The organism is Apibacter sp. HY039 (genome assembly GCF_004023655.1).
GTDB classification, from domain to species: Bacteria; Bacteroidota; Bacteroidia; order Flavobacteriales; family Weeksellaceae; genus Apibacter; species Apibacter raozihei.
Genome location: NZ_SAYM01000004.1, coordinates 230,687 through 288,357 on the forward strand (window position 1 = coordinate 230,687; position 57,671 = coordinate 288,357).

Annotated in this window: 56 protein-coding genes, 1 tRNA gene and 1 pseudogene (2 of these 58 running past the window's edge); 12 read left to right on the forward strand and 46 right to left on the reverse strand. The window is 32.7% G+C overall.

Going from position 1 to position 57,671, the window contains the following annotated elements:
* The 3 genes from EQ921_RS10300 to EQ921_RS10310 all read right to left on the reverse strand — a co-directional run.
* Window positions 1-187: the beginning of a TAT-variant-translocated molybdopterin oxidoreductase gene (locus EQ921_RS10300; protein WP_128331585.1), read on the reverse strand. It extends 3,005 nt beyond the left edge of the window; the window shows 187 of its 3,192 coding nt (coding positions 1-187); its start codon is at window positions 185-187; its stop codon lies beyond the left edge, outside the window.
* A gap of 26 nt (window positions 188-213) precedes the next feature.
* Window positions 214-1,542, reverse strand: a complete 1,329-nt coding sequence (locus tag EQ921_RS10305) for a c-type cytochrome (RefSeq protein ID WP_128331586.1) — start codon at window positions 1,540-1,542, stop codon at window positions 214-216.
* A 272-nt stretch (window positions 1,543-1,814) separates the two neighbouring features.
* A complete protein-coding gene (locus tag EQ921_RS10310; protein WP_128331587.1) occupies window positions 1,815-2,945 on the reverse strand; it encodes a DNA polymerase III subunit delta' in 1,131 nt (376 codons plus the stop codon).
* Between the two features lie 213 nt (window positions 2,946-3,158).
* Between EQ921_RS10310 and dnaB the strand changes: the two genes are divergently transcribed.
* Window positions 3,159-4,721 (forward strand): replicative DNA helicase, encoded by a 1,563-nt coding sequence (gene dnaB / locus EQ921_RS10315; protein ID WP_128149480.1) that lies wholly within the window; start codon window positions 3,159-3,161, stop codon window positions 4,719-4,721.
* 60 nt (window positions 4,722-4,781) lie between these two features.
* Window positions 4,782-6,125: a PhoH family protein gene (locus EQ921_RS10320; protein ID WP_128149482.1), complete on the forward strand. Its 1,344-nt coding sequence runs from the start codon at window positions 4,782-4,784 to the stop codon at window positions 6,123-6,125.
* A gap of 86 nt (window positions 6,126-6,211) precedes the next feature.
* Here EQ921_RS10320 and EQ921_RS10325 read toward each other — a convergent pair whose 3' ends face one another.
* From EQ921_RS10325 to ruvB, 17 genes are all read right to left on the reverse strand, one after another.
* Window positions 6,212-8,410, reverse strand: coding sequence for a peptidase domain-containing ABC transporter (locus EQ921_RS10325; RefSeq protein ID WP_128331588.1), 2,199 nt, complete (start codon window positions 8,408-8,410; stop codon window positions 6,212-6,214).
* A 17-nt stretch (window positions 8,411-8,427) separates the two neighbouring features.
* Window positions 8,428-9,723, reverse strand: coding sequence for a radical SAM/SPASM domain-containing protein (locus tag EQ921_RS10330; RefSeq protein WP_128331589.1), 1,296 nt, complete (start codon window positions 9,721-9,723; stop codon window positions 8,428-8,430).
* A 100-nt stretch (window positions 9,724-9,823) separates the two neighbouring features.
* On the reverse strand, window positions 9,824-10,003 hold the full coding sequence (locus tag EQ921_RS10335; protein WP_128331590.1) for a hypothetical protein: 180 nt from the start codon (window positions 10,001-10,003) through the stop codon (window positions 9,824-9,826).
* 23 nt (window positions 10,004-10,026) lie between these two features.
* Complete coding sequence (locus EQ921_RS10340) at window positions 10,027-10,206, reverse strand: hypothetical protein (protein WP_128331591.1); 180 nt, start codon at window positions 10,204-10,206, stop codon at window positions 10,027-10,029.
* Window positions 10,207-10,218: 12 nt separating this feature from the next.
* Window positions 10,219-10,383, reverse strand: a complete 165-nt coding sequence (locus EQ921_RS14765) for a hypothetical protein (protein ID WP_164875625.1) — start codon at window positions 10,381-10,383, stop codon at window positions 10,219-10,221.
* A gap of 316 nt (window positions 10,384-10,699) precedes the next feature.
* The gene (locus EQ921_RS10345; RefSeq protein ID WP_128331592.1) at window positions 10,700-13,078 is read right to left on the reverse strand and encodes an outer membrane beta-barrel family protein; all 2,379 of its coding nucleotides are present in this window, start codon (window positions 13,076-13,078) and stop codon (window positions 10,700-10,702) included.
* Between the two features lie 352 nt (window positions 13,079-13,430).
* Window positions 13,431-14,663, reverse strand: a complete 1,233-nt coding sequence (locus EQ921_RS10350) for a PepSY domain-containing protein (protein ID WP_128331593.1) — start codon at window positions 14,661-14,663, stop codon at window positions 13,431-13,433.
* 36 nt (window positions 14,664-14,699) lie between these two features.
* Entirely contained in the window at window positions 14,700-16,829 is a 2,130-nt protein-coding gene (locus EQ921_RS10355) for a TonB-dependent siderophore receptor (RefSeq protein WP_128331594.1), read from the reverse strand.
* 273 nt (window positions 16,830-17,102) lie between these two features.
* Window positions 17,103-17,450: a 50S ribosomal protein L20 gene (gene rplT, locus EQ921_RS10360; RefSeq protein WP_128149488.1), complete on the reverse strand. Its 348-nt coding sequence runs from the start codon at window positions 17,448-17,450 to the stop codon at window positions 17,103-17,105.
* 101 nt (window positions 17,451-17,551) lie between these two features.
* Window positions 17,552-17,749 (reverse strand): 50S ribosomal protein L35, encoded by a 198-nt coding sequence (gene rpmI, locus EQ921_RS10365; protein ID WP_128149490.1) that lies wholly within the window; start codon window positions 17,747-17,749, stop codon window positions 17,552-17,554.
* 59 nt (window positions 17,750-17,808) lie between these two features.
* Window positions 17,809-18,327: a translation initiation factor IF-3 gene (infC, locus tag EQ921_RS10370; RefSeq protein WP_128149492.1), complete on the reverse strand. Its 519-nt coding sequence runs from the start codon at window positions 18,325-18,327 to the stop codon at window positions 17,809-17,811.
* A gap of 48 nt (window positions 18,328-18,375) precedes the next feature.
* Window positions 18,376-20,298: a threonine--tRNA ligase gene (gene thrS, locus EQ921_RS10375; RefSeq protein WP_128149494.1), complete on the reverse strand. Its 1,923-nt coding sequence runs from the start codon at window positions 20,296-20,298 to the stop codon at window positions 18,376-18,378.
* 121 nt (window positions 20,299-20,419) lie between these two features.
* Entirely contained in the window at window positions 20,420-21,010 is a 591-nt protein-coding gene (locus EQ921_RS10380; protein WP_128331595.1) for a class I SAM-dependent methyltransferase, read from the reverse strand.
* A 63-nt stretch (window positions 21,011-21,073) separates the two neighbouring features.
* Window positions 21,074-21,559 (reverse strand): Cys-tRNA(Pro) deacylase, encoded by a 486-nt coding sequence (ybaK, locus tag EQ921_RS10385; protein WP_128331596.1) that lies wholly within the window; start codon window positions 21,557-21,559, stop codon window positions 21,074-21,076.
* A 38-nt stretch (window positions 21,560-21,597) separates the two neighbouring features.
* A complete protein-coding gene (locus EQ921_RS10390; RefSeq protein WP_128331597.1) occupies window positions 21,598-22,932 on the reverse strand; it encodes a dihydroorotase in 1,335 nt (444 codons plus the stop codon).
* Between the two features lie 25 nt (window positions 22,933-22,957).
* Window positions 22,958-23,290: a multidrug efflux SMR transporter gene (locus EQ921_RS10395; protein WP_128331598.1), complete on the reverse strand. Its 333-nt coding sequence runs from the start codon at window positions 23,288-23,290 to the stop codon at window positions 22,958-22,960.
* Window positions 23,291-23,293: 3 nt separating this feature from the next.
* Window positions 23,294-24,319: a Holliday junction branch migration DNA helicase RuvB gene (gene ruvB, locus EQ921_RS10400; protein ID WP_128149500.1), complete on the reverse strand. Its 1,026-nt coding sequence runs from the start codon at window positions 24,317-24,319 to the stop codon at window positions 23,294-23,296.
* Window positions 24,320-24,715: 396 nt separating this feature from the next.
* On the opposite strand from ruvB, the gene EQ921_RS10405 reads away from it, so the two are divergent.
* From EQ921_RS10405 to EQ921_RS10420, 4 genes are read left to right on the forward strand one after another with little or no spacing between them, the layout of a single operon-like run.
* Window positions 24,716-26,290 (forward strand): L-lactate permease, encoded by a 1,575-nt coding sequence (locus tag EQ921_RS10405; RefSeq protein ID WP_255424476.1) that lies wholly within the window; start codon window positions 24,716-24,718, stop codon window positions 26,288-26,290.
* Window positions 26,291-26,306: 16 nt separating this feature from the next.
* Window positions 26,307-27,047 (forward strand): (Fe-S)-binding protein, encoded by a 741-nt coding sequence (locus EQ921_RS10410; protein WP_128331599.1) that lies wholly within the window; start codon window positions 26,307-26,309, stop codon window positions 27,045-27,047.
* Window positions 27,041-28,429, forward strand: a complete 1,389-nt coding sequence (locus tag EQ921_RS10415; RefSeq protein ID WP_128149502.1) for a lactate utilization protein B — start codon at window positions 27,041-27,043, stop codon at window positions 28,427-28,429. Before EQ921_RS10410 ends, EQ921_RS10415 begins: the two co-directional genes overlap by 7 nt.
* Window positions 28,419-28,997 carry an LUD domain-containing protein gene (locus EQ921_RS10420; RefSeq protein ID WP_128331600.1) on the forward strand — a complete coding sequence of 193 codons (579 nt, stop codon included), beginning with the start codon at window positions 28,419-28,421 and terminating at the stop codon, window positions 28,995-28,997. Before EQ921_RS10415 ends, EQ921_RS10420 begins: the two co-directional genes overlap by 11 nt.
* A 341-nt stretch (window positions 28,998-29,338) precedes the next feature.
* Here the strand turns inward: EQ921_RS10420 and EQ921_RS10425 are convergent, their stop codons facing one another.
* The 12 genes from EQ921_RS10425 to nuoE form a co-directional block, all read right to left on the reverse strand.
* Window positions 29,339-31,081 (reverse strand): hypothetical protein, encoded by a 1,743-nt coding sequence (locus EQ921_RS10425; protein ID WP_128331601.1) that lies wholly within the window; start codon window positions 31,079-31,081, stop codon window positions 29,339-29,341.
* Window positions 31,082-31,364: 283 nt separating this feature from the next.
* Entirely contained in the window at window positions 31,365-32,345 is a 981-nt protein-coding gene (locus EQ921_RS10430) for a hypothetical protein (RefSeq protein ID WP_128149505.1), read from the reverse strand.
* A 659-nt stretch (window positions 32,346-33,004) separates the two neighbouring features.
* Window positions 33,005-34,483: a NuoM family protein gene (locus tag EQ921_RS10435; RefSeq protein ID WP_128331602.1), complete on the reverse strand. Its 1,479-nt coding sequence runs from the start codon at window positions 34,481-34,483 to the stop codon at window positions 33,005-33,007.
* A 31-nt stretch (window positions 34,484-34,514) separates the two neighbouring features.
* Entirely contained in the window at window positions 34,515-36,410 is a 1,896-nt protein-coding gene (nuoL, locus tag EQ921_RS10440) for an NADH-quinone oxidoreductase subunit L (RefSeq protein WP_128331603.1), read from the reverse strand.
* Window positions 36,411-36,413: 3 nt separating this feature from the next.
* Window positions 36,414-36,737 carry an NADH-quinone oxidoreductase subunit NuoK gene (gene nuoK / locus EQ921_RS10445; protein WP_128149511.1) on the reverse strand — a complete coding sequence of 108 codons (324 nt, stop codon included), beginning with the start codon at window positions 36,735-36,737 and terminating at the stop codon, window positions 36,414-36,416.
* 36 nt (window positions 36,738-36,773) lie between these two features.
* A complete protein-coding gene (locus EQ921_RS10450) occupies window positions 36,774-37,268 on the reverse strand; it encodes an NADH-quinone oxidoreductase subunit J (RefSeq protein WP_128149513.1) in 495 nt (164 codons plus the stop codon).
* 4 nt (window positions 37,269-37,272) lie between these two features.
* Complete coding sequence (locus tag EQ921_RS10455) at window positions 37,273-37,770, reverse strand: NADH-quinone oxidoreductase subunit I (RefSeq protein ID WP_128153280.1); 498 nt, start codon at window positions 37,768-37,770, stop codon at window positions 37,273-37,275.
* A 76-nt stretch (window positions 37,771-37,846) separates the two neighbouring features.
* Window positions 37,847-38,893, reverse strand: coding sequence for an NADH-quinone oxidoreductase subunit NuoH (gene nuoH, locus EQ921_RS10460; protein ID WP_128149515.1), 1,047 nt, complete (start codon window positions 38,891-38,893; stop codon window positions 37,847-37,849).
* A gap of 6 nt (window positions 38,894-38,899) precedes the next feature.
* The gene (locus EQ921_RS10465) at window positions 38,900-39,892 is read right to left on the reverse strand and encodes a 2Fe-2S iron-sulfur cluster-binding protein (protein WP_128149517.1); all 993 of its coding nucleotides are present in this window, start codon (window positions 39,890-39,892) and stop codon (window positions 38,900-38,902) included.
* Window positions 39,893-39,910: 18 nt separating this feature from the next.
* Window positions 39,911-40,738 (reverse strand): hypothetical protein, encoded by an 828-nt coding sequence (locus tag EQ921_RS10470; RefSeq protein WP_128331604.1) that lies wholly within the window; start codon window positions 40,736-40,738, stop codon window positions 39,911-39,913.
* Window positions 40,725-42,056: an NADH-quinone oxidoreductase subunit NuoF gene (gene nuoF / locus EQ921_RS10475; protein ID WP_128149521.1), complete on the reverse strand. Its 1,332-nt coding sequence runs from the start codon at window positions 42,054-42,056 to the stop codon at window positions 40,725-40,727. The genes EQ921_RS10470 and nuoF overlap by 14 nt, the downstream gene beginning before the upstream one ends.
* Window positions 42,057-42,079: 23 nt before the next feature.
* Window positions 42,080-42,610, reverse strand: a complete 531-nt coding sequence (gene nuoE / locus EQ921_RS10480; protein WP_128149523.1) for an NAD(P)H-dependent oxidoreductase subunit E — start codon at window positions 42,608-42,610, stop codon at window positions 42,080-42,082.
* A 619-nt stretch (window positions 42,611-43,229) separates the two neighbouring features.
* Between nuoE and EQ921_RS10485 the strand changes: the two genes are divergently transcribed.
* Both EQ921_RS10485 and EQ921_RS10490 read left to right on the forward strand, forming a co-directional pair.
* Window positions 43,230-43,314, forward strand: a tRNA-Leu gene (locus EQ921_RS10485).
* Window positions 43,315-43,809: 495 nt separating this feature from the next.
* Window positions 43,810-44,346, forward strand: coding sequence for an RNA polymerase sigma factor (locus EQ921_RS10490; protein ID WP_128331605.1), 537 nt, complete (start codon window positions 43,810-43,812; stop codon window positions 44,344-44,346).
* Between the two features lie 28 nt (window positions 44,347-44,374).
* Here the strand turns inward: EQ921_RS10490 and EQ921_RS10495 are convergent, their stop codons facing one another.
* Window positions 44,375-44,710, reverse strand: a complete 336-nt coding sequence (locus tag EQ921_RS10495; protein ID WP_128331606.1) for a carboxymuconolactone decarboxylase family protein — start codon at window positions 44,708-44,710, stop codon at window positions 44,375-44,377.
* Between the two features lie 775 nt (window positions 44,711-45,485).
* Window positions 45,486-45,743 carry a hypothetical protein gene (locus EQ921_RS10500; protein WP_128149528.1) on the reverse strand — a complete coding sequence of 86 codons (258 nt, stop codon included), beginning with the start codon at window positions 45,741-45,743 and terminating at the stop codon, window positions 45,486-45,488.
* A gap of 143 nt (window positions 45,744-45,886) precedes the next feature.
* Between EQ921_RS10500 and EQ921_RS14940 the strand changes: the two genes are divergently transcribed.
* Window positions 45,887-46,018 (forward strand): hypothetical protein, encoded by a 132-nt coding sequence (locus EQ921_RS14940; RefSeq protein ID WP_255424477.1) that lies wholly within the window; start codon window positions 45,887-45,889, stop codon window positions 46,016-46,018.
* Window positions 46,019-46,129: 111 nt separating this feature from the next.
* Here EQ921_RS14940 and EQ921_RS10505 read toward each other — a convergent pair whose 3' ends face one another.
* The 5 genes and pseudogenes from EQ921_RS10505 to EQ921_RS10525 form a co-directional block, all read right to left on the reverse strand.
* Entirely contained in the window at window positions 46,130-46,489 is a 360-nt protein-coding gene (locus EQ921_RS10505) for a hypothetical protein (RefSeq protein WP_128331607.1), read from the reverse strand.
* 7 nt (window positions 46,490-46,496) lie between these two features.
* Complete coding sequence (locus EQ921_RS10510) at window positions 46,497-46,832, reverse strand: hypothetical protein (protein WP_128331608.1); 336 nt, start codon at window positions 46,830-46,832, stop codon at window positions 46,497-46,499.
* Window positions 46,799-47,311 (reverse strand): annotated as a pseudogene (locus EQ921_RS10515) (RHS repeat-associated core domain-containing protein); the annotation flags it as partial. The gene EQ921_RS10510 and the pseudogene EQ921_RS10515, both read right to left, overlap by 34 nt.
* A 579-nt stretch (window positions 47,312-47,890) precedes the next feature.
* Complete coding sequence (locus tag EQ921_RS10520) at window positions 47,891-48,418, reverse strand: hypothetical protein (protein WP_128331609.1); 528 nt, start codon at window positions 48,416-48,418, stop codon at window positions 47,891-47,893.
* Window positions 48,419-48,427: 9 nt separating this feature from the next.
* Window positions 48,428-49,351: an RHS repeat-associated core domain-containing protein gene (locus tag EQ921_RS10525; protein ID WP_128331610.1), complete on the reverse strand. Its 924-nt coding sequence runs from the start codon at window positions 49,349-49,351 to the stop codon at window positions 48,428-48,430.
* A 398-nt stretch (window positions 49,352-49,749) separates the two neighbouring features.
* On the opposite strand from EQ921_RS10525, the gene EQ921_RS14945 reads away from it, so the two are divergent.
* Window positions 49,750-49,878, forward strand: coding sequence for a hypothetical protein (locus tag EQ921_RS14945; RefSeq protein WP_255424478.1), 129 nt, complete (start codon window positions 49,750-49,752; stop codon window positions 49,876-49,878).
* A 60-nt stretch (window positions 49,879-49,938) separates the two neighbouring features.
* Here the strand turns inward: EQ921_RS14945 and EQ921_RS10530 are convergent, their stop codons facing one another.
* The 6 genes from EQ921_RS10530 to EQ921_RS10555 form a co-directional block, all read right to left on the reverse strand.
* Window positions 49,939-50,496, reverse strand: coding sequence for a hypothetical protein (locus EQ921_RS10530; protein ID WP_128331611.1), 558 nt, complete (start codon window positions 50,494-50,496; stop codon window positions 49,939-49,941).
* 200 nt (window positions 50,497-50,696) lie between these two features.
* Window positions 50,697-51,152, reverse strand: coding sequence for a hypothetical protein (locus tag EQ921_RS10535; protein WP_128331612.1), 456 nt, complete (start codon window positions 51,150-51,152; stop codon window positions 50,697-50,699).
* 10 nt (window positions 51,153-51,162) lie between these two features.
* Entirely contained in the window at window positions 51,163-51,924 is a 762-nt protein-coding gene (locus tag EQ921_RS10540; RefSeq protein WP_128331613.1) for a lysozyme, read from the reverse strand.
* Between the two features lie 751 nt (window positions 51,925-52,675).
* On the reverse strand, window positions 52,676-53,557 hold the full coding sequence (locus tag EQ921_RS10545) for a site-specific integrase (RefSeq protein ID WP_128331614.1): 882 nt from the start codon (window positions 53,555-53,557) through the stop codon (window positions 52,676-52,678).
* Window positions 53,544-54,320, reverse strand: a complete 777-nt coding sequence (locus EQ921_RS10550) for a tyrosine-type recombinase/integrase (protein WP_128331615.1) — start codon at window positions 54,318-54,320, stop codon at window positions 53,544-53,546. Before EQ921_RS10550 ends, EQ921_RS10545 begins: the two co-directional genes overlap by 14 nt.
* A 105-nt stretch (window positions 54,321-54,425) precedes the next feature.
* Window positions 54,426-56,579, reverse strand: coding sequence for a toprim domain-containing protein (locus EQ921_RS10555; protein WP_128331616.1), 2,154 nt, complete (start codon window positions 56,577-56,579; stop codon window positions 54,426-54,428).
* 171 nt (window positions 56,580-56,750) lie between these two features.
* Between EQ921_RS10555 and EQ921_RS10560 the strand changes: the two genes are divergently transcribed.
* Together EQ921_RS10560 and EQ921_RS10565 are read left to right on the forward strand one after the other, a co-directional pair.
* The gene (locus EQ921_RS10560; protein ID WP_128331617.1) at window positions 56,751-57,080 is read left to right on the forward strand and encodes a helix-turn-helix domain-containing protein; all 330 of its coding nucleotides are present in this window, start codon (window positions 56,751-56,753) and stop codon (window positions 57,078-57,080) included.
* Window positions 57,081-57,294: 214 nt separating this feature from the next.
* Window positions 57,295-57,567, forward strand: a complete 273-nt coding sequence (locus EQ921_RS10565) for a hypothetical protein (RefSeq protein ID WP_128331618.1) — start codon at window positions 57,295-57,297, stop codon at window positions 57,565-57,567.
* A gap of 52 nt (window positions 57,568-57,619) precedes the next feature.
* Here EQ921_RS10565 and EQ921_RS10570 read toward each other — a convergent pair whose 3' ends face one another.
* On the reverse strand, window positions 57,620-57,671 hold the 3' end of the coding sequence (locus EQ921_RS10570) for a peptidoglycan DD-metalloendopeptidase family protein (protein ID WP_128331619.1). It continues 389 nt past the right edge of the window; only the last 52 of its 441 coding nucleotides appear in the window; its start codon lies off the right edge, out of view — the gene reads right to left on this strand; its stop codon occupies window positions 57,620-57,622.

The following is a 57,671-nucleotide window of genomic DNA, read 5'->3' on the forward strand; positions in this document are numbered from 1 at the left end:
TTCCAAACCCTAAGAATTTTAAGAAGTCTCTTCGGGAAGTCTTAGTTGAGAACATTGCATTGTCATCGCCTAAAAATTCATCAATCGGAAGTTCCTCTACAAATTCATTTCTCGCTAATTTTTCAGTTAGAGAAGGATCATTTAATTCTTCTATACTTCTGAACTTTATTTTATCTTTTGAAGCCATGTTGATCTTCTAATGATTTTAATTGATTAATAATGACATTTACCACATTCCAAACCTCCGATAGCATCTACTGTTATCTTAGATTTATCTTCTCCATATTGTTTTTTCAGCTTGTCATGAAGTTTATTAAAGTAAGCTGCGTTATACCCGTTATTCATATCTACTTCGGTTGTTCTATGGCAATCGACACACCATCCCATGGTGAAGTCGTTAGCCATCCTAACAACATTCATAGTATCTATAGCTCCGTGGCAAGCTTTACATACCACATCAATCTGATTGTTCGGATTTTTCTTATTGTAGGATGAAATTATTGCTTTTTCTCCTGCAACTACGTGTTGTGAGTGATTGAAATAAACAAAATCAGGCATGTTATGAATACGCTCCCATTTAACAGGTGTTTGCTTTCCTGTATAGGCTTGTTTGTCTTCATCCCATCCTACATGTTCATATAATTTTTTGATTTCGCCTGTATAAAACTCTTTAGATTTTCCAGGTTCTACATATTTTCCTGTATATTCACTAATATTTCTATGACAATTCATACAAACACTTAGAGATGGAATTTCAGAAACCTTACCATATTTAGCACCTGAGTGACATAACTGGCAGTCTATATTATTTTCACCGGCGTGAATTTTATGCGAGAAGTATATTGGCTGCTCAGGAGCATATCCTTTATCTACTCCAATGCCCATTAACCAAGCCCAAAATCCGTATAAAGATAGTGCCAGCATTAAACCAACTAATATATAAGTAAATCCTTTGTACCTCTCATAAAACTGAGAAAAAGACCTGATTTTAGTTGCTTGCAATTCAGACAATTCTGAATTCGCTGTTTTAAGTTTTACAAGGGTATTGATTTTAAGTAATGTAAGGATCAAAATAACGCCAATAGCTGAAAAAGCCAGTAAAATTAGCTTAGTATCCTGAGCATCACTTTTCTGAACGGTTGCAGGAGCGGCTACTTCTTCCTCTTTAGGTTCCGGTGGATTGTTTACATAAGTAAGAACATCTTCAATGTCCTGTTCAGATAAACGACCTTCAAAGATATCCATGGAAGCTTTGTTATATTCTTCATAAATTTCATTCGCTCGTTTATCACCGCTTTTTCTAAGAGCTTCATTGTTCATTACCCACTTGTGAATCCATTCTTTAGTTACTCCTTCAGCGGCAAGAGAAGTTACGATTCCTTTAAGTGCAGGTCCTACCAATTTCCGGTCTAAAGCATGGCAGGCGGTACAATTGGCTTTGAATAATGTCTCTCCTTTCTTTGCATCTCCAGTAACATCCTGTCCAAAAACAGAAATGCCGGTAAAGAGAGCCAGCATACATACTGCTATAATTTTATTCATAATAATTGATTTCAATTGAATGAAACTTTACTTGTAATTATAATATAGATATAGATTGTCCCACAAAAAGTGACTATTGCAAAAATATAAATATGAAGTTTATCGCCAAACGTTTTTTTTGATATATATAGCGCAAAAGCTTAATTTATAACTATTCTAAATAGCATTATAAGCTAGTTTATTGTTTAATAACAACTTAGATTAATCACTTTGTCTACTGACAAATGATTTAAAAGAAAGAATATGATATATATCATTGATTTTTTATTCTTTTATACTCTCTTCCTAGCTAAGAATCGAGTCAGCTTTATTCCCATATCTAAAAAGATTATGCGGGCATTACCATTTCTTTCGATATGAAAAAATGCAGCGTTTATTTCCTCCATAATATCTTCAATATTATTCCCATGAACAAACGAACTGAAACTTTTCCATTTGAAATTGTTGTAGGTAAGAGGATTATTTATCAGCTGCCCGGCCTGATAGTTTTCGAGAAGTGCCTGCCTAAATATTTCTGCACAAAATTGAAGAAAGTTCTTTTGCTTTTCCCTCCCCCAGCCAGAAATTTCCATAGACCAATCTACGATTTCCTTAAGGAACTCAGGTTTTTTCGGAGCCATCACTGCGGCACGATTCCAACGTATAAAATATTGCTCGAATTCTTCCTGAAGATGGCTATTTATAACCAAATTCGAAGCTAGCTCCCAGTCTCCTTCTACCCTGGAGGCTATTTGAGAAGCTTTCTGTTCATCAACCCCAAATACAGACTGTAACTCGGTTACTATTTTTCCTTCGTCAATACGATGAATGTCTACTTTTTGACATCTGGATAGAATAGTAGGTAATATTTTTTTTTCATCTTCCGCTAAAAGTAAAAACAGAGTTTTAGCAGGAGGCTCTTCAAGAATTTTCAATAACTTATTCGCTGCTTCTGTACGCATGGTTTCAGCCATCCATATCAACTGAATTTTGTATCCTCCTTCAAAACTTTTTAAATTCAGCTTCTCAATGATATTTTCCATTTCCTTAACAGATATAAAACCTTGTTTTTTATCTTCGTTCAAAAACTCATACCATTGATTAATATTTTGGTAGGAACTTTTTAATACAAACTCTCGAAACTGAGCTATATAATCTGAACTAATCGCTTCTTTTTTTTCAGAAGCATTATTAATTGTAGGAAAAGAAAAATGAAGATCCGGATGTTGAAGCTTTTCTGTTTGCTTGTAACAGCTTTCCGATCCTGAACAAAGAACTTCTGAAGCATAAGCCAAAGCGATCGCTAATAGACCATACCCTGATTTACCAATGAATAATTGGGCATGGCTAATTCTGTTTTCGCTGATTGAGTCTTTTAATTGTTTAATTAATAATTCCTGGCCTATTACTTCCTCCCATTTCATATAAACAAAGATATAAATATTATTGAGCACTGCTTTTAAAAAATATTAACAGTTTATTGATAAGAGCAATTTGAATGAGGTATTAGTAACCATCAACAAACTTAATTAACAATTTTTGTTAATAAGTCTTCTCATGTTCGCTGGCTAAAGGTCTGAAAATTGTTCACAAAAATGATTTATATATATCTATTTTTTCTATACTTTTGAAGATCTATGGAACAGTTAGAATCAAAATCAAATAATTTCACTAAGTCAAACAAAATCATAACCTTGGAAAAAGGTAAGCTTCCCCCGCAAGCAGTTGAGCTTGAAGAAGCCGTGTTAGGGGCTATGATGATAGATAAAAAAGGACTGGATGAAATTATTGATATACTGTCTCCTGAGGTTTTTTATAAAAAGGAACACCAGTTTATTTATGAGGCAATTGAGGATTTATTTAAAGAAACTGAACCTATAGATATTCTTACTATATCCAACAAATTACGTTCGCAGGGAAAATTAGAAGCTGCCGGTGGTGATTTTAACCTCATCCAGCTTTCTAATAAAGTTTCTTCTTCCGCCCATATTGAATATCATTCACGCATTATCCTGGAAAAATATATTTTGAGAAAACTCATTGAAATTTCTTCGAATATGATTGAAAAATCATATGACGAAACTTCAGATGTTTTTGATTTATTAGATTACTCTGAAAGTCAGTTATATGAAATAACAAACGGTACTTTAAAAAGAACTTTTAATGAAGCTAAAAACTTAGTATCAAATGCATTAAAAAAAATTAAATCCCTTGAATCTAAACAAGGAATGAGTGGAATTCCTTCCGGATTTAAACATGTCGATAAAATTACAGCTGGCTGGCAACCTTCGGATCTAATTATTATTGCCGCAAGACCGGGTATGGGTAAAACAGCATTTATCTTATCCATGGCCAGAAATATAGCCATAAGCTCTGAGGTTCCTATTGGAATATTTTCTCTGGAAATGTCAGCTGAACAGCTTATGATGCGTATGATTTCGAGTGAAACGGGAATAGAGTCTGAAAAATTAAGAAAAGCTAATTTATCAGAACTTGAGTGGCAACAACTTTATTCGAGGGTTAATAAGTTGGAAAAAGCGCCAATTTTCATTGATGATTCTCCGGGTATCTCTGTATTTGATCTTCGTGCAAAAGCCAGAAGACTGGTATCTCAGCACGGTGTACGAATAATCATGATAGATTATTTACAATTAATGTCTGCCGGTGGAAAAGGCATAGGAAACCGAGAACAGGAAATTGCAACTATATCCCGTTCCTTAAAGGCTATTGCTAAAGAGTTAGAAATACCGGTAATTGCTTTATCCCAGTTATCGCGTTCGGTTGAAACACGAGGGGGAAGTAAAAAACCTTTACTTTCCGACTTGAGGGAATCGGGTGCAATTGAACAGGATGCCGATATTGTTACATTTATATACAGACCTGAATATTATAAACTGGAAACATGGGAAGATGGTACACCATGTTCAGGGCAAGGAGAATTTATTATAGCTAAACACCGTAACGGTGCTCTTGAGGATGTAAGACTTAAGTTTACCAGTTCTCAGGCTAAATTTTCTGATCTGGATGATAATTTCTACTCTGGGGGTGATCAGGGCAATGATATTTCAACTACTTTTGAAAGCAGAATTAATGATGAAAGTTCATTTGAAAGCGCTATCAATTTGCCTTCTATTAATCCCAGCGATTCTTTCGGAATAGATGATAATATTAATGATCAGGATGCAGATATGCCTTTTTAAAATATTTTTCAAATAATTACGAAATCTTTTATAAATTAGCTATAAACCTTATATAAACCTATGGCTAAGAAAAAAATTGTATCCGAAAAAAGGATTTTTGTTCTGGATACTTCCGTAATCATATTTAACCATTTATCAATCACCTTATTTGCCGAACATGATATTGTCATTCCAATAACGGTATTAGAAGAATTGGATAATTTTAAAAAGGGTAATGACACTAAAAATTACGAGGCCCGTGAATTTATTCGTTTTCTTGATAAATGTTCACTTAATAAAGATATTAATAACTGGATTGATTTACCGGGTGAGAATAAAGGAAAATTTAAAATTGTTATGTCCACGAATGGAGTGAGCTATTCTGCTACCAAAATTTTTGATTCTAATTCCATGGATAATAAAATTCTGAATGTATGCCTGAAACTCAAGGAAGATGAAAAAGACAGAACGGTAACTTTGGTATCTAAAGATGTTAATCTAAGGCTCAAAGCTCGTGCTATCGGATTAAATGCAGAAGATTTTGAAACAGGAAAGGTAAAAGTAGATAATCTTCCGTCCGGAATCGAAAAGGTTGAAAATTTTGATCAGCAGCTTATTGATGAAATTCACAAAAAACAAGTAATTCCGTATTCTAAAATTAAAGGAAAATTAAACATATATCCTAACGCATGTTATATTCTACAAGGAAGAAAGTCTTCTGCTCTTGCCTACTATAATCCCTTTACTGAGGAACTTGAAGTAGTAAGCAAAAAGGCATTTTATAAGATTAATCCTCGAAATGCGGAACAAGCTTTTGCAATGTATGTGATGGCTAAACCGGAATTAAAGTTAATTGCACTTCATGGTGTGGCCGGTACTGGAAAAACTTTATTGGCATTGGTTAGTGCTCTGGAAGAACGAAGAGATTATAAACAAATTTATCTAGCCAGACCCATTATTCCTTTAAGTAATAAGGATATTGGATTTTTACCCGGAGATATAAAATCTAAACTGGATCCTTATATGCAACCTTTATGGGATAATCTGAAATTTATACAAAATCAGTTTAATGAAAATGATAAAGAATTTAAACAGATATCGCAAATGGTTGAACAGGAAAAATTACTCATCACACCCCTTGCTTATATAAGAGGCCGAAGTTTATCAGACGTGATTTTTATTGTGGATGAGGCTCAGAACCTAACTCCTCACGAAGTGAAAACTATAATTTCACGAGCGGGAGAAAATTCTAAATTTATTTTTACCGGAGACGTTAAGCAGATTGACACTCCATATCTTGATGAACAAAGCAATGGATTGTCTTATTTAGTTGACAGAATCCACGGTCGAAATCTTTTTGCTCATATACGCCTTGAAAAAGGGGAACGATCCGAATTAGCCAATTTAGCTAACGAACTTTTATAGTAAATTTATTATAATAATATAAAAAGCCAAACAGTTATAAATCTAACTGTTTGGCTTTATTTTTTTTAGATTTATTTTTTTTGTTTCTACCCTCCTAGTTCTAATTGATTTTTCACCAAATGATAATAGTCTGAATGATTATTAACTAATTGTGAGTGATTTCCTTTTTCTACTATTTGTCCTTCTTTTAATACAATAATCTGATCTGCATTCTTTACCGTACTTAATCGATGAGCGATTATTACCACTGTCTTTCCTTTATAAAAATCCTGTAGATTATCATGAATAATTCTTTCATTTTCTGCATCTAAGGCAGAAGTTGCCTCATCAAAGAATATATATTGTGGATCTTTATACACTGCACGAGCTATCAATATTCTCTGTTTCTGTCCTCCAGAAACATCATTTCCTGATGATCCTATTTTTGTTTTATATCCTAAAGGTAGTGACTCAATAAAATTACTAATATTTGCTACTTTAACAGCATTTCTTAATTTTTTTTCATCTATTTGCTCATCACTGGTTGCAATATTTCTTTCAATAGTATCTGAAAAAATAAATCCGTCCTGCATTACAACCCCACATTGTTCACGTAAACTTTGAGGAGAAACATCTTCTAATCTGGAGTTATTTATTATGATTTCACCATCTACTGGAGAATAAAATTTTAATAATAATTTTAGTAATGTTGTTTTTCCGCTTCCACTAGCTCCCACTACTGCTGTAATTTTCCCTTCAGGAATAAATAAACTGATATCTTTTAAAATATAAGGAGATCGTGGCCCCTCATACTGAAATGATACATTTTTTAATTCTATTCCTTTTTCCGGAGTCCATTTATTATTATTGATAAGCGGCTTCAACTTTTCCTGTTCTTCTACGGGATGATTCTGCACTTCATTTAACCGTTCCAAACTCAATTTAGCATCTTGTAACGATCTAAAAAATGTTACCAGCTGATTTACCGGTGAATTCATCTCTCCTATTATATAAGAAATACTTAACATAGCACCCAGGGTAATATTTCCTTTTATTGCAAGACTAGCTGCTATAAAGGTCACTATAATATTTTTAAGTTGGTTAATAAACTCAAATCCCGAAAGCTGAATTTGATCTATTTTTAATACCTGAATATTAATTCTGAATAACTTATTTTGTATTTGCTCCCATTCCTTTCTTTTATATTCATCAAACTGATTGAGTTTCATTTCTGTAACTCCATTGATGATTTCATAAATGGATTCTTGATTTTCACTTCTCTGCTGAAAACGATAATAATCTAATTTCTTTCGTTTTCTAAGCCAATAAAATGACCACGCTACAGCTAAAGCTGTAAGTAATGTATAAATCAACAATATAGAAATATCATAATACCATAAAACACCAAAAAAAACAGAAAAGGTAATAATAGAAAAAAAAGTTAAAAGACTTTGTGATGTTAAAAATTGCTCTATCCTCTCATTGTCTTGAATTCTTTGATTAAAATCTCCCATCATTTTAGTATCAAAAAATTTGATTGGAAGTTTTAGTAATTTCTTTAAAAAGTCTGAAATTATAGTAATACTCAATTTGGTTCCTACATAGAGCATTAACCAGTTTCTAATAATTTCTATAATTATGGAACCCAAAAATAAAGATAATTGAGCTAACAGAATAATTGTTATAACATTAAAGTTTTTAGCATTTACTCCTTTATCTATTAAATTTTGGGTTAAAAAAGGAAAAATAAGAGTTAATCCACTTCCTAATAAAAGCATGAAAAACATAAAAAACAATTGTTTTTTATAGGGCTTCATATAATTAAGTAAATACTTAACCGTTATCTTTTCTTCTCTGGACGGATTTTGTTCAAAAAATTCTTCTGTCGGACTTAAAAATAAGGCAATCCCAGTATTATCTTCTGCCAACCATGATTTTTTAAATCTTTTTTCTGACAAATTAATAAGCCCATGACCCGGATCGGCTATTTTGTATACATTCCTTTTTAAAATTAAACTTTTCTGGATTTCTCGCAATACAACAAAATGATTTTGGTTCCAGAATAGTACACAAGGCAACATTTCTCGGTTCTCGTTTAGCCTTTCTAAAGTTAACTGCGCTGAAAAAGTTTCAAATCCAGTCCTTTCTGCCGCTTCTGTCATCCCCAGCAAAGAAATACCTTCCATGGTAATAAAAGCATGATCCCGAAAATACTGCAAAGAATACTCTTTGCCATAGATAGAACTTATCATTGCAAGGCAGGCTGCCCCACAATCCATCTGGTCATGCTGATATACTACTTTCATTTTCAACTTATTTAAAACTATGATACAAGATATAAAAATTTATCTTTAACTATTTCTAATTTTTTATTTTCATCATATCCCATTACACAATAATCTTTACCCTCACGTTCCATTGCATGTTGACTACATCCCCCATTACACATTGGGAGGATCACACATTCTAAACAAGGTTTATTCTTAAATTTTGCATGCATTCTTTTATCATAGATTTCATTCCAATTTATTTTACCTTCTTCTGTTAAAATACCTTCTCTGGATTTAGATTCAAAATCTCGGGCTGTACATTTAAATACTTCTCCGTTATAATTTATTAATGCATGATTTTTCTTATCAGCATAACAGGATTCTCTTATTGCATCAGAATAAGCTCCTCTGTATAAAGTATTAAATCCTGCTTCTCTAAACAAGGCAACTACTTCCTGAACCTCTCCATTAATATCTTCTTCTACTTGCCAGACTTCATGGAATGAAAAGCTTAAATATTTTCGATCTTCTTCTGTTAATATACTAAAATCTTCTATAATGTTAGGAAGCTTTTCAAAAGTTTCTTCTGATATATTTAAACGTACACTCACTTCCGATTTATTTTTTAAACATAAAAATATATTAGCCAAAATCTCATCATAGGATCCTCTTTGTTTAGAAATAAACCTCACCTGATTATGTCTTTCTCTATGTCCATCTAAGGTTATTTGAAAATAATTCGCATTATATTTTTTACATACATCTACTATTTCTTGATTCAACAATAATCCGTTGGTTGTAAAGCCAGAAGAAAACTTAATCCCTTTATTCTTTACCTTTGGATAATTAATTTCTAATAGCGGCTTAATTACGTTATTGAAATAAAGCAAAGGTTCTCCCCCAAACCACGACAAATTAAATTCTTTCAACTTTGTTTTTTCTGTCAGAATATTATCAATTAGCTTAGAAACCGTTATAAGCGTTTCTTCAGACATTCTGGATTTTTTTATATGAGTCTCATAACAATACCAACATTTAAAATTACAATTCATAGTTGGGTTAACGGTTAACTCAAATAATTCATCATTTTCAAAATCCGTTTGCCTTGAAATTCTTTTTACTTCTTCTAATTCATTAAAATCAATGGGTACTAAAAAACCTTTTTCTACCAAATGATTATAAAATTCTACATGAATCTGCTCTAATTCCCTCCAATTACATTCATTTTCTGCAGCTTTAAACAACTCATATAATTCAGGAACCAGCATAATAAATTCTCCTTGCAAAGAATTATATCCTACATAATTTTCTTCGTGAAAAAAAAATATATTATATTTACTCAATTTCATACTAATTCTTTAAAAATATAACCAGCAGATAAATAAATTTATCTGCTGGTTATAAATGTTATTTATTCTAGTGAAATTTGTTACTATAGATCATCAAACATTACCAGCACCACCCATTACGACCATTACAATTACCTCCTCCAACACTATTATGGCAAACTGCATTAAACCCAGCTTTTATCTTACTTTTCTGCAAGTCAGTTAATGTTTTAAATCCTCCTTTTAATGTGCCTTCATTTACTTTTAATGCAGGTACTTGTGTTATATTCTTTGTTTTCATATCAATAGTTATTTAAAATTATTTTACCAACATATCCCATTACGTCCTTTACAATTTCCACCACCACCACTATTACCACAAACTGCATTAAATCCAGCTTTTATCTTATTTTTCTGCAAGTCAGTTAATGTTTTGAATCCTCCTTTTAATGTACCTTCATTTACTTTTAATGCAGGTACTTGTTTTTTGTTGTTTAGTTTCATATTTTTTACTAATTATTTAAGTTGCATTGAATTATTACATTTATAATTAAGACAGCCGCTATTTCCACCTCCCTTAATTTTACTCTTCTGTAAATCATTTAATGATTTAAACCCTCCTTGCAATGAACCTTCATTTACTTTTAATGCTGGTAACTTTGTTTTGTTTTCTACTCTCATATTTTTTTTATTTTATATTGTTAATTCAAAAATAGCAAAACTTATTAAATATAAATAATGATATTGATCATTATAATCAACATTATAGACTAATAATAAGTTAATTTATATTTAAAATTTAATTATATATAATTTGTTGATTTATTTTTAATTAAATTTTATTAGATATCTAACAAATTATGTGATAAAATAAAAACATCATACAAATAATATATATATACATTATTTAAATTTCATTAATTTATATTAATAAAATTTAAATAATAGAAAAAAAAACCACCAAATGGTGGTTTTTTTCTATTAATATATCAACATACTAATTATTTAGACGATTTTTTTCTTCTTCATTTCCTGTTTGTCTTTTTTCTAATTGCAATTTATTATCCCTAAATATATATGATAAAGAAAACTGGAAATACTGAGAATCATAATATTGTTTAAAACTTTGATGCACATTATCAGATAGCATAAAAATAGTAGGTTTTGTTTTCAAAATATCATTTAGTTTAAATACTAACAGTAATTTTTTATCTAATAAATTTACTTTTACTGCAGCATTAAATTCAGAATAATCATTTATTTTAAAATATCCGCTATTAGAAGGTAAATTATATATATAAGAAAACTCTAAAAACCATGTTTTATTTTTATTTAAAACCAATGACTGAGAACTATACAAAGATCCTGACCAACCTGAGTAAATTCCTTTTAAATACTGAGAATTCGCCTTTAGCTTATCATAGTATAATGAAAAAGAACTATATGAATTCCAAAAATGAAAAAATTTAAACGTAACGACCTCATTGAGCCCTAATTGATTTTGCTGCCCATAATTCTCTCTGATAAAAATCTGTTCATTGTTTTCCACCTCATGCTTTACAAGCTGACCAAAAACATCTTTTACCTTTGAATAATACAAACTTGTACTTAACAATGAGCTATAATTATATGTGATTTCTAATGCATCTACAAATGAAGGCTGCAAAAAAGGATTTCCTTGAGCATAAGAATTAATATTTGAATACCATTTATTAGGATTCATATCTGAATATGAAGGCCTTTCAATTCTTCTCCCATAATTAAAAGAGAAATCATTCTTTTCATTTAATTTATACTGTATGTAAACAGTAGGGAAAAATTTAACATAATCTTTTTTATTTTTTTGATGTGCACTTCTGGACAAAGATTCCGTTTGAGTTAATTCTGCACGGAGCCCTGTCTTTATATTCCACCCCCCCTCTATCTCCTTTTCCGTACTTATGTATGCCGCCTGATTATTTTCTTTATATTCAAAATAATCATTCTGCGTGATTACAGGAATTGCATTTCCGGTTAGCTCATCTATAAACAATGCCGATAAATCGTTTATCGTTTTTGTAAAGCTAATTTTCCCTCCAGTATTAAGAGTAAACCATGAATAGGGTAAAGTAAAATCAATTTTAGCTGAGTAATTTTTTATATCCTGCACCGTTTTATTATCAGAAAAAACATTACGATAATCCGATATTTCATCATAAGAGGCAAAGTTATTCCTCTTTTTATTATTATAAATAAAATAATCAAGATTAATTGTATAGTTTTTACCCAGTGTATCTAACTTATTTAAAAGATTAAGATTTACGGAATGATTATAAGAATCTGTATTGCTTTTACCTTGGGTTCTGATATACCTAAGGTCTCCAGTACTATAGAAAATATCACTTCCACTTATTTCTTTATCTTTTTGACTATTTATATTCCCAAAATATTGAAGACCGATCTTTAATTTTTTATTTACTTCATAACCCACTGTAAAGGTTCCACTATTCAGATTATTAAGTCTTACATTTCGAATATAGTTTTTCCACAATGAAGTGTGATAATCATACTCCATATTATTAGTATAAATGCTTTTCCCCTCATTATGATTAATATCGAACAGTATACTCCATTTTTTTTTCTGATAACTAAAATTTCCTCCAAAAATTCCTATTGGATAAACCCCTTGTTTATATGCACTTCTCAAAGTTATATTCCAAAAATCTTTTTTCGCATCTTTTAGTTTTATATTAATCAACCCGCTATTTCCTTCAGCCTCATATTTAGCTGGAGGATTGGTAATGACTTCTATATTTTTGATATTATCCGAAGGAATCGTTTTCAGATAATTAAGTAAATCATTACCTGAAAGCTCTATCATCTTATCATTTATCATCACCCGCATGACACTTTTACCAATTAAAGAAATTTTATCACTCTGCACTTTAACTCTCGGAGTAACCCTCAAAGCATCCAAAGCATCACCGCCTGAAGCCTGAGCAGAATTATCAACATTAAATATCAATCGATCCACTTTCCTTTCAATCAATTTCTTTCCACCATTTACAGTAATTCTTTTTAATACTTTTGCTAAACGAACCTGTACATCTCCTAAATCAAAATTCCGTTCCAAAACAATTTTCTTTTCCAGTAAAATATCTCCTTCATACCTTACCTGAAAAATATATTCTCCTTGAGAGCCATTCAAAGAAAAATAACCTTGCTCATTGGTTAAATCTTCTTGAACAACAATTAGTGAATCTGAAGTAACAAGATATACTTCCGCAAAACTTAATGACAGACCTGTATTCGTAACAAGCTTTCCTTTCACTTCATAATCTTGACAAAATGAATTAATAAAAAATAGAACAAATAAAAAAGCAAAATGAATTTTCATATCTAATAGAGCGTTAGTTATAATTTATTTTACACTAAATATGTATAACAAATATAGATAAAAACAATGTATATAAATATACTTATTACATTAAAATATAACTTTTATATAACATTTTAAACATATATTACATAAAACAGAGAAATATATGAATACAAATATGCACTTATAATAATTTATTTTATTTATTAATGGACTTGAAGTTGTTAATAGAAAGGAGTTTTAAAAAATCAAATCTATATTTAAGATGATTTTCAGTATCAATGAAAGCTAAGCCCTTTTTTAAAAGAAGTTTAAAGAGCATGTGAAAATTCTAAATTTATTTGATAAAAATAATATAAAGGCTAAATAATTATATAGAGTATTGTTTGGCTTTATTTTTTTTAGATTTATTTTTTTTGTTTCTACCTCTCCAAATTAAAAAACCAGTTATTGGCATAGACGCAATCATTAAACTTACTATAAAAGCAATAATTTTAGTCGGCAATCCTAAAATTGAACCTACATGTATGTCATAGTTTGCGGCAACCACTTTTTCTCCGAAATTTTTATTCTCAGGATTGTGAACGTGCAATAATTCTCCAGAATTTTCATCAAATATCAAACTACTGTTTTTGTGATATGAATATGCTAAATGTTTAACAAAAACCTGAAAATTTGGATGTTCATGATGATCTATGTGAGGATGGCCGAGGTCAAGACTAAAACTGTGAGATTGTGGATACAATTCTTTTATCTTATTTATTATTTTATCTAAGGTTATATCTGTACGCATTTCAACATCTGCACTTGTTTTAATATGTGAAAAATCTGGATATTCAGTTTTCCCACCGGAAAATAAAGTGTAGATAAAAGTCTGGACAATTAAAAAGGAATAAAATAGTCCTGTAATTGTCAAAACTAAAGCGAATATAGAGGAATAAAAGCCAAGAATATTATGTAAATCATAATTTTTTCTTTTCCAATTTTTAATATTTTTCCATTTAAACCAAAACCTTTGCTGCCTTGCGGCTTTATTTTTTGGCCACCACAATATAATTCCGGAAATAAGCATTAAAACAAATAGTATTACAGGAATTCCAACCAAGTACTTTCCCCATTCCATTTTGAAAAGAAAACTCCAGTGTATCATCTTGACTATATTGAAAAAGCCGTTTTTTTCATCATAGACTTTTAATACTTTTCCGTTGTAAGGATTTACATAGGCCAATTTAAACAGAGGGAATTCATCGAAATAGTTCCATGCATTATCATTATGCTCATACCAGTAAAACATATATGACATTTGGGGATTTATGGGAATATTTACCCAATGTAAAGGATATTTTTCACGAACCTGGGCATTAACCAATTTTTCAAGTTTCCGGATAGGAAGAACTTCTTTTTTATCTATATTTTTTTCACGATGATATATATATTCTTTTCGGGTAATATTTTCGATATCATCTTTAAATACATACAATGCTCCGGTCAAAGAAATTATCAATATGAGAATCCCAATAAACAGCCCAAACCACAAATGGATTTTTTTTATCCATTTTTTTATGATGCCTTTTCCTTTTTTATTTTTTTTATTTTTCGACATGCGATTCAGGCTGTATCCCTTGATTATATTATTTGTTTAAAATTTGTAACCTACCGATAATCTCCAGTTACGGGGAGCCTCTGCCTGATAATAATAATAATCTCCATAGGTAGAGCCTGAATATAAATATCTGTCAAAAAGATTGTATACATTTAAAGTGAGTTTCAGATTGGATTTTTCCCAGGATATACCCGCATCAAATTTCACATAGTCATCTAACGATAATTTTCCATTTCCTCCCCAGTTCCATGTACTTCTGTCTCCTAAATAGGTCCCTCCAAATGTTAATCCAAAACCTTTCAATAAACCTTCGGAAAATATATAGTCTAACCAGGCATTTGCCGTATGTTTTGCATATCCTGCCACCTTAGTTCCATCAGGAAATTCCGGTGTATTTGAATCAATAATTTTATTACTTGTTAATGCATAATTTACAATTACGTTAAAACCTTTAACAATTTCTCCTTTCAAATCAAATTCAATACCTCTTGTTCTGGTTTTACCTAATACTATAGAATATTTTTCACTACCTGTATTTTCAGGGTCTGCAGTTAATTCATTATTCTTCATAATTTGATAAATGGATATTGTAGTATTCAATTTCCCATTAAACCAATCTCTTTTTGCGCCTACTTCCATGCTATTTCCTGTAATTGGCTTAACAGATTTACCGGACCTTAAAAAGCCTGTCTGAGGAGTAAAAGCCTGATCATAAAGAGTATATATAGAAGTATTTTCATCTATGGAATAACTTAATCCTATCCGTGGTGTAACTTTTTCCGCTTTTTTTGTAGTTCCATAATCATTCTGATTTACCTTGGTATACCTACCGGCAAGAGTTAAACGTAATGCATCTTTAAAGAAACCTAATTCGTCCTGTAAGTAGATTCCTGAATAAGTTTGTGAAATTGTTGATCCGGCACCTGCCCTTTCTTCCAATGATTTAGTCTTATTAAATGCAATTGAACCATTACTTGGAGCTTGGTAAACTGAAGAATTAGTATCGAAAGGTTTTTCTGCGGTATCTAAATTATAGCCTTGACTCCAGTCGGCTAAATATTTTTTACTTCCTACATCCAGCCCTGCTAAAATTTTATGTGAAATAACCCCTGTTTGAACATTCCCGTTTAAAAAAGCCTGACCAAATTTCATAATATTACTGGATTCCCAATATCCTACTCTTCTAATCATAGTTCCGTCATTATTAAATACCGAAGGCCATAAACTACTTCCCAATGTATACTCGTTGAGGTATGTCAGCTGAGTAGTCAATTTCCAGTTAGCGTCAATCTGATGTTGCAGATTAACATTAAACGTATGACTGTCTATATTGGTTGGTGCTATGCCCGGATCCGACAAAGTGTATTTTACAGGTTTAGTCGCATAACCGGCATATGAAAATACATATGCAGAACCAACATCAGACATTTTAGCTTTTTGATAGATATATTCTGCAATTAAGGTAGTTTTTTCAGTAAGATTAACTTTTATAGATGGATTTATTATATATCTATCATTAAATTCATAATTACGAAAACTATTTTTGTTTTGTGCCATTAAATTTAAACGAACCGCTACTTTATCGGATATTTTAGAATCTAGATCTACTTCTCCTCTATACAGATCAAAGCTACCTAAGGTTATTCTTGCGTTTCCGTTAAAACTTTTTCCGGTTGGCTGTTTAGTAACTATATTATATATTCCACTAGGTTCACCGTTTGACATAAGAAAACCCGCAGGCCCTTTTATAATTTCAATATGATCCACATAACTCATATCTTCACTTAAAGGTCCCCAGGTAGAGGTGATATTTACTCCATTAAGAAAAGCTGCAGCACGCGAACCTCTCATATTTATGCGAGTATAAAGTTCTCCCCAGTGTTCTAAACGTTGTGCTCCGGCAATACTTCTAATTACGCCATCACTTAATGTTGTTATTTGTTGATCTTGAAGTACACTGTTTGTTATTACTGATATGTTTTGTGGTATCTTTAAAAGTTCTTCGTCTAAACGCAAAGAGGAAGAACTTTTCTTTTCAACATATTTTTTGTAATATTTACCTTCTATGATTATCCCTTTCAAATAATTGTCCTGAATACTATCTTTATGTTGTGCATTTAATACTGCAATTCCAAAGATTGCCAAAATGCTTAATTTATTACTCATAAGAAAAAAATTTTTGCAAATATAATATTATTTTAATTTATTCTAATTAAAAATAATACGTATAAAAATATATCTCTCATATGAGGTAATAGTATATTTTATCCGAAAAATTCAGAAGTAAATAATTCTCAATTTCATTTATATAATTATTTGAACAGATTATTAATCAACAAAAGTAAAATTGTAGCGTTTGTAAACTTCTATTTCATATTAATTCATAAAAAAAGACTGTTCAATGAACAGTCTTTATATTTTGATAACGAATTATTTAAATTATTTTTTTACAGAATCCACAACCGCTTTAAACGCTTCCGGATGATTCATAGCTAAATCTGCTAGTACTTTTCTGTTTAATTCTATTTTATTGTCTTTTAATAATCCTATAAATTTAGAATAAGAAAGACCTTGTTGTCTGGCTCCAGCATTAATCCTTTGAATCCATAAAGCTCTGAAATTTCTTTTCTTTTGCTTTCTACCTACATAGGCATATTGTAAACCTTTTTCAACAGCATTTTTGGCAACTGTCCAAACATTTTTTCTTCGTCCAAAATAACCTTTAGCTAATTTTAAGACTCTTTTTCTTCTAGCTCTTGAAGCTACTGAATTTACTGATCTTGGCATAATTTTTTGTTTTTTTGAAATGGGCGGAAACTAAATTCTCTTAAAGCTCCATTTCAGGGTTAAACTTTTGTTGTTTTTAAACCGAATATTTAATTATATTCTTATTTAAGTAATAATTGTCTTTTAACGCTTTTCTCATCTACATTAGCTACTAAAGCTGAATGGGTAAGATTACGTTTTTGTTTTGTGCTTTTTTTGGTCAAAATATGACTTTTAAATGCATGTTTTCTTTTAATTTTACCTGATCCGGTAACAGAAAAACGCTTTTTAGCACCTGATTTTGTTTTTAATTTTGGCATTTTCTTACTTTTTATTTCGTTATCAAAATATATTAAATTTATAAATCAAGAAACAACTCTTATTTTTTAGGAGCCATCATCATGATCATTCTTTTTCCTTCTAATTTTGGCATTTGTTCTACTTTCCCCCATTCTTCCAATTCCTGAGCTAATCTAAGTAACAAAATTTGTCCTTGATCTTTGAATACAATTGAACGCCCTTTGAAGAAAACATATGCTTTTAATTTAGACCCTTCTTCTAAAAATTTCTGAGCATGTTTCTTTTTAAATTCATAATCATGTTCATCTGTTTGAGGACCAAAACGTATTTCTTTGACAACAACTTTGGTTTGTTTTGATTTAAGTTCTTTTTGTTTCTTTTTTTGTTCGTATAGAAACTTTTTATAATCAACTATTCTACAAACCGGAGGATTTGCCGTTGCTGTAATCATAACTAAATCCAATTCCTGTTCTTCAGCTATTCTAAGAGCTTCTTTTACAGGAAGAACTCCTTGATTAACATTCTCTCCTACTAATCGTACTTCTGGAACATCAATAAAATTGTTGATTTTGTGTTCCGGTTCCTGTTTCCTTGGGATGTATCTCCCTCTTGAATAATTTCTGTTAAGTGCTATGGTATAAAAATTTTAAGGTTTATCTGTTACTTTTTTCATCATTGATACTGCTTCATCCAAAGAAAGAGTACCTATATCTCCTTCTCCTCTTTTACGAATTGACACTGTATTAGATTCTGCTTCTTTTTCTCCTACAACAAACATGTAAGGAATTTTGTTAATTTCAGCATCACGTATCTTTTTACCAGTCTTTTCGTTACGCTCATCAATTCGACCGCAAATATCCGAATTTTCCATCAAATTCAAAACTTTTTTTGCATAATCTGTGTACTTTTCACTAATCGGAAGTATAATAAATGGCTCAGGACTTAACCATAGAGGTAAATTTCCACCGGTATGTTCCAGTAAAATCGCTACGAATCTTTCCAGAGATCCAAAAGGAGCCCTATGTATCATAACTGGTCTATGCTTTTCATTATCGGATCCTATATAATGTAAATCAAACCGTTCCGGTAAATTATAATCTACCTGTATAGTCCCTAACTGCCAGCTTCTACCTAAAGCATCTTTAACCATAAAATCCAGTTTCGGCCCATAAAAAGCAGCTTCACCGTATTCTATAACTGTAGGTAATCCTTTATCTTTGGCGGCTTTTTTGATAGCATTTTCCGCTTTTTCCCAATTTTCGTCTGTACCTATGTATTTTTCTTTGTTTTCCTTATCCCTTAAAGATATCTGAGCCGTAAAATTTTCAAATCCTAGTGATTTAAAGGTATACAATACTAAATCAATTACATTTTCAAATTCACCTATTAATTGATCCGGAGTGCAGAATATGTGAGCATCATCTTGAGTAAATCCTCTCACACGGGTTAAACCATGTAATTCACCACTTTGCTCGTAGCGATATACAGTACCAAATTCAGCAAAACGTTTAGGTAAATCTTTATAAGACCAGGGTGCCGAACGATAAATTTCACAATGATGTGGACAATTCATCGGTTTTAGCAAAAATTCTTCTCCTTCATTTGGGGTTTTAATCGGCTGGAAACTATCTGCTCCATACTTTTCATAATGGCCGCTGGTAACATACAAATCTTTATGACCGATATGAGGAGTGGCTACTATCTCGTAGCCTGCCTTTTGCTGGGCAGCCCCTAGAAAATCAATTAGCTTTTGACGTAATTTTGCACCTTTGGGTAACCATAAAGGTAATCCTGCTCCTACTTTTTCCGAAAACGTAAACAGCCCCAGTTCTTTACCTAACTTTCTATGATCTCTTTTTTTAGCCTCTTCAATTCTTTCCAAATATTCTGTAAGATCTTTTTGCTTAGGAAAAGTTATTCCATATACTCTGACTAACTGCTTATTCTTTTCATCTCCTCTCCAATAGGCACCTGCCGCATTTAATACTTTAGCTGCTTTTACAATTCCGGTGAACGGAATATGTCCACCTCTACATAAATCTGTAAAGTTGTCGTGAGTCACAAAAGTAATTGATCCATCTTCAAGATTATCAATTAATTCCGTTTTATATTCATTATTTTTATAGGCTTCCAGAGCTTCCTTTTTAGATACAGGATACAGCTTGAATGTTGAATTCTTTTTCGCATTTTCAAGCATTTTCTTTTCAATCTTTTCAAAATCTTTTTCTGAAAATACTTCATTACCAAAATCAACATCGTAATAGAATCCATTTTCAATAGCCGGTCCGATAGTTAATTTAGCTTCCGGATAGTATTCCATTATAGCCTGCGCTAATAAATGGGCAGAAGAATGCCAAAATGCTTTTTTACCCATATCATCATTCCAGGTGAGCAGTTGCACCGTTGCATCCGTCGTTATAGGTGTGGTTACTTCCACTTGTTTACCATTTACTAACGCAGAAATTGTGTTGCGAGCCAAACCTTCTGAAATACTTCTGGCTACATCCAACGGCGTAACGGAATTTTCAAATTCCTTTACACTCCCATCAGGAAGGGTTATTTTTATCATTCTTCTATTTTTAAGGGTACAAATTTACAAAAGTTTGTCCAATTTATTCGTTTTTTAGGTAGTCAAAGATGAATTATATATCAGAGAGGGATTTATATTGACTCCAAAACTCATGAATGAGTTATTTAATAAAGTTAATCGTAAAATTTTTTTGAGTACCATATAATTTATATGCAGTAAATCCGTACGATTCAAATAAGTCTTCTGTTTCACTTATTGATAGTTTATCCGGATCACCTGCCTGCTCTGAGATAGAGAGTATTCCTCCTTTTTTCAGCATTCTGTAAAATTCTTTACAATAGCTGTCTTTATTTTCTACTTCACCAATAACCGTAATCATATAAATACGATCAAACATTTCATCAGTAAATTCAAAATTGTTACCATTGCATAAATAATATTCTACATTAGTAACCTTTTTCTTACTTAGTCTTTTTTTTGCATAATCCAACATTTCCTGCTGGATATCTGCTAAAACCAATTTACCTGCAAAAAGTTCTTTAGCTACTTTTTTACTAAAATATCTTGGCCCGGGTCCTAATTCCATGACAGTCATCTCCCCTTTAAGTTCTAATCTTTTAACTAATTCTCTGGGAGAAAGAAAAATATTACGTAAAGGAATTAATAAGGTAAAAGCCCACTGATATGGAAATACACCTTTAGAAACCAAACGTTTGAATGTTTTTTTATTTTTATTTTCAGTTATTTCCATAACATAGTTTCCAATGTTTCGTTTTTAATATTCAAAGTAATTATTTGATGGCCTAAAATATGTTTAATCGGTAATCTTTACTATTATGGCTTTCGATATTTCTACAAGATTGTGTGGGTCGAGCTGAATTTGTAACCCTCGCTGCCCGGCACTAATGAATATTTCATTGAAATTTAGACAACTCTCATCAATAAAGGTAGGAAATTTTTTTTTCATTCCAATAGGTGAACATCCTCCCCGTACATATCCGGTCAGATTAAATAAATCTTTCATCGGAACTAGCTCGCACTTCTTGTTACCGGATATTTGCGCTGCAAGTTTAAGATTCAGCTCTTTATCCCCCGGTACCAGACACACAAAATATATCGTTTTATCTCCTTTTAAAAGTAATGTTTTAAATATTTGAGAAATATTCTGCCCTAATTGATTGGCTACGTGTAAAGCACTCAAATCATTAACATCTACTGTATAAGAAATAAGCTCATAAGGAATTTTTTCACTATCCAGCAATCGTGCTACATTAGTTTTATGATTTTTAAATTTACTCATTTAACAATTTAGACGAACTTTCTAACTGTATATTTAAATTATCTTTCAAATTCCAATGCTTTACCTCTTACTTCATTTACTTTTCCATTTTCGAACGCAATTTTTCCATTTAAAAAAGTTGTATCTATGCTTGATGAAAATGTGTATCCTTCGAATGGAGACCACTGACATTTGTAAAGAATATTATCTTTTGTAACCGTATAATTTTTATCCGGATTTATTAATACCAAATCTGCGTAATACCCTTTTCTGATATATCCCCTCTTATGAATCTGAAATAACTCTGCCGGGGCATGACACATTTTACGGATTACTTTTTCTTTAGTTATTTTACCCTTTTTCGCACACTCAAGCATTACTTGTAGCGAATGTTGAATCAGAGGCCCTCCGGAAGCCGCCTGTAAACAACCTCCTTCTTTTTCACTTAATAAATGGGGAGCATGATCCGTTGCTATAACATCCAGCTTATCTTCACTAACTGCTTTCAAAAGCTCCTCGCGATCGTTTTTCATTTTTACGGCCGGATTCCATTTAATCCGTGTTCCTTGGGTAAGATAATCTTCGTCTGTAAACCATAAATGATGCACACAAGCTTCTGCTGTAATCTTTTTCTCAGTCAAAGGTTTATTTTCAAAAAGGCTTAGTTCTTTTGCGGTTGATATATGTAAAATATGAAGTTTTGTCCCATATTTGTGAGCCAACTCCACAGCCTCTGATGAAGAACGATAACATGCCTCCTCGCTACGAATCAACGGATGATAAACTATCGGTATATTTTCACCAAACTTTGCTTTGTATTTTTCAAGATTTGCTTTAATAATTTCTTCTTTTTCGCAATGGGTTGCTATAAGCATTTCTGTTTCTGCAAAAATCGATTCCAAAACTTTTTTATTATCTACCAGCATATTTCCGGTAGAAGAACCCATAAAAATTTTAATACCACACACTTTTTTAGGGTCAACTTTTTTTAATTCTTTTTGATTGTCATTAGTTGCTCCCATAAAAAACGAATAATTGGAATACGAATTTGTTGAAGCAATTTCAAATTTATTTTCTAAGGCACTAATTGTTATAGTTTGCGGATTAGTATTAGGCATTTCCATATATGAGGTAACTCCGCCTGCAATTGCAGCTTTACTTTCGCTTGCAATATTACCTTTGTGAGTTAAACCTGGTTCTCTAAAATGAACCTGATCGTCAATTACACCTGGAACTAGCCATAGTCCATCCGCTTTGATAACCTTAGATTTTTTTAAAATTTCTTCAGGTACTTCTTTATAATATATTTCAGAAATTAAATCGTCCTTAATCAGCACAGAACCTGCTAAAGATTTATCTTCATTAATAATTATTGCATTGTGTATAAGTATCATTTTTTTTAAGTTTTAAGTTAAGTTTTCAGTGCCCTGCTGTTTTAGAAAACAAATTGATGATAAGAACACCTATAATTATAAAAATTATTCCAATAACCGCTGGAAGATCTAATTTTTGTTTATATAAAAAATACCCTGCAAAACTGATTAAAACTATTCCAATTCCCGACCATATTGCATAGGCTATTCCTAATGGAATCGTCCGAATTGCTTTTGTCAGAAAATACAAGGCAGAGAAGAATAAAGCAAAAAAAACAAGAGTAGGTTTCCACTTGGTAAATTCTTCTGTTTTAGGCAGGGTGGATGTAGCAACTACCTCAAAGCAAATAGCAAATAATAAAAAGATATAGGATTTCATATATTAAAAAAGTTCGGATTGATTGCCCAGTGTTTTAATTTTCCCTAAATGTATATACGCTTTTTCTGTAGCTTCTCTTCCCCTTGGAGTACGCATAAGATACCCTTCCTGTATTAAAAAGGGTTCGTATACTTCTTCCAGTGTTCCCGGATTTTCACCCACTGCTGTTGCTATGGTGGTAAGCCCCACAGGTCCTCCTTTAAATTTGTCTATTATGGAACTTAAAATTTTATTATCCATCTCATCTAAACCGTGTTTATCCACTTTTAAAGCTTCTAGCCCTATTTCTGCGATTTTAACATCTATGTTACCGGTTCCTTTAATTTGAGCAAAGTCTCTGATTCTCCTGAGCAGCGCATTAGCGATCCGGGGGGTTCCCCTGCTGCGGGAAGCAATTTCTATGGCAGCCTGTTGCTCTATAGGCATGCTCATAATCCTTGAACTTCTTTCAACAATTGTACTTAGAAGCTCAGTGTGATAATATTCAAATCTGAAGTTAATTCCAAAACGTGCCCGTAAAGGAGCTGTCAACAATCCGGATCGGGTTGTTGCACCAATCAACGTAAAAGGATTCAGGTTAATTTGGACTGATCGTGCATTCGGTCCACTTTCAATCATGATATCAATACGATAATCTTCCATCGCAGAATATAAATATTCTTCTACTATAGGCGACAATCGGTGTATTTCATCAATGAACAAAACATCATTTTCCTCTAACCCTGTAAGAAGGCCTGCTAAATCTCCCGGCTTATCAAGCACAGGACCTGAGGTGATTTTTATACCTACTCCTAATTCGTTTGCTATGATGTTAGCCAATGTTGTTTTTCCTAATCCCGGGGGGCCATGTAATAAAACATGGTCTAAGGATTCACCCCTAAGCTTTGCTGCTTTAACAAAAATCTCAAGATTATCCATAATATGTTCCTGCCCTGCAAATTCATGAAAATTTTTGGGACGAACCTGTTCTTCCTGAGCTATTTCTTCTCGGGTATATTTATTTTTATCGGGATCTAATAAATCAGACATTTTGTAAAATTAATACATCTTTGGGTATCAAAAAAATAATATCTTTCAAAAATGAATACTCATTTATTTCTATATAATTGAAATATATTTATTATTTTTATAATCACCTCACATCGTTGTCAGACAAGTCCCATATTAACCATCTCAACTAAAATAATTACATATCATAAGACTTATTTATTATTTAGAATGATTATTAATACACATTTGCTAAAATTAATAGCAAAATGAAAAAGGACTTTTAACTCTTTTTAATTATTAATACTTTAAGTCTATTTATGTTTAGATATTTATCATAAACTATTATCTTTAAAATTGTTTAAAAAATTAAGATACAATAAGTTATAAATATTTTAAAAAGTATTGATTATTTTAATATATTTAAAAACAAAAATAATGAATATTTACTCTATTCTACTTGCTCAATCTCTTGGAGAAATGTTTACATGGGGAGAATTATTACTTGCAGCAACCCCGGTTTTTTTACTGATACTTTTTTTAGGTATTTTAAAAATGGCAGGAGAAAAAAGTGCTCTGTTAACTTTAATAGTCACATTGATCATCGCATTATTTGCTTTTCATCTACCTGTTAAAGATACAGGGATTTCCGTTTTATATGGTATCGTTAAAGCCATATTCCCCATACTTATCATTATACTAATGGCTATATTCAGTTATAATGTTCAAGTTTATACTACGAAAATGGAAATTATTAAAGAACAATTTTCATCTATTTCTACTGATAAATGTATACAGGTACTTCTTCTGACCTGGGGATTTGGTGGACTATTGGAAGGAATGGCCGGCTTTGGTACCGCTGTGGCAATACCGGCAGCAATTCTTATAAGTTTAGGTTTTAAACCTGTTTTTTCTGCTGTAGTTAGTTTAATATCTAATAGTGTGGCTACAGGATTTGGTGCTGTAGGTACTCCGGTTATTGTACTCGCCAGAGAAGTGGGACTATCTGAAAATATACAAAGCATAAGTTCAGATTTAGTTATACAACTTTCTGTATTAATGTTTTTAATTCCTTTTATTATTGTAACTCTTACGGACCGAAGCCTTAAAGCTTTACCTAAAAACATAATACTCAGCATATTGGTGGGTGGCATTTCACTTGCCGTTCAATATTATTCAGCCTTATATATTGGAGCAGAAACTCCTGCTATTTTAGGTAGCATAGCGTCTATAATCACAATTGTTCTGTTTGGTAAAATAATTTCCCGCAAAAGCAAAGATTCTGAAGCTTCTAATCAAAAATCGTTTTCATTAACTGATGTTTTACAAGCCTGGAGCGTATATGGATTAATACTGTTTTTAGTAATTTTAACCAGTCCGTTATTACCTATAAAGGATCTACTTAAAAGTAATTTTGATTTTTTTCAAACCAATTTTAATTTTAAAATTTTAGATACTGAAAAAACCGTGGGTATTTTTTGGTTAACCGATACGGGAATTTTAATATTTTTAGGCTCTATTATTGGCGGCCTCATACAGGGAGCTCAACTTAAAGAGCTATTTAAACTTTTAGGAAAAACTACTATTCAACTACGCAAAACTGTTATCACTGTTTCCTGCTTAATTGCTTTATCAACTCTAATGGATGTCTCCGGAATGATTGGAGTGTTGGGTATCGCTTTAGCAACCACCACCGGTACTTTATACCCCCTATTCGCTCCTTTAATCGGATGTATAGGAACTTTTTTAACGGGAAGCGATACTTCTTCGAATATTTTATTCGGAAAGCTACAAGCTACTGTTGCAGATAGAATCGGTGCCGATAAAGGATGGCTGGCAGCGGCCAACACAGCCGGAGCAACAGGAGGAAAGATTATTTCACCTCAAAGTATCGCTGTAGCCACCACAGCCTGCGGGCAACAGGGGCAGGAAGGTATCATTATGAAAAAAGCCATTATTTATGCTTTAATCTACATTGTAGTAGCCGGCATCATTGTTTATCTGGGAAAATAAATTACAAATTAATAAAATGAAAATAGGATTATTTATTCCGTGTTATGTTAATACCGTTTATCCTGAAGTGGCTATAGCTAGTTATAAATTACTCACTCACTTTGGTTTAGACGTGGATTATCCTGTAGATCAGACCTGCTGTGGTCAACCCATGGCTAATGCTGGTTTTGAAAATAAAGCGCTTCCTTTAGCTAACCGCTTTAATTCAATGTTTGAGACTTTTGATTATGTCGTTGCTCCTTCGGGAAGTTGTGTGGGTTTTGTTAAAGATTCTTACCCAAAAATTCTGGAAAAAGAAGGTTGCCTGAGTGAAGTGAGCAGCAAAGTATACGATATTTGTGAATTTCTGCACGATATACTTAAAATCAATAAATTACCGGGTCGTTTTCAACATAAAGTAAGCTTACATAACAGCTGCCACGGACTAAGAGAATTAAAACTTGGCTCGGCCAGTGAGCTAAACATTCCTTCTTTTTCTAAAGTAAAAGACTTGCTTGGATTAATTGAAGGAGTAGAAGTAGTTGAACCGGCAAAAGTTGATGAATGCTGTGGGTTTGGTGGAATGTTTTCCATAGAGGAACCGGCTGTATCTATCTGTATGGGACAAGATAAGATTAAAAATCATATAAACACCGGTGCCGAATTCATTACTGGTCCGGACAGTTCTTGTCTTATGCATATGGGAGGGATTATAGAAAAACAAAACCTTCCGATTAAAACCATTCATGTAGTTCAAATTTTATCCGCAGGATTATGAGTACTCAACATTCTATAGCAGCTGAAAAATTTCAGGAAGATAAAAAACAGGCTTCCTGGCATAATGAAACCTTGTGGTTTGTAAGAGAGAAAAGAGATCGTATGTCTAAAAGTTTACCGGAATGGGAAGAGCTTCGTACTATTGCCGAGAAAATAAAGCTTCATAGTGTAAGCAATCTAGACATTTATCTCGAGGAATTTTCTAAAAATGCTGAAGCCAATGGCGTGATTGTCCATTGGGCAAAGGATGCAAAAGAACATAATGATATTGTCTATGATATTTTAAGCAAACACAAGGTTAAAAAATTAGTAAAGAGTAAATCTATGCTTACAGAAGAGTGCCATTTAAATCCATATCTTATTGATAAAGGCATTGATGTTATTGAAAGCGACCTGGGCGAAAGAATACTCCAACTTAATCATACTGCACCCTCACATATTGTTATGCCTGCCATTCATATGACCCGGCAGGAAGTGGGTGAGTTATTTGAAGAAAAACTGCATACTGAAAAAGGAAATAGTGACCCTACCTATCTTACGCGGGCAGCAAGAGCTTCTCTAAGGAATGATTTTCTTACAGCTGATGCAGGAATGACGGGGGTAAACTTTGCTGTGGCTTCTACCGGTGAAATCGTTGTTTGCACTAATGAGGGTAATGCGGATATGGGGACTTCACTTCCCGATCTGCATATTGCCGTTATGGGCATGGAAAAGGTCATTCCTGATCATGAAGCTTTAAGCGTTTACACCCGATTACTCGCTCGTTCTGCAACCGGACAACCGGTTACTACGTATACTTCTCATTTTAAAAAACCAAAAAAAGGTGGAGAAATGCATGTAATTATTGTTGACAATGGAAGAAGTGAAATTTTAACAAATAATGAGCATATAAAGTCTTTAAACTGTATCCGTTGTGGTGCTTGCATGAATACCTGCCCTGTATACCGTAGAAGCGGTGGATACTCTTACACCTATTTTATTCCAGGTCCTATAGGAATTAATCTAGGTATGCTAAAAGATCCTCATAAATATACGGATAATGTTTCTGCCTGTTCGCTGTGTTATTCCTGTAATAATGTTTGTCCTGTAAAAATTGACCTTGCCGATCAAATTTATGAATGGAGGCAGAATCTTGATTCTTTGGGCGCTGCCAGTTCTTCAAAAAAAATGATTTCTTTGGGGATGCAATTTTTATTTACCCATCCGACCTTGTTTAATACGAGTTTAAAATTTACGTCTTTAATTAATTGGGTTCCCCGATCGATGGCGTTTGGCTTAAAAGAATGGGAAGAGGGACGCAGTTTACCCAAATTTGCTAAGGAAAGTTTTACAAGTATGTGGAAAAAAGGTAAAATTAAAACTATAAAAAAAGATGAGCAGTAAGGAATATATACTTCAGAATATTAAAAGAAATATTAAGACACGACTGGACAAACCTAAAATGGATGTTCTGGGTATTCAGTTTGATAATTTACTTTTACAATTTGTTGATATTTGTAAAGCTGTGGGTGGAGATGCCAGAATTCTTGAAAAACAGGATGATGTAAATAGATTAATTAAAGAATTGTATCCGCAAGCTCAATCTATAGGTTCAAACCTGCCTGAAATTACAATCAGCACTTTTAATCCGGATGATTTGGATGATCCTCATCTACTTAACGGAACGGATTTAGCTATTATTAAGGGAGAGGTTGGAGTTGCAGAAAACGGATGTATTTGGATTCCGCAGAACGTAGTTCACAAAGCTTTATATTTTATCAGTGAATATCTGGTTATTATTTTAGATAGAACCAAGCTGGTTAATAATATGCATGAAGCCTATCGGACTATTGAATCGAATGATTCCGGATTTGGCATTTTTATTTCAGGCCCTTCTAAAACAGCTGATATTGAGCAAGCTTTGGTAGTGGGTGCTCATGGTCCTAAAGGGCTTACTGTCATTTTAATATAAAGATTTTATTTACAAAAAATCACTGATACTATACTAATCAGTGATTTTTTGTAATGATTTTAATTTTAGATATTAGTTCTGCTATATCATATATATTTAAAAAGTAGCTGGTGAGATTTTTTGGATAATTGTTTCTTAGCAGATAGTTACTATCTAAACGATTGTATCTTCCAATCGATTTGTTTTTCATTTTATGATACCTACAAATCTGCAAAATAGATTTCCCTGTTCGATTGGCCTGTAAATTAAAGACTGCCAGAATAAATCTGACAGCCTTCGTTAGATCAATCATATACCAAACTATGCAACAGTTTATGTCATTTTGAAAAATAATTTTTGTTTTACTTTGTATTGATACCATTAAATTCTGCCTGATTCAAAGCCCAAGCCATCATATTAGCAAACAGCGCTGAATTGTAAACTGTTCCTGTATTTACTCCACTCCCCCAGTTTACTCGCGGAATCGGCTTCAGGTTTACGTCAATAGCAAAAGGATAAGTTGTCGCTGCAGCAGCGCCACAGCCATCTCCCGTACAACCGGAAGGATTTGCAAGAAAACCTCCTTCTCCATTCCAAATAAAGTTTAGATTCGGATCCCTGAAAAATGACAGATATCCTGCTCTGTTTGTATTACCTGTACTATATGAAATAACATAAGACGGTATTCCTTTAACAACACGTGTATCTCCTACGTCACCCCCCCAATATTTTCCTCTCAGATCACCAAACGGGCCGTTCGCTATGTCATCCTGCATACTTGCAATCGGATATACCCATCGATAGGGATCATCGATAAGACTGGTACTTATATTTGTATCTCCATATAATGCTTTCAGGAACGATTCGTCTGTACTATTCTGAGACATTATCATTAAGACTCCATTATTGTTCACATAATTTACCACAGCAGAAATGAACTGAGAGCTAAGTCCTGCATTCCAATCAAAATAATATCCGATTAATACTATATCCGGTTTCGCACTTATAGCATCAATCATTAATTGATTAGGCACGCCTACAATTACCTGTGAATTAAATCCTTCAGCTTTAACCGTACTGGTTTCCGTTTGTCCGAAATTAACCGGAGCCATAATCATCTTATATGCTCCAGAACCGGGTTGTGCTATGTAACCGGGCGTTGAGTTTACTGAGCCTATATGCAATATATTCTTTTTAGGTATTACTACCACTACGGTAATTTGACAGGTACTTTCTCCTAAGGATGAAGTTGCCGTAAGAGTGAGTGTTTTATTTGATACTGAAGTTGGAGTACCATATCCGTAGATGGTCACAGTTTGTGCTCCTACAGCAGTTATTTCTCCGGAACCTTCAAAATAAATTCCATCTACAGTATTGGATTTTATATTCCAGGAACCCGTAGATGTCGCATTCAGAGAAATTGTTACAAAATGAGTTCCTCCGGCCCCATCTAATGAAGTTCCTTGTTTATATACTCCATTGACTACCGAATTTTTGCAGCTTATCGAATAATTAGAATAAGAACTATTTACTTTTACGGAAGGAGTACAAACCGTTGTGTCCTCTACTCCGTTAATGGAAATTGTTACTGCATCAACCTGAGCTTTAAGAGGGGTTCCCTGACCTTCTAGTTTAATAGTATTTTGTCCTGCTGTCAGAAAAGTGCCGGAACCATAAAAACTGTATCCATTCTTTGTTATTCCTGAAATAGAATATGAACCTGGCTTTGTTACGTTCAAAGTTAAGTAAATACGGTTGGAATCAGTTAGTTCAAGTCCTTCTACAAATGTACCTGCTACTTTATAGCTTACACAGCTTAACTGGGCTTTACCCAAAGCACCACAAATACTTGCCCATTTATTTTCTATTAAATTCCAATAATTGAAACAATCTTCGGAGGTATTATAAATCATTAATGCTTGCTGAGCATCTTCAGGTTTAATTTTATCTCTTTGAACTTCTGTCATTCTTGGAATTAATATTCCTTTGTCCACTGAAGTAATGTCTAAAATAGATTTTGTATCTGGTATATCAGTACCTATCCCCACCTGTGCATTTATTGCATGTGTAAGAGCAATTGTTAAAATAAGAGCTAATTTTTTCATTTTAAATAAAGTTGAATTTCAATTTATATAGATAATGTTTTATAGTAATGGTCGTTCTACCATTTGAGCGGACAAAAATATAACAGACATGAAATTCTAAAATAAAAATGAACCATTTAAACCTTCACACAACTACATACAAATGCACTCAAAAATAACACTCAAAAACACTCACTTTAATAAATTACTGATTATTAAATATTTAAAACGTGTTATGTTGAGAATTCAAAATTTCTTAAAGAGGTAAAAAAATTATATTACTGAAAATTAGTATACATATTAATTATATTCTGCTATCTATATCAAAATCTAAAATCCAGGCATTTAATTCTTTTCCTGTAGCAAAATTCAATTTTTTACGTATTCTGTATTTTCTAGCTTCCACAGCTCTTATTGAAATGTATTTATACGTAGCTATTTCTTTAATGGAAAAACCTAGTTTAGTGTAGGCACAAAATTCCAATTCTGCAACTGATAAGTCCGGATCCAGTTTTAATAAACCCGAAAAAAATGAAGGATATACTTCAGAAAAGGTTGAAAAAAAAGAAGAATCATTATTAATTGCTAACTGTATTAATTTTTGTTTTGAGTTTATAACTCCTTTTTCAGATAGCAACAATAGCTGTTTTTTTTGTTCTTCTAATTGAAGCTCTTTTTGAAAAGTTTCCTCATATAGTTTATGTATAATATAATTTTTCTTTATAATGAAGACTAAATCAACAATAACAATCATTCCACTGATAGATGCTGATATAAAGGTGGTATTTCTTTTTATTGAATGGGTTAATTCATCATTAATAAACCAAGAATATTCGGTTACAATATTAATTAAAATTGACATTAAGACAAGTAAAACAATAATTATCATGTATATATAATCAGTCTTGAAATCAAAAATAAATGGAAGTGCCAATATTAATGGAAAATAATAAAAATAAATTCCGGATTCATTATTTGAATAAGATTCATAAAAAAAAATAACCCATATGAGTAATAGAAAAACTGAAAAAACCAGAAAACGAAAACTTTTTAATTTTACAGGTATAAAAAGCGCTATCAAAAAAAACATTGATAAATACATTAAAACATTTCCCGAATACATATCTTTAATGTATAAGAAATTATGCAATGCATGAATAAAAAAAACCAAAAAGACAATAAATATATATTGATTTAATAATCTAACACGATAAACAATTTTTTCATCTTCTTCATGTTCTATTCCTATATCCGAGATATTATCCCATATTTTTTGTAAATTCATAAAATATAGACTTATAATTTATAAAAATGCAAAGTTACAATTTTTAGATCTAATACTAAAAAAACAAAGAAAGTCAACAAATAATTATTACGCTATTAATAATGCTCTTAAATTATTAATTTTTTATAAATTTCAATAATTATAAAATAAAATTATCCTAAGGTAGTAAATGCCTAGTTTCTAATACTGTTATATTTATTATAGAAAAAAATATATATTCAACTTTTAGGCAACGTTTAAAAAAATGAATTAGTAAATTATTATAGCTATAATTTTTTGTACGCCTATCTGACCTGAAAAATTTATGAAAGTTAATGACTTGATCTTGTTAAAATATAAAATCAGAAATAGTTTTAAATATCTTAAGATCATACTCGTTAGAAAACATATCTTTCAGTCAATAATTATATTTATAATTACATACCTGATTATTTAGATTAAAAAATATAAACACTATTTTTTTAATTTTCCGACAGATACCAATGCATGTATAAAGATAATTTAAGATTTTTATATCTTACTAGTATTTCCTATTCAATAAACTCTCTTACTATCTAGATTATTAGAGATTATACCCACTTTCTTTATTCTCGTATAAAATTAAAAACGGAAACAGTGTACACTGTTTCCGTTTTTATTATTTTTATTTATTTAAATATTTATTTAATTAATAAGCTTAATACCTGAGTAGCCGTTTCTGTAGATAAAGTAAGCAAAGGCTGTGGATAAACTCCCATAACTAAGATTAAAATTGCAACTACTATAAGCCCAATTTTAGGTTGTAAAGCGATATCTTTTTGTTTACTCAAAAATTCTTCATCCCCTGTACCAAACATAGACATACCATACATTTTAGTGGTATATACGGCGCATAAAATCAATGTTAAACCAGCTATAACAGCTCCTGCAATTGACAAATTAAAAATTCCTTTTAGAAGTAAAAATTCTCCGATGAAGGCATTTGTTAATGGAACTGCCATAGTACCAAGAGAGATAATCATAAATAAAACTGCGAAAAAAGGAGCTTTTGTAGCCAGTCCTCCCATCTTAGTAAGATCTCTGGTTCCAAATCTTTTAATTAATATATCAGCAGCATAAAAAAGCCCGACAACATTTATTCCGTGAGCAAGCATCTGAATGGAAGCTCCTTCTATTCCTGCCAGATTTGAACCTTTATTTAAAGCTATAATCGCACTTGAGAAAATACCCGCAGCAATTAAGCCTACGTGGGCCATAGACGAAAATGCTATCAATCTTTTTATGTCTGTCTGTACTACAGCAATTAATGAAGCATATACTATTCCTATAATAGATAATACCAATGCAATGATACCTGAAGAACCAGCAACAGCCTCGGGAGCTAAAGGTAGTAACAACTTAAGAATTCCGAAAACACCCATTTTTAGCATGATTCCTGACAAAAGCATAGATCCTTGTGTAGGTGCCATGGAGTAGGTATCTGCCTGCCATGTATGAAAAGGAAAAATTGGTAATTTTATTGCAAAGGCTAAAAATAACATCCAAAAGATAAATATCTGAGATTCTGGTGATAAATTTGCCTGATATAATTTAGCCAGATCGAATGATCCTGCTTGTAAATAGGCATATATTAAGGCTACAAGCATAAATAGCGATCCAAAAAAAGTATATATAAAGAACTTTAAGTTTATTTTTAACCTGTTTTCTCCTGTGCCAAACATTCCACATATAAACCAGATAGGAATAAGTGCTACTTCCCAAAATATATAGAATAACAATCCGTCCATAGATGTAAAGATTCCAATCAGACCAAATTGCATAAATAATATCAGAGCATAAAAAACTGAGGGTCTTTCATCATTTAAGCCTGAATAAATTATAATAGGTACCAAAATATTGGTTAATAAAACCATTAAGATTCCTAAGCTATCGACACCGAAATGGATGTTTGACAGCATTGGTAGTACTGAGGCTGGCTGTTCCAATAATAACTGACAGGCTTCTGTATCATTTATATTAAACTTATGCCAAAGGAAAATTGTGAGCAGTAACTGCACCAATGACACAGCTAATGCTATATATTTTGAAAATGTGCCTTTCAAGGCAAATAATAATCCTGATCCGATTATCGGTAAGAGTAGAATTGCTAAAACTAACATTATATGTGTTTACTTTATTTTTACTTTATTATTAACTTAAATATCCAGCTACTAAGAGTAGTATAAAAATACCCAAAGACATTGCTAAAACGTAATATTCTACATTTCCGTTTTGAACCATTCTTAGCAAACTACCGCATCCCTGAACTGCACGGGCTGTACCTTCTACAATTCCATTGATTATATATTTATCAACTATATTTTTGAAAAATCTTCCTAATGCCAATACCGGATTAACTATAACTTCGTTGTAAAGTTCGTTTACGTAAGCTGCTTTTGCTGAAGCTTTTTCCCATCCGGTCATGTTTTCCACAATGACAGGCTGGGCTTTTTTCACTACATATTTGTTATATACCAATGCAGCTACAAGTGCAATTACCAATAAAGTTACTGCCAGCAATATCATTTCGGTAGAGAATGGTGGCTCTTCATGTGCGTGAATACCTACGTATATAGGTTGTAACCAATGAGCCAGTTTTTGGGAAATATTTTCACCTAAATAGTGAGGTAGATTAAGAGCTCCGCCGAAAACGGTTAATATAGCTAAAATTATTAAAGGAATTGTCATTACAGAAGGACTTTCATGTACATGTTTTTTCTGTTCTTCGGTTCCCCTGAAATCTCCGAAAAAGGTTAAAAACAATAAGCGGAACATGTATATACAGGTTAGTGCTGCTGAAAAGAGAGTTAACCCCCAAACTAATTTATCTTTTTGCCAAATGGCTACTAAAATTTCATCTTTAGAAAACATACCCGCTAATGGAGGTACACCGCAAATAGCCAGAGTAGCAATTAAAAATGTCCAGTAGGTAACCGGAATTTTCTTTTTTAAACCGCCCATATATCTCATGTCCTGTTCACCACCCATCGCATGTATAACGCTTCCTGCTCCGAGGAATAGAAGCGCTTTGAAAAAAGCATGTGTAGTTACGTGAAACAAAGCGGTAGTGTAGGCTCCTGCGCCTAAGGCGACAAACATTAAACCTAACTGTGATACTGTTGAGTATGCTAATACTTTCTTTATATCGTTTTGACGTAATCCTATAAATGCAGCCAGTATAGAGGTTGCCAATCCAATATACATAATAAAATCCAATGTAAACGGAGCCAGGCTGTATATAGCATTGGAACGTATAACCAAATAAATACCTGCGGTAACCATTGTAGCCGCATGTATTAACGCTGAAACGGGTGTAGGACCTGCCATCGCATCAGGTAACCAAGTGTATAAAGGTATCTGAGCTGATTTCCCCATAGCCCCTATAAACAAAAAGAGTGTTGCCACTATAAGAACGGTATCATTGGATTTAAACATACCTGCTTTTGCAGCAATATCGGTAAATTCAACACTTCCAAAATAATATGCCAGCATAAATATTCCTATCAGTAACCCTAAGTCACCAATTCTATTCATAACAAAAGCTTTTCTTGCAGCGTACCCATATTCTTTATTTTTAAACCAGAATCCGATTAAAAGATATGAACAAAATCCTACCCCTTCCCATCCTATGAAAAGGATCAAAAAATTACTTCCCATAATTAGCAAAAGCATGGAAAATATGAAAAGATTCAGGTAGGCAAAAAATTTATAAAAACCTTTATCGTCATGCATATACCCAATTGAATACAAATGTATCAGTGAGCCTATTCCGGTAACAATCATCATCATTACTAAAGATAATTGATCTATCTGAAAGGAAAAATTAACTTTAAAATTATCCACGGCAAACCAGGTAAATGCTTCTGCTTTAATTGGAGCCGGGCCTGTAAAGTTAATAAATAGATATACGGATAAGAAGAAAGGTACCCAAACCATCAGATTTGCAATAGCTCCTACTATGTTTTTAGGTAATTTACTTCCAAAAATTCCGCAAATTGCGAACCCTAGTAAGGGTAAGATTGGTATTAAATATATTATGTTTTCCATTATTTATCCCTTTAATCTATTAAATAAACTTACATCTACTGAACGTGTATTTCTGTACAGCATGGTTATAATTGCCAAACCTACTGCAACTTCAGCTGCAGCAACAACCATGATAAAAAATACTAAAATTTGTCCGTCTGCATCTCCTTTATATGCGGAAAATGCAGCTAATAATAAATTAACAGAGTTTAACATAAGTTCCACACAACCTAAAATAATGATTGCGTTTCTTCTTACCAGTACTCCTGTTACTCCTATACAAAAGAGTAATGTAGATAAATAAATAAAATAATCTATCGGTATGCTTTGTAATAAACTGTTTACCATTTCTTTTGTTTATTTCAAGAAATTAAATTTGTATTGTTATAAGTCTCTTTTTCCTATCATTACGGCTCCTACGAGAGCTGATAAAAACAGTATCCCTGCTAACTCAAAAGGTAATACGTACTCACTGAAAAGCAGGTATCCCAAATTTTTAGTTAACCCTATCTGACTGTCCGGTGAAACCGGAAGGTCTATAGATTGAAACCCTCTTAATGCTCCTATGAAACCGATAAAAACAAGTCCTCCCGAGATAACTGCCAAAATTTGAAAGCCACTTCCTTTTAAAGGTTCATCTTTTTGCTTGAGGTTCAGCATCATTAATACGTATAGAAATAATACCATGATGGCTCCTGAATATACTATAATCTGAACAGCACTAAGAAACTGTGCATTTAACATGATGTATAAACCGGAAATGGAGAAAAAAGTAACAATCAAAGATATGATACTGTACATGGGGCTTTTACTGAAAACTACAAAGAACGCACTGATAATAGCGCATGCAGATACTATATAAAACAAAATTTCCTCCATATTTCTATTTTTCTACTGTATAACTTTTTATTTGTCGTTGAGATACGTCTATTCTATTTTCCAAAGTTTCGACTAAGAGATCTTTCCCGTAAACGAAATTATTTCTTTTAGGCTCCGGCATCACAATTCTATCAGTAAGGAAAATAGCTTCTTTTGGACAAGCGTCTTCACAAAGTCCGCAAAATATACATCTTAACATGTTAATTTCATATTTTTCGGCATATTTTTCTTCTCTGTACAGGTTTTCTTCTCCTCGTTTTCTTTCTGCGGCAATCATAGTTATAGCTTCTGCTGGACAGGCTACTGCACATAAACCGCAGGCTGTACATCTTTCTCTACCTTGGTCGTCTCTTTTTAGTACGTGCTGGCCTCTATATACAGGGCTAAATTCTCTTTTCTTTTCGGGGTAAGCTATAGTAACTGGTTTCTTAAAGAAATGTTTTAAAGTTATCTTCATTCCACCAAGGATGGCAGGAAGATATGCTTTTTCTTTTAAGCTCATTTCTTTGTTTGAAACTACTTTTGATCTATTGGTTAATCGTTGCATAAATTATGTATAACTGATTATACTTTTATTATTACGTAAATACTACTACCGTAGCGGTTATTAATAAATTAAGAATGGCTAACGGTATCATTATTCTCCATCCAAGTCTCATTAACTGGTCGTATCTGAATCTAGGAAGAGTCCATCTTACCCACATAAAACAGAATACGCAGAATACTATTTTAAGAAGAAAAGCAAGGATACTGATTATTCCAATCCAGTTTTCACCTAAACCGTTCTCCACAAGTTTATTCATATAAGGGAAGCTGTAGCCACCAAAGAACAAAGTACTAATTAATGCTGAGTTAATAAACATATTGATGTACTCAGCGAATAGAAATGTTCCAAATTTCATGGAGCTGTATTCGGTATGATATCCTCCAACCAATTCAGACTCGCATTCTGCCAAATCAAAAGGGGCACGGTTTAATTCAGCAAATGAACAGGTGACAAATAAAATAAATGCTAAAGGCTGGTAAAATACATTCCAAGCCATACCATTAAGAAATGAAATTCCATATAAATTGGTTGCCTGTTCTTCTACCATAACCCGTAAATCAAGAGTTCCGGACATCATAATAATAGATAAGAGAGATAATCCCATAGCTAATTCATACGAAATCATTTGTGATGAAGCTCTTATGGCTCCTAAGAGCGAATATTTATTATTGGAAGACCATCCTCCCAACATTATCCCATAAACTCCTATGGAAACAATTCCCATTATGTAAAGTACTCCGACATCTATGCTGGCAACCTGTACGGGATAAGAAACTCCTGCTATAAAGAGGGATTTTCCCCAAGGGATTACTGCACCGGTACTTAATGCTATTAACATTAGTATACCCGGTGATATTATAAACAGCCACTTTTCTGCATTTCTAGGAACAAAGTCTTCTTTAAAAAATAATTTTCCTCCGTCGCAAAGGGGTTGTAATAAACCGAATTTACCGGCTCTGCTTGGTCCAAACCTGTCTTGCATAAGTGCTGCCACTTTCCTTTCCATCCAGGTTTCATAAGCTGCTCCTCCAAGGCATATTATAAAGAGAATTACCACTAATGATACTGTAAACCACATATTATTTTATTCTATCGTTTTTGTTTTATTTTGTTTTGTTAAATAGTGAGGATCGTTTTTAGGCAATGGTAATTCATAATGATTTAACGATATTACCGAATGATCGCTGATATGGGTAGGTCCTTCTATGTTCCAATATTTGCGTTCTTTTCTTTCGAATCTGCAATCGTTACAAATGAATTCTTCTACTTCATTGTACTGATCTTTTCTGGCAGTTACTCTCAATATTTCATCTCCTTTCATCCAAAGAACTGCTTTTCCGCTACATTTTTCGCATTTACAGGTAGCATTAACCGGCTCTGTAAACCATACTCTGCTTTTAAATCTTGAAGTTCTGTCTGTAAGTGCTCCTACGGGACAAACATCTATTACGTTTCCTGAAAAATCGTTGGTTATGGCTTTGTTCAGATACGTACTAATTTCTGCATGATCTCCTCTGAAAAGTATTCCGTGATTTCTTTGATTGGTAAGCTGATTGGCTACTAAGACACATCTCGCGCAAAGAATGCAACGGTTCATGTTTAATTTTATATAAGGGCCGATATCATCAGGCTGAAATGTTCTTCTTGGAAATTCAGAACGGGTTCTTTCTAAACCGTGTTCGTAGGCTAAATCCTGTAATTTACATTCTCCTGCCTGATCGCAAACAGGACAATCGAGCGGGTGATTGATTAATAAAAATTCGGTTATTCCCTGAACTGCCTGTACAACTCTTTCTGAAGTAATTACTTTTACTTCCATTCCATCCATAACATTGGTTCTGCAAGAAGGAACCAGTTTAGGCATAGGGCGCGGATCTTTTTCTGATCCTTTTGATACTTCCACTAAACAGGTACGGCAACGTCCTCCGCTCCCTTCCAGTTTACTGTAATAACACATTGTCGGAGGCACAGAGGCTCCTCCTATCTGACGAGCAGCGTCTACAATAGTAATTCCGGGAGCTACTTCTACTGTTACTCCATCTATTGTTACTTTTATTTTACTTACTTCTTCACTCATTTTCTTTATAATACTACATTAGAAATGCCAGCTTACTCCAAAGGTATAATTCCACTGAAGGTATAATATGTTTTGTGATGCTTTATCTGATTTATCTGAACTGGTTCTTATATCTGGAAGGCCTATAAATCCTTCTTTCAATTCTGTTCTAAGAAAAAATATTTTCCAAAAAAGGAGCTCTGCACCAACTTTAGCGTCTACTCCATAGCCTGCGAGATGAAACTTGTCGTGTCTGTCTTTGTCCATCAGGGTAGCATTGGTTTTTGGTATTACAGCTCCTATTCCTGCTCCTGCAATTCCATTTAGCTTGAAAAAGCCAGCTTTAATGAAATTATGATAATACTCCAATTCTACATTGAGGTAATTTAATCCGTCGGTATGCTCCAGATGCAGAAATTCATCGGTAAGGTAGGTAGATTCTCCTTCCACAATCTGGTTTTCATAGCCGGGGCGTTCTATACTTCCGGTGGCTTTGACCCATTGTCCGGGTCTGACCACATATTTCATGTGATCCATACCCAAAGAGATAGCCCAGTTATCTTTAAAGAAATATCCTATTCTATAGTTTACCTGAGGGATTGTAATTCTTCCCGGGTTTAAAAAGTCATTAAAATTCCAGCCGATTGGCTTATCGTCTCCTTTGACTCCATGAAGGGTAAAGTTATAATCATTTCCTGTGAAATGTACGGAAGATCTACCGTAATAGGCTCTGTTCCAACCCCAATAGGCGTAGAACTCGCCTTTTTTGTGGGCATTTTTTTTGTCTGTTTGTCCGTACACCCATGTTAATGATGAACTTAACAGAAAAAGTAATAAACTGTTTACTAATTTTTTATACTTGTGCATAGTCTGCTATTCCATAGTTTCTTGTTAAGCACTCTGGATTGTTAATATGCCATTCAAATTCATCTCTAAAGTGACGAATGGCTGCTGCCACCGGCCAAGATGCCGCGTCTCCAAGCGGACATATGGTATTTCCTTCAATTTTTCTTTGTACGTCCCAAAGAAGATCTATGTCTTCGTAAGTACCTCTGCCTTCTTCAATTTTTTTCAAAATTTTGTAAAGCCATCCGGTACCTTCCCGACAAGGTGTACATTGCCCACAGCTTTCGTGGTTGTAAAAGCGTGCTAATGTCATGGTATGCCGTACTACACACTGATCTTCATCCAGCACAATGAATCCACCGGAGCCTAACATGGTTCCTGTTTCAAATCCACCGACAGATAAACTTTCATAGTTCATTAAACGAGGTTCGCCTTCTGCCGTTTTTAATAATAGTCTTGCGGGTACAATAGGTACTGAAGACCCTCCCGGAATACATGCTTTGAGTTTTTTACCATTAGGTATTCCTCCGCAATATTCTTCACTATATATAAATTCTTCAACACTCAGGTTAAAGTCTATTTCGTATACTCCTGGTTTATTTAAGTTACCACAGGCAGAAATTAACTTGGTTCCTGTGGATCTTCCTACTCCTAACTTAGCGTATTCAGCTCCTGTAATTTCTATTATTGATGGAATAGAGGCTACGGTTTCTACATTATTTACCACTGTTGGACACTGGTATAATCCTTTTACTGCCGGAAACGGAGGTTTTAATCTTGGATTTCCTCTTTTTCCTTCCAATGATTCTAACAAGGCTGTTTCTTCTCCGCATACATAAGCCCCGGCTCCTCTTTGTACATAAATTTCAAGATCATATCCTGTATTTTTTATGTTTTTACCAAGAAAACCGTTCGCTTTAGCTTCTTCAATTGCTTTTTCCAATATATCAGGAATCCATGAGTATTCCCCTCTTATATATATATAGGATGTATTGGCCCCTAAACAATAAGATGAAATCAAAATCCCTTCTATAAGTATATGTGGAATATACTCCATAAGATAGCGGTCTTTGAATGTTCCGGGTTCTGACTCGTCTGCATTGACTACTAAGTAACGAGGTATTCCTTCCGGTTTAGCTAAGAAACTCCATTTCATACCTGTAGGAAACCCTGCTCCTCCTCTTCCTCGTAAGCCACTGGTCTTGACTTCTTCCAAAATTTCATCCGGAGACATTTTCAAGGCTTTTTCCGCACTTACATATCCTCCATGTTTTCTGTAAACCTCAAATGTTTTGATGCCTTCTACTTTGCTATTTTTAAGTAATAACTTATTGCTCATTGGTGTAAGCTGTCTATTTTTTTCTAATCAATTGCTATGTTTCCCGCTCTGCAGAGATCTATAATCTCATTTATTTTTTCTTTGGTAAGGTGTTCGTGATAGAACTTACCTATCTGCATCATAGGTGCATATCCGCATGCTCCTAAACATTCAGCGGGCTTCAGGGTAAATAAACCATCTTGTGTGGTTTCACCTTCTTTTATTTGTAGTTTTTCTTTGATATACTCAATGATTTGATCACTTCCATTTAACATACATGGTCCGGTTCTGCAAACTTCTAACACATATTTGCCTACCGGCTGCATATTAAACATGGTATAAAAAGTTGCAACTTCATATACTTCTATAGGTGTAATGGATAAGAGAGATGCTACATAATCCATTACGGGAACATCTAACCAACCATCAAATTCTTTTTGTGCCAAATGCAATACAGGAATAAGAGCAGATTTCTGCTTCCCTTCCGGATATCTGGCTATGATCTTATTTACCTTCGTTAAGGTTTCTTCACTAAAAACCACTACATTATTAGATTTTACGCTGTTTGCGTCCATTTTATGTTTTTGTGTTAGAGTGCAAATATACAATAATGGATCTTAGTTAAAAAAATTAAATCTGACTTTTACCCTGTTCTGACGCTATCTAGAATTGTTTTAAATAAGAAAATCCTCAATTATTTTTCTTTTAACCTAAGATTCAAAAAAATAGAAGTTCTTAAATATATATTTGTATCTGGATTGTTTTTATCTCAATAAGATAAATTTAAACCATAACCTTATATCTCCATTCTTTAACTATAACTTTAAATAAGATTTACCCTACATCTTAAGAAATGCTCTTACATAAGTAAAGATATTTATCGTTTTTCCCATCAACCTTTCTTTACTAAGTTCTCCTACTTCCAATTTATAAATTAGCTTATATTTCATTATTATTCTATTTAAGATAAAAGAAGTATCTGATTGTTTCCCATTTTTTAATACATCTTGTTTTTAAAGAAACTTTTTTTAACTGCAACTCCTACGATAAGTTTCACTTTAGTCAGTATACATCTTATTTATAAATATTTACGCAAACACCTCCTGAATATTTATTTTTTTTACTATATTTTTTACTCCAAATATTTTTTGATTTAGAAAATAAGTGTATATTTGCAGTCCAAAACCAAGACACGCGGATGTGGTGGAACTGGTAGACACGCTAGACTTAGGATCTAGTGCCGTGAGGCGTGGGGGTTCGATTCCCTTCATCCGTACCAGAAGAAAAAGCAATTAACTTTCAATCAGTTAGTTGCTTTTTTGATTTAATTACATTTATTTTAGCATCCAATTATTTTAAATTCAATAACCTCTGAAACTTATGCTGACTCCAAAATATTTATTTATAAGTAACTGCTTATTTTTACCAAGGCTGCAGCATCTTTATTTATATAAATGAATATGTTTATCACACCTTTTTATGTAGGCAAATTCTCTTGATAGTATTCGTACTATATTTACAAAACCATTAATAATAATTAGCTCCTATTGTTACGTTTAGTTAGTTCTTAACGTTCACTATAGAAATACATTAATTTTATTTAACTGATTTTTAAGCATTTAAAAGATAGTTAACTTTTTGTTTATAAAATATGTCTTTGAATATTCTAAATTTAATTAAAAACTTATAAATAAATTTAAAATGCAATATGGGTGATAATTTTAAATTTATGGTATGAACTATCTTGAAATAGAATTATACTTTTTATTAAAACATGGATCAAGAAATCATTACTAATATAAGAGCCGGTAAAAGTTACTTGCCGAAATCATTTTACAATAAAAATTTCTCTGCTGTAGCACGTTATATTATGAGAAACAACGGAAATATAGAAGATGCTCAGGATGTCTTTCATGAGTCTTTCCTAGTTCTCATTCAAAAAATCAGAAATCCGGATTTTATACTTACTTCTACTTTATCTACTTTTCTTTTTGCTATTGCCAAAAATATTTGGTTAAAACGTTTAAGAGACAATCATTTTTTTCGAAAAGAATCATTTGATGATAAACATAGTATTGAGTTTTTTCCTGAAGCAAGTAACAATCTAACTAAGGAGAATAAGGTATTGCTATGGTTGAGCCAAATCTCTAATCATTGTCAAAAATTACTTAGAGCTATTTTCTTTTATAATCAACCTATTGAAAAGTTAATGACAAAAATGGGATGGAAGAATAAACATAGTGCTTCTAATCAAAAATATAAGTGTATTCAACAATTAAAAAAAGCTAAACGTAAAGTTGAAGATGAATAATACAAATTATTCATCTTCTTAGTGAGGTCTATTTATCTATGTTTTTAAAAAATTTCATTGATAAAAGTCCATATCCCATAGCTGCTCCGGAGCGTAGAGCTGCCGTAATCGTAATAGTTTCCGTTAATTCTTGCTGACTTATACCCATTTCTACTGCTTTATTCGTGTGAACTTCTATACAATAGGGACATTGTGTTGTTAATGCTACTGCTATAGATATTAGCTCTTTGTATTTTGAGGGTATCGCAGATTCTACATTATGAATCTCTTCATCAAAATTCAACCAAGCTTCTACTTGTTTAGGGGAGCCTTTAATAATGTCGTTCGTAAATTGTTTGTCTGACGGTTCTGAATATTGTTTCATGTTGATTTTACTTTAATGTTATGTATATATACCATTAAAGCTTTTTAATCACCTTAAAAAAGAGTTTATAATATTTTCATACACAAAAAACAAATAATACTTCTTTAGGCTTTTCTTAGCATCATACTCACTTTTACTCGTAATATAATTATTTTTGTTATATCTGATATTTTTATATTGCACCATACTACATAAAAATTTCTTCTATAAGCGCTAAATCCTACCTCCTGGCTTTAAATATAAATTTGACATTTATAGTGGTTATATAAATAAAATGAATATTAAACAATAAATGTAAATTACTTAAAGTAAAAGAACTCATCTAAAAAATTATGCTGATTATCTAAATAAATTGAATAATACCCGATTATCCTAGTGCTTAAATTAATATTAATCTTAATGTGGATAGATGGTGTGGTAATTATAGTATGATAAATAACTTTGCTAATCTGAATTACTTCGTATGTTAAATCTCCAGGGGTTGCTTGATAAAAGGATAATAACTCTTCCTGCACAGATTCTTCGTGTAAAATTAGTTCTAAATAAATTTTACTGATATTAAATAACTCTCTTTTATCTTGTTCATTAATCATATTTAATTTAATATTTAACCAAGTGCATTTTTTAAAATGCTAATGATCTGGGTGTTATATTGACGAAAATTATTTTTTTTAAACTGTAAATATTAAATATGGAATAAATAAAATATAAAAAGATATTGATATTCACTTATTAAAAATAATATTATTTATACTAATGCAAGATTAATTATCAATTAGCTTTTGAAAATATTTCCAAATTGCTCTTCTTTATTCCAGCTCTTGGGTTTTTCTTTCGAATTGAACCATTCAAAACCCTCATTCATCCATTTATCCCTATATTCATTGATTGATTCTACCGTATAATCTTCGTTTCCAAATTCTACTCCACAACAGGGACAAATTTCATATGTAGGGCTATCACCATTTTCACCCCACGGAAAATCTTCTATATACAATCCACAAACTTTACAATTATGATTAATACTACTCATTTCAATATAAACTTCACATATAAACTAAGAATTCAAACTAAAACTCTAGTGCTATTACTTTTGCAACACTTATAACTATTTCGGATTATGAGGACTTAGGTTATTCCGTCAAATCCCTCTGTAAAATTACTCAAACCGCCCTATTGGCAGAAATCTCCTTTCCTAATTACACGGAACACAACCAATGGGACATTTACAATATCCTGCAGCTCATTCGCTCGCTTATTCCTAAAGACGAGTTAGAGTTGTTGGATTTACTCAGTAAAGAGCCTTGAAAACAAAAAGCGACCGATAAATCGGTCGCTTTCTTTTTAAATATTTACTGTAATATTTGTCTAATATTTTTGGGATGTCCAAATTCTATTTTTTATCGTTTAATATGTAGACTATTCATTAATATCATTTATAAACTTCAATTTAAACCGTAAAGGCTCTCTAAGTATACTAACTTGCTTATTTGAATCAATTACAAAATAACCTTTTATTTTCGAATAGCCATATATTGTATTACTATTCTTATGATGATATAAACTATCAACACTATCACATATTATTTTAACTTTATATCCATTTCCTAACTTTTCCATCGATATGACCGATTCTGAAAATTTATTGACGTATACATCTTTATATATTAATGTAGGTATGTCGTCTTTATCTATTCCCCATGGTATTGTATAATTGCATGAGTTAAATAATATTGATAATATTACTAATAATATGGATTTACAAAAAAAATCTCTCATTGTTATTTTATTTTATCGATTTTACTTTCGAATCAATCTTTTGCTTTTTCAATCCAAGATTTTTAGGATTATCTATCCATTCATAATTGAAATAAACATTCATTGTGGTAGTGCCTAACGGAGTCGGAGAATCCCCTCTTTTTATATTATCACTATCATTTCTTGATACTCCTGAAGCTATTGAATATTTATCCATAACATGTACATGCAATTTATTCCCTTCTAATTTCATTTCATAACCCATTCCTCCTCTCCAAAAAGACTGATCTCCTAATCCTTTAATATGAGCCTCCAAGGATTCATTAAATCCTATTTTATCTGGACTTGTAGAAATATTAACCATATATGTTTCTCTTTTTTTATTTTTCCAGAATTATATAAATCTGCAAACTCCTTTGTTGCTCGTGCTGAAGAATATGACCATTTTATACTCTCCGTTATTTTATCTCCTTCATAAAAAGTTCTATTACTCGGTCCCGTTCCTGATGCAAACTCATACATCAAAATAGCAGTAGTTTTTCTCGCACTTTGTTTAAAAATTGCTTGTTTATCTGCTTCCGATAATTTAGTTATTGCCATTGGATTAAATCTTTGACCAAATAAATTATTCGCTACAGTTAAAAGACCTTGAATTAATAAAAGTTGCTGTGGAGTGTAAATTGGAGGATCCCCTGGATCCATCCCTGTAGGATCAATATACTTAATAGGATTATTAACTGTATACGCATAAGGACTCACACTCGAAAATTTCTCAGCCAGCGGATCGACTGACAACCACACAGATTCCCTTGGATTATAGTATCTAGCACCGTAATAGTAAAGACCTGTTTCTTCATGCCCTCCTTACCCTTACATAAGAAAAGATTTTTTCCTTTGAGCATTACTTCTTTCTAAAAAACTCTTACTCCTATTTAAATATCTAAACAATACTATAGTAAACTATTTCAATCAACTCTTTTACCTACCAAAGATACTATTTTAAGCTAAAATTTGAATAAAAGTCCCGAGACTTTTCTACTCTGTAGAATGTGTTGTCAGCGACCTGCCTTTTTATTTAATTTAATCTCTTTTTACCATGACAACACAAAACAAGTCTTCAAACCAAAACCTAGGCCCTAATTCTTATTTACTTTACAAAAGCTTAAAACCATTCCCGACTACGAAAACTTAGGTTTTACTCTTAAATCTCTTTGTAAAATTACGCAAACAGCCCTACTGGCGGAAATCTCGTTCCCTAACTACACCGAGCATACTCAATGGGACATTTACAACATTCTTGCCCTCATTCGCTCGCTTATCCCTAAAGATGAGTTAGAATTGTTGGATTTACTCAATAAGAAATAAATAAAAAAGAGGCAACTTTGTAAAGTTGCCTCTCTTGTTATTAATTAGTTATTAAGTCTATTCCTCAAAAGCTCCTAAAGCTTCTCTATAAAAACTTAAATCTCCTTTACTCTCTGAACTAAGTTTTTTAGCTAATTCATACTTATCTTTGTATGGATAATGTCTTAAATTAGATTTACCTATTTCTATTAAATTATTTAAAAATTGTTCAGAGGTTTCACTACATACCAATAACTGTTCAAAATACCCATCTAATGTCACAATCTGTTTTGTCTTCTTTTTTATTGCTATTAAATCTCCTGCTCCCTCAGATCCTACGACTATATAATCCTCTTCCTCAATTAAATCATCTTCAGTATAAAAACTTATTCGTCCAATATCAAAACTTTCTACGCGATAATTTTTAATTAAATCCAAAATAGGATCGTCTTCATATAAATATGGTACGTCTTTTTTAGGCTCAATTATTAACGTTTCTCGTAATACTTCTTTCGCTATAGGTTCTTTAGCATTTAAATCGACCCCTAACTTATATAGTTCTTGGAGCTGTTGAATAAATCCATTTGTAATAATATTCTTAATCATATTCTGCCTTTAAAGTTCTTGATAATGACTGGTAGTGATTAGCCATCCTCCATCTGTTTTTTCTATCACTCCAGGAGTAGGTACTCCTATCCCTCTATAAGTTCCATTGTAATCTATAAAATCATCAAAAAAATTAACATTGAAACGTGTCCCCGAATTATTTTTACTTTCAATCTCATAATAATTATTTCCCTGTACAGGATCCAAAGAAATACCTCTTAACGTGTTTAATGGAGCTTTAGGATCAAAACTTGAAAATGCAGCATCCGGATGTCCTGTAGCTATATTATAAATATCGCCAACTAATAACAATCCACCAAAAACTCTCAACATACCTGTCGCTCCTTTTAATTTATTTGCTTTAAACCAACTGGCACTCCTATTATGCAATTGCTTAAAAAATCTCAAATGTACTTTTTCAGGAATTCCTACTGCAAACCTACCCTGATCTATATGATGGTGTATTAATTTTCCTCCTTTATACCCTACATGAGAAGCATTGTGAGAAATCCAAGTATCATCTACTACTGGTGAATAGCCATTTTGAACCTTCCAAACATTATTCTTACTAAACATTTCTGGATTGGATTTGTATACTTCTTTCCAAAACCATTCTCCATTTCTTGCAAATCCTTTAGCATTAGTTGAAGAACCAGCTGGCGCTCCAGTCATATCAATTTTCACTCCTGAAGTGAATTCATTTACTGTCTGCTTGCCATTCGGGTCAACTAAAAGCACAGGATTCTGGTAACAATATCCGTACGTATTATGGTTAAATGAGTTATAAACTCCACCGTTATGCTGACCATCAATGTAATGTTCAAACTCCATCACCGGATTGTAACCGCTTAACGGGTCAGTAGATAACCAAACAGACTCCCTTGGATTATAATACCTAACACCGTAATAATAAAGACTGGTTTCCTCACCCAACTCCTTACCGTTTCATACGAAAGGATTTATTCTTTCAGTTTTTACTTTTTTCTAAAAAACTCTTTTTACTGTTTGAATATCCAAACAAGGCTTCAGTAAACTATTTCAATCAACTCTTTTACCTGCCAAAGATACTATTTTAAGATAAAATACAAATAAAAGTCCCGAGACTTTTCTACTCTGTAGAATGTGTTTGCAGCGACCTGCCTTTTTATTTAACTTAATCCCTTTTTACAATGCAAACGAAAAAAAAAGTCGAAAACTCCAAAAAGTCTTCAAACCAAAACCTAGACCCTAAAGACTTCTTAGTTACTTTACAAAAGCTAAAAACCATTTCCGACTAAGAAAACTTAGGCTTTACCCTCAAATCCCTATGTAAAATTACTCAAACCGCTTTATTGGCTGACCTATCATTCCCCAATTACACCGAGCATACTCAATGGGACATTTACAATATCCTTTCCCTTATTCGCTCGCTTATCCCTAAAGACGAGTTAGAGCTATTGGATTTGCTTAATAAGGAGTAATCAAAAAGAGCGGCAACTTCGTAAAGTTGCCGCTCTTAATATTTAAAATGATCTTTCCTCTTATTTCCCTTGTAAACATCGTATAATCTTGTCTTCTTTTCCTTTACCCTCTTCCATACTACAATTATATTCTTTTTTGAGGGAGCCTAAAGTCGTTTTCTCGTATGCATCTCCTTTTTTTATGTAATAAAATTCATTCTGTCCATCCGCTTCTCCTAGTGTTACTTTTGAAACCTGATAGGCTCCATATAATTTACCTGATATCAGCTCTCTGGCTAATATCTTTTCTTCATTGATTTTTATCGGCCTATAGACAATAGTTTTAGTCTCTTTATTAAGCTTTCGCTCATACTCTATCCTATCTATCTGATCTATGCCTATTTTCTCTTTTTTTCCGTCTTGGGACTTTAAAGTAATCTCCTGCATAAACTTTTTACCTTTAAACCCTATTCCTACTCCCGCTATTTTTATTCTGCTACTGCCTCGGTCTATTGAAGATTTCCCTTCTTTTACCGTTCCATCTTTCAAATACACCTTACAAGGAGCTTTACTCCCTATTTGTCCATAAACTAAACTACTTAATACTACCAATAAGGCTACTAATAATTGTCTTTTCATAATAATAATTCTTTATTCTTCTTTTTAATTCTTATTTTTTTTGTTCTATTCTATTTTTTACTGCTCTTTTTATTAACCCCTCGCTCACGCGAGGGGTTGGTTATTAATTGAGTTTTATTTAATTTTTAATTAACAATTACTTTAAAGCAATATTTTTACAACTGCATTGATATTTGAATTAAATAATTATTATAAAAAACTTAAGGATTGCTTAATTCTTTAATGTTTTCAGAATAATTACTTAAAATACCAGACAAGAATTGTGTATGTTCTTTTAATTTATTTAAGTGATATATATTAGTATAAATTAATTTTTCACTTGAACCTCCCTCAGAAAACCCACAGTAAGAACTGTATATGAGACTTAATTCATTTTCCAAATTATTCTGAAAATACACACTATCTTTAACAATATTATCTTTAATTACTTCAGAACTTGAATCCCTTATATTTTTAGAAGCAATATTGAAAATATTTGTTCTTAAAACTCTTATACTGTCTTCGTATTTTCCTATGTATACTTTAACAGTAGAATCATCAAGCTGTTCTTTACTATCAAATATTTTTTCAAAAGAATTTTCATGTATATTTTTATTAGAAATCTTTTGACAACCATATAAGATAAAAATAATGGAAATAAAAATAAAATTCTTCATATTAAATTTGTTATTTGTTTGATTTTAAGCTTTTTTCTGCTTCAGGTTTCTCTAAAGCTCTACTGTTAAAAAGCTCTTTTTCAAAATACCTTCTCAATTGTAAACCCTTACTATTTTTATTTAATTCCATGATAGCATCTGAAGCTGCTTCCAAGCCTTTCTCCTTATAAATACTCATAATTTTTCTAGCCTTAGAAGGTCCTGCATTAAAAGAAAGATCGACCATAGCTGCATATTGCTCTGCATTCAGTTTTACATCTAAATCTTTCATGTATTTATTAATATATTTGTCATGTTCTCTCAATCCCTCTCCAAACATCTCAAAAGCCTTTTGCTTAGATATACCATTTTTAAATTCGTTCTCATTAGCTCGACCATCTATACGTCCATAATGTATCAAGTGCCCTATTCCTATAGTTGCATTTCCCTTTGGTGCTCCATCAACATCATACATTTCTAGTGTTAGACCTTCATAAGTTGCTATTAAAGAAGCTCCTCTAGAATTTATTCTATAAAATGAGTATTTATTTTCAGAAGTTGTAAAAGTAGAATTATCCAAGGCTGTTTTAACTTCTTTTGATGTAAATTCTACATACTTAGGCTTAACTTGCTTCCCATTTGGATCTATATACACAATAGGATTCTGATAACAGTAAATATAAGTATTTAAATTACCACTATTATAAATGCCCCCGTTGTGTTGACCATCAATGTAATGCTCAATTTCCATCACGGGATTGTAACCGCTTAATGGATCGGTAGATAACCACACTGATTCTCTCGGGTTGTAATACCTAGCACCGTAATAGTATAAACACGCATCTACACCCTCCTACCCTCGCGCAAGCTTATCCTTTTTACCCCCTCTCCTGTTTCTCTGTTCAAACAAGTCTGCTAAAAACTATGTCAATCATCTCTTAACTGTCCAAAGATATATTTTTTCAGGTAAAATAAAAAATTACTCCATCCTTTTTATTTTTCAGATGAAACAAATAAACTGACGGATTTTTTATTGTTTTTTCTGGGCGGTTTTTCTCTTTAAAAAACAATAAAAAAACGTACGAGATTTTTAATAAACGAGTTGCGCGAGTTTTTAAAAACGAGCAATATGCGCATCGGCGAGCAGTAAAGCGAGTGTGCAAGCGCGGGCGGTGAGAGCTTGCCAAAAATAAAATCAATTCCTTAGTCCTTTTGGCGAATAAACCGACCGTGAACGGCGTTAGTGGTGGTTTACTTCTTTTCAAATGAACCTGGTCGCCGTGGCGCGTAGCACCTGCCTGCGAGCAGTAAAATAAGCAGCGACAGATGCAAACTTGTTTTGCAGATGAAACAGCTGCGGATGAGGAGAAGCGAAACACGTGAAAGGGTTTTTGTGTAAGCGAATACTTGCAGCTGGAACCTAAACCCTGTAACAGGGTTTGAGCGACGACGAATGCCTTTGCAAAGACCTCTGAGTCGGTGGTTTACTTCTTGTTGTTTGTAATTTGTTTGAGTGAGTGAGTGCTTCGTTCGGCTCGGTTTACTTAAAAGGGATGATATTTTTCTATGGATTGTTTAAGTTTTTCTATGTCTTTACTATGGAACTTTTCCAGACTTAATAAACTTTTATATCCTGCTTTGTACTGGACTTCTCTCAGGTTATATTGTTTCATCCAAAGTACAATCCTGCTGTATCTTAGTGTGGGTAATTTTTCTACTGATAGCTGATTTTTTATTGCTTGGGTGATACTGCTGAATCTGGTTTTTGAACTCTTAGGAAACAGCTGGTTTGTTCTTGTCTCTGCTTTTACCAGCTTGAGTAATTCTTCTCTTGTTTTTTTTAGATAGGTTTCTAGTTCTTCTTTCTGAATACTTTTTATGGGTAATATTCTTGGATTAAGCTTATTGTCCGATATCTTTGGGATCTCTATGCGCTCTTTTTCTAATTGTATATGTCCGATTTCTAATTTTTCTAAGGTACTACTATCCAATCCCTGATAAATCATTAAGCCTACTATCACTTTGTTTCTTTGACGATAGTGAGTAAATTGTCCGCCTAAATGACTTCTTGTTGTGTAATTCTCATAGAGCTCTGTGAGTTCCTGCTCTGTTAATAAGCCTTGGATGATAGGGTTTGTCTCTGGTTTTATCTTAAAGTTTTTTAAGGGATGATCTTTTCTTTGCTGAGTTTCTAGTAAGTAATTATAATATTGTTCTAAGCTCTTTAATTGATTATTTAGTGTACTGATTCTATATTTTTTCTTCTGGATTTCTATCAAACTGAGTATTTCTTGGGTGCTTAATTGTTCTAGTGGTTGAGCTGGTAAGCATAGCTTTTTCCAGTTTTCTATATGATTTTCTTTTGCTTGCAGGGTTCTTTCTGCATAGTTATATTTTGTGGTCAGGTAATTTTTAAATTCTTTCATTCTCCTGGTTATTACTGCTTACTTCTAAATGAGTATATCTTTGGGTACTTTCTAAACTGGTATGACCTAAAAATTTACTAATTTGCTCTACTTCCATGCCTCTGGTTAATAAATGACTGGCGATACTATGTCGGAGTAAGTGCGGATAAATACGTTTGTTTATGTGGGTTCTTTTTATCAGTCTTTTTACTATCTGATAAACTCCGTCTGTACTTAAATCCCCCTGAAGTCCTTGTAATAATTTAACTCCCGTATCGGGTCTTTCTTTTTCTATGTAGTTTTGTAGTAGGGTTAAGGAACTTTTACTTATGGGTACTTGTCTTTGTTTTTTAGTCTTGCTTTTTCTTATCAATAGTAGCTTTTCTTTAGGGTCTATATCTTGGAGCTCTATATTCGATACTTCGCTTATCCTAAGTCCTAAACTGTATAAACAGACTAAGACTACCTGTTCTCTCAGGTCTTTACAGTTTTTTATTAATTCTTCTACTTCTTCTAAAGTGAGTATGTCTATGGTTGTTGTTTCTTTTTTATGGTGTTCTTCGGGTAAATAATATACCTCTTTTTCTACGTCTTGTAAATATCTTACATAAACTTTCTTTTGGTAGTAATACTGTTGTAAGGTGGAGGGTTTTAGGGATAGGGATAAACCGGAGGTTTTATCCTCATAGAATTCGGCTCTTTTTAATAAGCCTCGTATACTGCTTTTCTGATAGCCTTTCAGCTCTAAGTATTTTTTATAATTCTGTAATCGGTCGTCTTGCATCGGTCGTCTTTTAGGTTATATTTTTTAGGAATCGGGAACACGTAAATTATAAAGTGTTAGTTTTGTTAGTATTACCCTTGTTAAAGGTGTTCCAAACCTGTTCCTTTACTGTTCCGTTTTTAGTTTTTCTATTTGCTTTTGTAACTGCTCTTTGATTCGGTTTCTTAGTTTTTGATGGTCGTCCCAATACAGAATTTTGTATTTAATTCCTATGCGTTCATGCCCTCCTATGGGTTTTATATAATCCAATTCTTTTAAGCTCTGGATATAACGAAACATCTGGGTTTTACTAATATTCAGGGTTTGCCTTACTTCTCTCAGGTAAAATTCTTTATTCTTGTCTTTTAAATACTTTTTTAACTTCTCGTAAAACTGTCTGAGGCTTCCATCCAGTTCATCTATTTTTAAGATAATGCTTTCAAAGAGTATTTCTGTGGCCTGCTCCAAGTCTTCTATCTCTGTATAAATCTTTCCTTCATTATATTTTCTCTGACGTTGGTTTAAATACGTAATTTGTCGTATAATCGATTGGTACATTTCGTTGAGTCGCCTAATCTTATGTACTTCTTCGGGGAGTTCTAACTTTGTGGCATAGGGATTAATCACTTCTATAGTTTGAAGGGTTCTTAGATAGTCTTGTAATTGCTTTTTGGCTTGTTTTTCTTGTTCTTTACTGAGTTCTCCTGCATATTTCTTATTTTGATACTCGATAATCTTTTTGCTTTGGTGGGTACTTTCGTCTACGGCTAGTATAAAGCTCCGGCTGATGTTGTCTTCATAGATATCGGCCTTGGTGGTAGCTGATAAACTGCTAAAGATTCCTCTCACCTTTTTTTGCGTACTTTTGATATTCCCTTTTTTATCTTTGATACTTACGCTACTGCTTAACTGCTGGTTGCTTATAAGCTCTCTGAGTGAATAAAGGGCTTCTTCTTTTAAGCCGTCTAAATCTTCTATCACCAGATGTTTTCCCACCAAATCCCATTCGCCCCAATTATACAAACTACTTTCCGTGATTCTGGTAAATTTCAATACGTCTTCTGGGGGCATCAGTTCGGCTATCTTAGATATTAAGTGCGTTTTTCCGCTTCCTGAACTTCCTTGTACGATTCCATGTAACGGGCTTGGGGTTTGGTAACTGCTGGCTATGATAAAGAGCAATAACCTTGTATTCTCTTCGCCTATGATTCCACTCTGGCCAATCAGCTGATTCAGCTCTACTAAACTCAAGCCTTCGCTAAATTCTTCTTGTTTTTCTGGTGAAATAATAAGGCTTTTTTCTGCTGATTCTTCTGTATTTTCTTTCGTGAATTCTATGGCTTTTCTTTGTTTCAATAAGTCTGTAAAGATTGCTGGTTGGTGTAATTGTAAGACTTCATTGATATCTTTACACGGTAACTCTACACTGGTAAGCCTTATTGTCGGGTGAAGCTCCTGTAAAAAATCACGGTATCTTACTACGCTCTTAGCTCCGGCTTCATCCGAGTCAAACATAAAGATGATTTCTTCCGGTTCTTTCAGAGATTTAATAACCTCCCTGTGTTCCAACGTTAACCCATTCACTCCGTAGCATGCCAATACGCTGTAGTCTCTGGCTATGTCTTCTATCTGTAACAGACTTGAAGCATCTATCACACTCTCGGTTAAAATCAGTCTTTTCGTATCTTCTTTGGGATACTCCGGATACAACCCTCGCCTATCCTTTAAATAGTAATGGCCGGGAGTCCCGGCAGACAATTTTATACTCCTACCGTAAAAACTAACGATTTTATGATTCTTGTCTTTCAAAGGAAATACTAAACAATTCATAATTCCCTTGTAGGTTCTTCCATTGTAACCGATTTCTAATTTTTCTACGTCTAAGGATCTTTTTTGGGCATACTCCCTGGCCGACTTACTTTGCCGTAAATTGCTTTTCATCTTGTAAAAAACTTCCTCCAACCTCTCCATTGGGATGGTCTGATATTCACGGCTTCTTGGGGGAGTAATTACTCCGGCTAACTCCTGAGCTTTAACAATAGCCTGATGTTTAGTTAAATTCTCCTTATACATGATAAAGTCTATTGCGTCAATCATTTGATTGGAATGCTCACAGTTGCCTGAATAACACCGCACGCTGTTACTATCCTCAAACACCTGCATACTCGGGGTCTTATCTGCATGAAAAGGACAATGGATCATTCCGTTTTGGATTTCTAATTGGTAATACGCTAATACCTGTTTAATGCTTATCCTTTCTTTGATCTCTTCGATAGTCATAACTTATTGTTTGGGGTTGACTAAATTTTTTATTAACACCTATTCAGGTGCTAAGATACCATTTTAGTTTGAATTTGCAAACTTTTTTAGTTTTGAAGAACTGATTTTGTTTACGTATCTTTGTTTTTTAGTTATTTATACGTGTTTTTAAACCTATAAAGTTTCTTTACTATGGATTTTGGTAATATAGTTTCAGAGCTTAGAAAGCAAAAAGGCATTTCTCAAACAGAACTAGCCGCTCAACTAGGCATTCATAAAAATGTATTGGGACGGTATGAACGTAATGAAGTTTTTCCTTCTGTTGATACGGCTCGTAAAATTGCAGATATTTTAGATGTTTCTTTAGATTATCTAACGGGGAAAGCTGATGTTATTATGGACAAAAATACACGTGAACGTATTTTAGAAGTTTCAAAATTTGAAGAAGCAGACCAAAATCACATCTTCTCTGTTATTGATGCTTTTATCGCTAAACGTAAAATTCAATCCATCTTAAAATAAAAACAAACTTTTTTTAATAATATAAAAACCAACTTAATTAAGTTGGTTTTATTTTTTTACCTAATTTTACAACTCCTAAATTCTCAGATTATGACTTTAAGATTAAATTATGCCCGTGTAATATGGTGGCGTATACGGAAACGTACGCAACGCTCTGAGAAGCGTAGGACACCTAAGTTATACGGGTTATATATTTCCTTTAATTCTCAACATCATGAAAAACAAAAATGTTTCCAATGAAAACTTTAACCCTAAAGATTTCCTAGTTACTTTACAAAAACTAAAATCTATTCCTGATTACGAGAACTTAGGCTTTACTATTAAATCTCTTTGTAAGGTTACCCAAACCGCTTTATTAGCCGAAATCTCGTTCCCCAATTACACCGAACACAACCAATGGGACATTTACAACATCCTCCAACTTATTCGCTCGCTTATTCCTAAGGATGAACTGGAGTTGCTGGACTTGCTGAATAAGGAACCTTAAAACAAAAAGCGACCGATAAATCGGTCGCTTTCTTTATTAATATTTACTGAATTCATTTCTCTCTCACGTCACATTCTATATTTTCTTTATAAGTGATTGAATTC

Excerpts from the sequence above, each read along its gene's own strand:
- EQ921_RS10305 (WP_128331586.1), bottom strand. The coding sequence starts at position 1,542 with ATGAATAAAATTATAGCAGTATGTATGCTGGCTCTCTTTACCGGCATT.
- EQ921_RS10310 (WP_128331587.1), bottom strand. The coding sequence starts at position 2,945 with ATGAAATGGGAGGAAGTAATAGGCCAGGAATTATTAATTAAACAATTA.
- dnaB (WP_128149480.1), top strand. The coding sequence starts at position 3,159 with ATGGAACAGTTAGAATCAAAATCAAATAATTTCACTAAGTCAAACAAA.
- EQ921_RS10320 (WP_128149482.1), top strand. The coding sequence starts at position 4,782 with ATGGCTAAGAAAAAAATTGTATCCGAAAAAAGGATTTTTGTTCTGGAT.
- EQ921_RS10325 (WP_128331588.1), bottom strand. The coding sequence starts at position 8,410 with ATGAAAGTAGTATATCAGCATGACCAGATGGATTGTGGGGCAGCCTGC.
- EQ921_RS10330 (WP_128331589.1), bottom strand. The coding sequence starts at position 9,723 with ATGAAATTGAGTAAATATAATATATTTTTTTTTCACGAAGAAAATTAT.
- EQ921_RS10335 (WP_128331590.1), bottom strand. The coding sequence starts at position 10,003 with ATGAAAACAAAGAATATAACACAAGTACCTGCATTAAAAGTAAATGAA.
- EQ921_RS10340 (WP_128331591.1), bottom strand. The coding sequence starts at position 10,206 with ATGAAACTAAACAACAAAAAACAAGTACCTGCATTAAAAGTAAATGAA.
- EQ921_RS14765 (WP_164875625.1), bottom strand. The coding sequence starts at position 10,383 with ATGAGAGTAGAAAACAAAACAAAGTTACCAGCATTAAAAGTAAATGAA.
- EQ921_RS10345 (WP_128331592.1), bottom strand. The coding sequence starts at position 13,078 with ATGAAAATTCATTTTGCTTTTTTATTTGTTCTATTTTTTATTAATTCA.
- EQ921_RS10350 (WP_128331593.1), bottom strand. The coding sequence starts at position 14,663 with ATGTCGAAAAATAAAAAAAATAAAAAAGGAAAAGGCATCATAAAAAAA.
- EQ921_RS10355 (WP_128331594.1), bottom strand. The coding sequence starts at position 16,829 with ATGAGTAATAAATTAAGCATTTTGGCAATCTTTGGAATTGCAGTATTA.
- rplT (WP_128149488.1), bottom strand. The coding sequence starts at position 17,450 with ATGCCAAGATCAGTAAATTCAGTAGCTTCAAGAGCTAGAAGAAAAAGA.
- rpmI (WP_128149490.1), bottom strand. The coding sequence starts at position 17,749 with ATGCCAAAATTAAAAACAAAATCAGGTGCTAAAAAGCGTTTTTCTGTT.
- thrS (WP_128149494.1), bottom strand. The coding sequence starts at position 20,298 with ATGATAAAAATAACCCTTCCTGATGGGAGTGTAAAGGAATTTGAAAAT.
- EQ921_RS10380 (WP_128331595.1), bottom strand. The coding sequence starts at position 21,010 with ATGGAAATAACTGAAAATAAAAATAAAAAAACATTCAAACGTTTGGTT.
- ybaK (WP_128331596.1), bottom strand. The coding sequence starts at position 21,559 with ATGAGTAAATTTAAAAATCATAAAACTAATGTAGCACGATTGCTGGAT.
- EQ921_RS10390 (WP_128331597.1), bottom strand. The coding sequence starts at position 22,932 with ATGATACTTATACACAATGCAATAATTATTAATGAAGATAAATCTTTA.
- EQ921_RS10395 (WP_128331598.1), bottom strand. The coding sequence starts at position 23,290 with ATGAAATCCTATATCTTTTTATTATTTGCTATTTGCTTTGAGGTAGTT.
- ruvB (WP_128149500.1), bottom strand. The coding sequence starts at position 24,319 with ATGTCTGATTTATTAGATCCCGATAAAAATAAATATACCCGAGAAGAA.
- EQ921_RS10405 (WP_255424476.1), top strand. The coding sequence starts at position 24,716 with ATGAATATTTACTCTATTCTACTTGCTCAATCTCTTGGAGAAATGTTT.
- EQ921_RS10410 (WP_128331599.1), top strand. The coding sequence starts at position 26,307 with ATGAAAATAGGATTATTTATTCCGTGTTATGTTAATACCGTTTATCCT.
- EQ921_RS10420 (WP_128331600.1), top strand. The coding sequence starts at position 28,419 with ATGAGCAGTAAGGAATATATACTTCAGAATATTAAAAGAAATATTAAG.
- EQ921_RS10425 (WP_128331601.1), bottom strand. The coding sequence starts at position 31,081 with ATGAAAAAATTAGCTCTTATTTTAACAATTGCTCTTACACATGCAATA.
- EQ921_RS10430 (WP_128149505.1), bottom strand. The coding sequence starts at position 32,345 with ATGAATTTACAAAAAATATGGGATAATATCTCGGATATAGGAATAGAA.
- EQ921_RS10435 (WP_128331602.1), bottom strand. The coding sequence starts at position 34,483 with ATGTTAGTTTTAGCAATTCTACTCTTACCGATAATCGGATCAGGATTA.
- nuoL (WP_128331603.1), bottom strand. The coding sequence starts at position 36,410 with ATGGAAAACATAATATATTTAATACCAATCTTACCCTTACTAGGGTTC.
- nuoK (WP_128149511.1), bottom strand. The coding sequence starts at position 36,737 with ATGGTAAACAGTTTATTACAAAGCATACCGATAGATTATTTTATTTAT.
- EQ921_RS10450 (WP_128149513.1), bottom strand. The coding sequence starts at position 37,268 with ATGGAGGAAATTTTGTTTTATATAGTATCTGCATGCGCTATTATCAGT.
- EQ921_RS10455 (WP_128153280.1), bottom strand. The coding sequence starts at position 37,770 with ATGAGCTTAAAAGAAAAAGCATATCTTCCTGCCATCCTTGGTGGAATG.
- nuoH (WP_128149515.1), bottom strand. The coding sequence starts at position 38,893 with ATGTGGTTTACAGTATCATTAGTGGTAATTCTCTTTATAATATGCCTT.
- EQ921_RS10465 (WP_128149517.1), bottom strand. The coding sequence starts at position 39,892 with ATGAGTGAAGAAGTAAGTAAAATAAAAGTAACAATAGATGGAGTAACA.
- EQ921_RS10470 (WP_128331604.1), bottom strand. The coding sequence starts at position 40,738 with ATGCACAAGTATAAAAAATTAGTAAACAGTTTATTACTTTTTCTGTTA.
- nuoF (WP_128149521.1), bottom strand. The coding sequence starts at position 42,056 with ATGAGCAATAAGTTATTACTTAAAAATAGCAAAGTAGAAGGCATCAAA.
- nuoE (WP_128149523.1), bottom strand. The coding sequence starts at position 42,610 with ATGGACGCAAACAGCGTAAAATCTAATAATGTAGTGGTTTTTAGTGAA.
- EQ921_RS10490 (WP_128331605.1), top strand. The coding sequence starts at position 43,810 with ATGGATCAAGAAATCATTACTAATATAAGAGCCGGTAAAAGTTACTTG.
- EQ921_RS10495 (WP_128331606.1), bottom strand. The coding sequence starts at position 44,710 with ATGAAACAATATTCAGAACCGTCAGACAAACAATTTACGAACGACATT.
- EQ921_RS10500 (WP_128149528.1), bottom strand. The coding sequence starts at position 45,743 with ATGAGTAGTATTAATCATAATTGTAAAGTTTGTGGATTGTATATAGAA.
- EQ921_RS10505 (WP_128331607.1), bottom strand. The coding sequence starts at position 46,489 with ATGAGAGATTTTTTTTGTAAATCCATATTATTAGTAATATTATCAATA.
- EQ921_RS10510 (WP_128331608.1), bottom strand. The coding sequence starts at position 46,832 with ATGGTTAATATTTCTACAAGTCCAGATAAAATAGGATTTAATGAATCC.
- EQ921_RS10520 (WP_128331609.1), bottom strand. The coding sequence starts at position 48,418 with ATGATTAAGAATATTATTACAAATGGATTTATTCAACAGCTCCAAGAA.
- EQ921_RS10530 (WP_128331611.1), bottom strand. The coding sequence starts at position 50,496 with ATGAAAAGACAATTATTAGTAGCCTTATTGGTAGTATTAAGTAGTTTA.
- EQ921_RS10535 (WP_128331612.1), bottom strand. The coding sequence starts at position 51,152 with ATGAAGAATTTTATTTTTATTTCCATTATTTTTATCTTATATGGTTGT.
- EQ921_RS10545 (WP_128331614.1), bottom strand. The coding sequence starts at position 53,557 with ATGAAAGAATTTAAAAATTACCTGACCACAAAATATAACTATGCAGAA.
- EQ921_RS10550 (WP_128331615.1), bottom strand. The coding sequence starts at position 54,320 with ATGCAAGACGACCGATTACAGAATTATAAAAAATACTTAGAGCTGAAA.
- EQ921_RS10555 (WP_128331616.1), bottom strand. The coding sequence starts at position 56,579 with ATGACTATCGAAGAGATCAAAGAAAGGATAAGCATTAAACAGGTATTA.
- EQ921_RS10560 (WP_128331617.1), top strand. The coding sequence starts at position 56,751 with ATGGATTTTGGTAATATAGTTTCAGAGCTTAGAAAGCAAAAAGGCATT.
- EQ921_RS10565 (WP_128331618.1), top strand. The coding sequence starts at position 57,295 with ATGAAAAACAAAAATGTTTCCAATGAAAACTTTAACCCTAAAGATTTC.